Source organism: Streptomyces sp. NPDC043854 (genome assembly GCF_056436005.1).
Genome location: NZ_JBWKDK010000048.1, coordinates 1 through 45,405 on the forward strand (window position 1 = coordinate 1; position 45,405 = coordinate 45,405).

36 protein-coding genes and 1 pseudogene are annotated in these 45,405 nt (G+C 73.4%); 19 read left to right on the plus strand and 18 right to left on the minus strand.

The features are described 5' to 3' along the window. Positions 1–197: 197 nt before the first annotated feature. Positions 198–641, plus strand: coding sequence for a GNAT family N-acetyltransferase (locus AC068A_RS30235; RefSeq protein ID WP_478589443.1), 444 nt, complete (start codon positions 198–200; stop codon positions 639–641). A 324-nt stretch (positions 642–965) separates the two neighbouring features. Here the strand turns inward: AC068A_RS30235 and AC068A_RS30240 are convergent, their stop codons facing one another. The 3 genes from AC068A_RS30240 to AC068A_RS30250 all read right to left on the minus strand — a co-directional run bounded on the left by AC068A_RS30240 (position 966) and on the right by AC068A_RS30250 (position 3,835). After that, the gene (locus AC068A_RS30240; RefSeq protein ID WP_478589444.1) at positions 966–1,553 is read right to left on the minus strand and encodes a hypothetical protein; all 588 of its coding nucleotides are present in this window, start codon (positions 1,551–1,553) and stop codon (positions 966–968) included. Further along, complete coding sequence (locus AC068A_RS30245) at positions 1,550–3,145, minus strand: serine/threonine-protein kinase (protein WP_478589445.1); 1,596 nt, start codon at positions 3,143–3,145, stop codon at positions 1,550–1,552. Before AC068A_RS30245 ends, AC068A_RS30240 begins: the two co-directional genes overlap by 4 nt. A 237-nt stretch (positions 3,146–3,382) precedes the next feature. Continuing rightward, positions 3,383–3,835: an iron chaperone gene (locus tag AC068A_RS30250; protein WP_478589446.1), complete on the minus strand. Its 453-nt coding sequence runs from the start codon at positions 3,833–3,835 to the stop codon at positions 3,383–3,385. Positions 3,836–4,037: 202 nt separating this feature from the next. On the opposite strand from AC068A_RS30250, the gene AC068A_RS30255 reads away from it, so the two are divergent. Next, positions 4,038–5,222 carry a four-carbon acid sugar kinase family protein gene (locus AC068A_RS30255; RefSeq protein ID WP_478589447.1) on the plus strand — a complete coding sequence of 395 codons (1,185 nt, stop codon included), beginning with the start codon at positions 4,038–4,040 and terminating at the stop codon, positions 5,220–5,222. A gap of 333 nt (positions 5,223–5,555) precedes the next feature. Beyond that, positions 5,556–6,503, plus strand: a complete 948-nt coding sequence (locus tag AC068A_RS30260; RefSeq protein ID WP_478589448.1) for a Rieske (2Fe-2S) protein — start codon at positions 5,556–5,558, stop codon at positions 6,501–6,503. 280 nt (positions 6,504–6,783) lie between these two features. Here the strand turns inward: AC068A_RS30260 and AC068A_RS30265 are convergent, their stop codons facing one another. Further along, positions 6,784–7,005, minus strand: coding sequence for a hypothetical protein (locus AC068A_RS30265; protein ID WP_478589449.1), 222 nt, complete (start codon positions 7,003–7,005; stop codon positions 6,784–6,786). Positions 7,006–7,180: 175 nt separating this feature from the next. Here AC068A_RS30265 and AC068A_RS30270 point away from each other — a divergent pair, with 175 nt between their 5' ends. Continuing rightward, positions 7,181–9,328: a GAF domain-containing SpoIIE family protein phosphatase gene (locus AC068A_RS30270; protein ID WP_478589450.1), complete on the plus strand. Its 2,148-nt coding sequence runs from the start codon at positions 7,181–7,183 to the stop codon at positions 9,326–9,328. A 59-nt stretch (positions 9,329–9,387) separates the two neighbouring features. Here AC068A_RS30270 and AC068A_RS30275 read toward each other — a convergent pair whose 3' ends face one another. After that, on the minus strand, positions 9,388–9,657 hold the full coding sequence (locus tag AC068A_RS30275) for a hypothetical protein (RefSeq protein ID WP_478589451.1): 270 nt from the start codon (positions 9,655–9,657) through the stop codon (positions 9,388–9,390). Between the two features lie 361 nt (positions 9,658–10,018). On the opposite strand from AC068A_RS30275, the gene AC068A_RS30280 reads away from it, so the two are divergent. After that, positions 10,019–10,366 (plus strand): hypothetical protein, encoded by a 348-nt coding sequence (locus AC068A_RS30280; RefSeq protein ID WP_478589452.1) that lies wholly within the window; start codon positions 10,019–10,021, stop codon positions 10,364–10,366. Between the two features lie 128 nt (positions 10,367–10,494). On the opposite strand, the gene AC068A_RS30285 is transcribed toward AC068A_RS30280, so the two are convergent. Together AC068A_RS30285 and thpR are read right to left on the minus strand one after the other, a co-directional pair. After that, entirely contained in the window at positions 10,495–11,466 is a 972-nt protein-coding gene (locus tag AC068A_RS30285) for a CinY protein (protein WP_478589453.1), read from the minus strand. A gap of 86 nt (positions 11,467–11,552) precedes the next feature. Next, on the minus strand, positions 11,553–12,137 hold the full coding sequence (gene thpR, locus AC068A_RS30290) for an RNA 2',3'-cyclic phosphodiesterase (protein ID WP_478589454.1): 585 nt from the start codon (positions 12,135–12,137) through the stop codon (positions 11,553–11,555). A 155-nt stretch (positions 12,138–12,292) separates the two neighbouring features. On the opposite strand from thpR, the gene AC068A_RS30295 reads away from it, so the two are divergent. From AC068A_RS30295 to AC068A_RS30310, 4 genes are all read left to right on the plus strand, one after another. Next, on the plus strand, positions 12,293–12,787 hold the full coding sequence (locus AC068A_RS30295) for a nitroreductase/quinone reductase family protein (protein ID WP_478589455.1): 495 nt from the start codon (positions 12,293–12,295) through the stop codon (positions 12,785–12,787). A gap of 116 nt (positions 12,788–12,903) precedes the next feature. Further along, the gene (locus tag AC068A_RS30300; RefSeq protein WP_478589477.1) at positions 12,904–14,049 is read left to right on the plus strand and encodes a winged helix DNA-binding domain-containing protein; all 1,146 of its coding nucleotides are present in this window, start codon (positions 12,904–12,906) and stop codon (positions 14,047–14,049) included. 208 nt (positions 14,050–14,257) lie between these two features. Beyond that, positions 14,258–17,332: an NACHT domain-containing protein gene (locus AC068A_RS30305; protein ID WP_478589456.1), complete on the plus strand. Its 3,075-nt coding sequence runs from the start codon at positions 14,258–14,260 to the stop codon at positions 17,330–17,332. Between the two features lie 202 nt (positions 17,333–17,534). Beyond that, entirely contained in the window at positions 17,535–18,821 is a 1,287-nt protein-coding gene (locus AC068A_RS30310; RefSeq protein WP_478589457.1) for a phytase, read from the plus strand. A 115-nt stretch (positions 18,822–18,936) separates the two neighbouring features. Here AC068A_RS30310 and AC068A_RS30315 read toward each other — a convergent pair whose 3' ends face one another. Beyond that, positions 18,937–19,614, minus strand: a complete 678-nt coding sequence (locus AC068A_RS30315) for a macro domain-containing protein (RefSeq protein WP_478589458.1) — start codon at positions 19,612–19,614, stop codon at positions 18,937–18,939. Between the two features lie 309 nt (positions 19,615–19,923). Here AC068A_RS30315 and AC068A_RS30320 point away from each other — a divergent pair, with 309 nt between their 5' ends. Continuing rightward, positions 19,924–21,540, plus strand: coding sequence for an ADP-ribosyltransferase domain-containing protein (locus AC068A_RS30320; RefSeq protein ID WP_478589459.1), 1,617 nt, complete (start codon positions 19,924–19,926; stop codon positions 21,538–21,540). Positions 21,541–21,553: 13 nt separating this feature from the next. Here AC068A_RS30320 and AC068A_RS30325 read toward each other — a convergent pair whose 3' ends face one another. Genes AC068A_RS30325 through AC068A_RS30335 form a run of 3 tightly spaced genes read right to left on the minus strand, consistent with a single transcriptional unit; the run spans position 21,554 to position 25,160 of the window. Further along, entirely contained in the window at positions 21,554–23,881 is a 2,328-nt protein-coding gene (locus AC068A_RS30325; RefSeq protein WP_478589460.1) for an ABC transporter permease, read from the minus strand. A 2-nt stretch (positions 23,882–23,883) separates the two neighbouring features. Next, positions 23,884–24,657, minus strand: a complete 774-nt coding sequence (locus tag AC068A_RS30330; protein ID WP_478589461.1) for an ABC transporter ATP-binding protein — start codon at positions 24,655–24,657, stop codon at positions 23,884–23,886. Next, on the minus strand, positions 24,654–25,160 hold the full coding sequence (locus tag AC068A_RS30335; protein WP_478589462.1) for a PadR family transcriptional regulator: 507 nt from the start codon (positions 25,158–25,160) through the stop codon (positions 24,654–24,656). The genes AC068A_RS30330 and AC068A_RS30335 overlap by 4 nt, the downstream gene beginning before the upstream one ends. A 169-nt stretch (positions 25,161–25,329) precedes the next feature. On the opposite strand from AC068A_RS30335, the gene AC068A_RS30340 reads away from it, so the two are divergent. The 5 genes from AC068A_RS30340 (at position 25,330) to AC068A_RS30360 (ending at position 32,211) form a co-directional block, all read left to right on the plus strand. Next, the gene (locus AC068A_RS30340; RefSeq protein WP_478589463.1) at positions 25,330–26,601 is read left to right on the plus strand and encodes an ABC transporter substrate-binding protein; all 1,272 of its coding nucleotides are present in this window, start codon (positions 25,330–25,332) and stop codon (positions 26,599–26,601) included. 215 nt (positions 26,602–26,816) lie between these two features. After that, positions 26,817–28,499 (plus strand): glycoside hydrolase family 13 protein, encoded by a 1,683-nt coding sequence (locus AC068A_RS30345; RefSeq protein ID WP_478589464.1) that lies wholly within the window; start codon positions 26,817–26,819, stop codon positions 28,497–28,499. 100 nt (positions 28,500–28,599) lie between these two features. Beyond that, entirely contained in the window at positions 28,600–29,937 is a 1,338-nt protein-coding gene (locus AC068A_RS30350; protein ID WP_478589478.1) for an ABC transporter substrate-binding protein, read from the plus strand. A 10-nt stretch (positions 29,938–29,947) separates the two neighbouring features. Further along, positions 29,948–31,282 (plus strand): ABC transporter permease, encoded by a 1,335-nt coding sequence (locus AC068A_RS30355; RefSeq protein ID WP_478589465.1) that lies wholly within the window; start codon positions 29,948–29,950, stop codon positions 31,280–31,282. Next, a complete protein-coding gene (locus tag AC068A_RS30360) occupies positions 31,279–32,211 on the plus strand; it encodes a carbohydrate ABC transporter permease (protein ID WP_478589466.1) in 933 nt (310 codons plus the stop codon). Before AC068A_RS30355 ends, AC068A_RS30360 begins: the two co-directional genes overlap by 4 nt. An 80-nt stretch (positions 32,212–32,291) precedes the next feature. Here the strand turns inward: AC068A_RS30360 and AC068A_RS30365 are convergent, their stop codons facing one another. Then, entirely contained in the window at positions 32,292–32,699 is a 408-nt protein-coding gene (locus AC068A_RS30365) for a YciI family protein (RefSeq protein WP_478589467.1), read from the minus strand. Positions 32,700–32,930: 231 nt separating this feature from the next. Next, positions 32,931–33,203, minus strand: coding sequence for an SH3 domain-containing protein (locus AC068A_RS30370; protein ID WP_478589468.1), 273 nt, complete (start codon positions 33,201–33,203; stop codon positions 32,931–32,933). 195 nt (positions 33,204–33,398) lie between these two features. Between AC068A_RS30370 and AC068A_RS30375 the strand changes: the two genes are divergently transcribed. Beyond that, positions 33,399–33,602: a hypothetical protein gene (locus AC068A_RS30375; protein ID WP_478589469.1), complete on the plus strand. Its 204-nt coding sequence runs from the start codon at positions 33,399–33,401 to the stop codon at positions 33,600–33,602. 84 nt (positions 33,603–33,686) lie between these two features. Here the strand turns inward: AC068A_RS30375 and AC068A_RS30380 are convergent, their stop codons facing one another. From AC068A_RS30380 to AC068A_RS30400, 5 genes are all read right to left on the minus strand, one after another. Beyond that, on the minus strand, positions 33,687–34,049 hold the full coding sequence (locus tag AC068A_RS30380; protein ID WP_478589470.1) for a hypothetical protein: 363 nt from the start codon (positions 34,047–34,049) through the stop codon (positions 33,687–33,689). A gap of 38 nt (positions 34,050–34,087) precedes the next feature. Beyond that, entirely contained in the window at positions 34,088–34,348 is a 261-nt protein-coding gene (locus tag AC068A_RS30385; protein ID WP_478589471.1) for a hypothetical protein, read from the minus strand. 297 nt (positions 34,349–34,645) lie between these two features. Beyond that, the gene (locus tag AC068A_RS30390) at positions 34,646–35,470 is read right to left on the minus strand and encodes a hypothetical protein (protein WP_478589472.1); all 825 of its coding nucleotides are present in this window, start codon (positions 35,468–35,470) and stop codon (positions 34,646–34,648) included. Then, the gene (locus tag AC068A_RS30395) at positions 35,463–35,756 is read right to left on the minus strand and encodes a hypothetical protein (protein WP_478589473.1); all 294 of its coding nucleotides are present in this window, start codon (positions 35,754–35,756) and stop codon (positions 35,463–35,465) included. The genes AC068A_RS30390 and AC068A_RS30395 overlap by 8 nt, the downstream gene beginning before the upstream one ends. An 848-nt stretch (positions 35,757–36,604) precedes the next feature. Next, complete coding sequence (locus AC068A_RS30400; RefSeq protein ID WP_478589474.1) at positions 36,605–37,633, minus strand: alpha/beta hydrolase; 1,029 nt, start codon at positions 37,631–37,633, stop codon at positions 36,605–36,607. Positions 37,634–38,198: 565 nt separating this feature from the next. Here AC068A_RS30400 and AC068A_RS30405 point away from each other — a divergent pair. The 3 genes and pseudogenes from AC068A_RS30405 to AC068A_RS30415 all read left to right on the plus strand — a co-directional run. Further along, positions 38,199–38,996 carry a hypothetical protein gene (locus AC068A_RS30405; protein ID WP_478589475.1) on the plus strand — a complete coding sequence of 266 codons (798 nt, stop codon included), beginning with the start codon at positions 38,199–38,201 and terminating at the stop codon, positions 38,994–38,996. A gap of 150 nt (positions 38,997–39,146) precedes the next feature. Further along, the gene (locus AC068A_RS30410) at positions 39,147–44,327 is read left to right on the plus strand and encodes a DUF6603 domain-containing protein (protein WP_478589476.1); all 5,181 of its coding nucleotides are present in this window, start codon (positions 39,147–39,149) and stop codon (positions 44,325–44,327) included. Further along, positions 44,324–45,405 (plus strand): annotated as a pseudogene (locus tag AC068A_RS30415) (hypothetical protein); the annotation flags it as partial. The gene AC068A_RS30410 and the pseudogene AC068A_RS30415, both read left to right, overlap by 4 nt.

The window sequence follows — 45,405 nt, forward strand, 5'->3', positions numbered from 1 at the left end:
TTTTTTCTTTTTTTTTTTCTTCTTTTTTTTTTTTTGTTTTCCTTTCCGTCCTCCCCCCCCCCCCCTCCCCCCCCACCCCCCCCCCCACCCCCCCCCCCCCCCCCCCCCCCCTCCCCCCCCCCCCCCCCCCCCCCCCCGCGGCCGTGGCGGCCGCCACCCGGGCGGCCGCCTCCCGCTGCTGGGATATCGTCCCGGCCATGAAGATCATCGACCTGGGTGTCGGCGACCCGCGCCTGGACACCGACCTGCTCCCCGTCCTGCGCGAGCTGCGACCGCACCTCACCGAGGAGCTCTTCCGCCAGGTGTACGAGCGCGGCCATGCGCAGGGCCTCCGCTTCACCGCCGCCTACGCGGACGACGGCAGGTGCGTCGGTGCGGCCGGCTGGCGTGTCGTCGACACCACCAGTGCCGTGCGCAAGCTCTACGTCGACGATCTGGTGACCTCCGCGTCCGCCCGCTCGGCCGGCGTCGGCCACGCGATGCTCGCCCACCTGGAGGCCCACGCCCGCGCCGAGGGCTGCTACGAGTTCAGCCTGGACTCGGGCACCCACCGCACCGGCGCCCACCGGTTCTACCTTCGGGAGCGCTTCGACATCGTCGCCTTCCACTTCGCCAAGGAGCTGAAGTCCCTGGAGGGTTAGCGGCTCGCCAGCATGCGATGGGCCCCGCCCGGGGGTGCGTTCCGGACGGGGCCGGGGGCCTCTCCGCGGGGGAGGGGGAGGGCCGCCGTGGGCACAGCATTGCACTGTTTCCGGCCATACAACAGGGGGTTGGCTGGAAAGAGTCTCCCGGCCGGGTGCAAGGCACACAGCCGGCCCGCCGCTCGGCCCCTACCGTGGTGGCATGTGCGATCCGGAGAAGAACAAGGCCGCAGCCAAGGCCTTTTGGGATCGTCGAGCAGGGGGACGTCCTCCGGGTCGCCCCGGCCACGTCCGCGAACGACGACACCCTGTTCCGACCGCCCGCTACGGCGCGCAGCGGTAGGCGAACTCCACCGCCGCCGTCCGCCGGGTCGGCTCCAGCAGCTCCAGCTCCGCCCTGGCCGGATAGTTCCCCGTGCCCTGGAAGGTCCACAGCAGATGGAGCGCGGCCTGCTCCTGGCCCCGGGCCACCTGCTCCGTCAGCCGCTCGGAGCGGGTGCCGTCGCTGCGGATCCACCGGTAGGCCAAGGTCCCGGGGCGGCCGTCCGTCCGTACGACGGCCACCACGTCGGCGGTCGCCCCGCAGGCCGGTCCGGCCGGGTCGGTGGTCACGGCCACGTCCCGGACCGCGATGCCGGGGCCGTACTGCTGCCAGCACAGGTAGCCGAGGACGGCGGCCAGCACGGCCCCCGCGAGCGCGTACCGGCGCAGGCCGCCGCCCTCGCGCCGACGGGCGGGCGCGGGCTGCGGCACCACCGGGAACGGGGCCACGGCGGCCGCGGTCACCCCGGGCCCGAAGCGCAGCACGGAGCCGTCGACCCGGTCGGGGGCGACCTCCGGCTGCGCGGCGGGGGGCCCGCTGACCCAGTGGCTGCCGAGGACGGTGGCGCTGTACTTGTCGTTGTCGCTCATCGGATCTCACACCGCTTGATCAGGAGCTGCTGGACCGCTGCCCCGTTGCCCGCTGCGGGCGTCGTCGTGGCCCGTACGCCCCAGTAGCAGCCTGTGCCCCGGAAGGTGAGGGTCCTGGCGGTCGCCGCCGTGGAGGAGGGGAAGGTCATGGAGCCCTCGGACGCGCCGAGCGTGCCCCGGGAGTTGCTGCTGAACCACTCCAGCCGGACGGTCGCCGGGCCGGAGGCGTCCACGGACAGCGTCACCTGCGCCGCCGTGAAGTCGGTCTGCCGGAACGAGGTCACGTTCACCGCCCTCACCTTCACCGCCGGAGACGGGGTGGGGGACGCGGGCGGCGCGGTCGGAGGCGACGGCTGCGGGCCGGCCGGCGCAGGAGTGGCCGGGGAGCCGGGGCCGGGGGACGCGCCCGCGGAAGCGGACGCCGAGGCGGACGGGGACGCGGACGGCGAGGCCGACGCGCCGGGCGAGGCCGAAGCCGAGGCGGACGCCGAACCCGACGGTGATCCCGCGGGGACCGGGCCGCCCGTCGGCGGAGCCGCGCTGGTCGTCGCGAACGAGCTCAGCGCGGCCGCCCCGACCGGCTGGTCCGAGGCCGCCGCCTGGGTGACGACCACCAGCACGCCCAGCACCAGGGCCACGCCCGCGCCCAGCCAGCCGCGCCGCCCGGGCGCCCACAGCGAGGTCGTGGCGAACGCCGTGGTGGACGCCGTCGAGCCGCCCGCCGACGGGAACAGCAGCGGCAGCAGCGCCGCCAGCGCCGCCAGCTTGCGCTGGCCACGCTCCTCCCAGTCCGGGCCGTACGCGCCGCAGGCCACGGCCTCCAGCTCGGCCACGAACGCCTCGGCATCCTCCGGACGCTCCTCCGGACGCTTCGCCAGACCCCGCCGGATCAGCGGGCGCACCGGCTCCGGGGCCTCGGACTCGGGGACCGGGGATTCGACGTGCTGGAGCGCCAACTCGGCGAAGTTCTGGCCGGGGTACGGCTTGCGCCCGGTCAGGCACTCGAAGAACGTGGCCGTCGCCGCGTACACGTCGGCCGCCGGAGAGGCGGGCCGGCCCTGCCACTGCTCCGGGGCCATGTACGCGGGCGTACCGGCCACGCCCGGCGTGGCGCCGTGGTCCGTGGCGATGCCGAAGTCCACGAGCTTGGACGAGCCGTCGGCCGCGACCAGGACGTTCTCCGGCTTGTAGTCGCGGTGGACGACTCCGGCCCGGTGCGCGGCCGCCAGGCCCAGCAGGGAGCCCTTGAGCACGACCAGGGCGGCCTCGGGGCCGGTGCCGGTCTGCCCGGTCTGCTTGAGCAGCTCGCGCAGGGCCACGCCGTCGACGAGCTCCATCACGATGGCGGCGCCGTCGGGCGCCTCCACGTACTCGTACAGGCCCACGACGTACGGCGAGTGCAGCTCGCCGAGCAGCCGGGCCTCCGCCCGGAAGCCCTGGACGAACGCCGGATCGCTGCGCAGCCGGTCGCTGAGGTACTTCATCGCCACGGGAGTCCCGGTCCCGTCGTGCACCGCCAGCACCACCCGGCCGCTGGCGCCCGAGCCGAGTTCTCTGGTCTCCGTGTAACCGGGGACCACCCACGCCTTCATCTTCCTGCCCCCTTGCTGTGGGTCCCCACCCCCCTGGAACCCGGGCGAACGCACACGGGATCTTCGATGTGGGTGTTGTCGTCGTCATCGCCGTGCGGCGCTGCCGCGCATGGCGTCGCGCAGTGCCGGGAACGGTGCCCGGCCTGCAGCGGGGTCATGATAGGGGCAGCCGGTGACAGCCTCTGCGCAGGGTCTCCGGCGGCAGGCGGTCCCGCCCGGCCGCCCGGCGGGCGCGGGTCAGCTCACCGCCCGCTGCACGAGCGCCGCTATCCGGGCCTCCACCTCGGGCGTCACCTCGGTCAGCGCGAAGCCGGCCGCCCACATCGCGCCGTCGTCCAGCTTCGCCAGGTCGCTGAACCCGAGCGTCGCGTAGCGCGCCTTGAACTTCTCCGCGCTCTGGAAGAAGCAGACGACCTTGCCGTCCAGCGCGTAGGCGGGCATCCCGTACCAGAGCTTCGGTGCGAGGACCGGGGCGCCCGCCGTGATGACGGCATGGACGCGTTCGGCCATGATCCGGTCCGAGTCCTGCATCTCGGCGATCTTCGCGAGGACGTCGCGCTCCGCCTGCGCCGCCTTGTCCGCGCGCGAGCCGCGGCGTGCGGCCTTCTTCAGTTCCTGGGCGTGGTCCTTCATCGCGGCCCGCTCCTCGGCCGTGAATCCCTCGTACGCGCCGCTGTCGGTGCTGCTCATGTCGTGTCCCCCTGGTGGATCTCGATGTGCCGGATCGTGAGAAAAACGATATCCGGGCCCACTGACAGCGGCTCAGCTGCGCACGGGCACCGGCGTGCAGAAGGAATCGATTGTGCGGCACCGCCCCGCCGCGCAGTATGGATCTTGTCGCGGCATCACGGACGAACCCTGTCGCGACAGCGGACAGACGGAGGGGAACGGCATGACACTCCACGGCGGCCGAGCGCTGCGCATCGCCGTGCTGGCGGACGACCTCACCAGCGCCGGCGACGGCGCCGCACCCTTCCGCCGGACCGGCCACGACGCCCGGATCCTCTTCCGTCTCCCGGAGGCGGCAACCTCCGGCCTGCCCCGGGGCGTGACCGCGGTCGATCTCGGCACGCGCGTCGCCGACGGGGAGACCGCCGGCGCACGCATGCGGCAGGCGGCTCGCCGGTTCGCCGACGCCGATCTGCTGCTGAAGACGGTGGACTCCACCCTCCGGGGGCACGTTGCAGCGGAGATCCGGGCCGCCCGCTCCGGCTCCGGGCGCCGGGCCGTGATCGTCGCCCCTGCCTTCCCCGCCGAGGGCAGGGTGACGGTGGGCGGGGTCCAGTACGTACGGGGGATCCCGGTCCACGAGAGCGAGTTCGCCGGCGATCCCGCGCACCCCGTGCGGTGCTCGGATCTCGCGGAGCTGTTCCCGGACGCCGTCCTGACCGGCCCGGACCGGGTCGGCGACCTGCCCCGGCTGATCGGTGCGGGCGGGGTGGTGGCGTACTCGGCGCAGCAGGACGCCGATCTCGACCGGCTCGTCGAGGGCGTTCCCCGCCTCGGCGAGGTGCTGTGGGTCGGCTCGCCCGGGCTCGCGGCCGCTCTCGCACGGCACTGCGCACGGGCCGCGGCCGAACCCCCGTCCGTTCCCGGTCCGGCCCGGCGGCCCCTGGTCGTCGTCGGCAGCGCCAACCCCGCCACCCGCCGGCAGTTGGCCCTGCTCCGCGACCGGGCGGACGTACAGGCGGTCTACGCCTCCGACGACCCGGCGGCGACGGTCGCCGACCTCAGTGGCGCGTCGGCCCCCGTGCTCGTCCTGCACACGCCGGACGAGCGCCGGCCGCGGGACGCCGCGAGGGCCCTCGGCCGCTCCATGGCCGACGCCGTGCGCAAGCTCATCGAGGAGGACCGGGTCGACGCGCTCGTGCTCACCGGGGGCGAAACCGCCGCGGAGGTTCTCGACGCCCTCGGCGTCACCGGCATCAACCTGGCCGACGAGCCCGAACCCGGTGTGGCACGCGGAACCCTGCTCGGCCGGCCCGCCCTTCCCGTGCTGATCAAGGCCGGCGGCTTCGGCGACGACACCACCCTCGTCCGCCTGTGCCACCTCGTCCGGCGGCAGCACGGTGCCTGACGGCGCGACAGGTCCTTCGTACGGGTACCGGGCCGGGCCCGCTGCGGGACACCGATGCGCCGTCAGGTGTCGCGAGGCCGCCGTTCGGCCCCGTCGCGATTGCCGGGCTCCCACGGACCCTCTGTGATGAGTCGGGGCGGAAGCCGAGGCGCTGCTGCGTGACGGCGCGGGCATCCGGCGCCGCGCCCGCGAGCACCTCGCACGGGCCTCCACGCCGCCCGCCGCCCACCCCACGACGTCCACGGCGCAGGCGAAGCCGACCGGCTCCCGCCGGAACCCGGCGCGCGCGGCGATGGCGCACATGGGGGCGGCGACGCGGGGTAGGCGGGGGCCATGGACACAGACCGCACACACCACGCGGCGAAGGCCTCCGGCCCGGGACCGCTGCTCACGGCCGTGGAACACCTGGAACAGACACCGTACGCCGATCCCCTGATCCGCGGGCTCCGCGCGGCCGTACGGTCCGTGCCGCTCGGGCCGGTGCGCGACCTGCTCCACGGCCGCCCGCTGGGCCATCCGGCGCACCCCGCGCTCGTCCAGGTCCCGATCGGGACCTGGCTGTCGGCTGCCCTGCTGGACCTCCTTCCGGGTCGGCTCCCGGGCCGGCACGGCGCCGCACAGGTCCTCGTCGGCGCCGGCCTGGCCGCGGCGGCCCCCGCCGCGGTGTCCGGCTGGGTGGACTGGGCGGAGCTGCCGCCAGAGCAGGCCCGTACCGGCCTCGTCCACGCCCTCGGCAACACCGCCGGGGTCGTGCTCTACACGAGCTCCTTCGTGGCCCGTACGCGGGGCCGGGTCTGGCGGGGCAAGGCGCTCGGGATGGCCGGGCTCGCCGCGGTGGGCGCGGCGGGTGCGCTGGGCGGCCACCTGGCCTACCGGCAGGCCGCCGGCGCCAACCACGCCGAGCAGGTCGCCCACCTGGTACGGGACGGATGGCACCACCTCGGTGCGGTGGCCGCCTTCCCCGTGGGCCGGGCCGTGCGCGCCCGCGTCGACGGAGTGGACGTACTCGTCGTACGCGAGAGCGGCGGCGCCGTCCACGCGCTGGCCGACCGCTGCGCCCACATGGCGGGGCCGCTGGCGGAGGGGGAGATCGCGGACAGCTGCGTACGGTGCCCCTGGCACGGCAGCGTGTTCCGCCTGTCGGACGGGTGGAACGTCGAAGGGCCCGCCACCGCACCCCAGCCCGCCTTCGACACGCGCATCGTGGACGGGCACGTGGAAGCCCGGCTCCAGCACTTCCACCAGCCCCGTTGTCAGCCGGAGAGCAGCCCGGACGCCTGACGGCGCGCCTCCGCCGGCCAGGCGCGGCGCGCCGAGCGGTCGAGGAGGAGCGGGCGAGGAGTCGGGGACGGTCCCCGCCCGCCCTGGCATGTACACCACCTCGGGCACCGGCATCCGCCGGTCGCGCGGGCAGGGACGGTGAGGCCGCCGCCGCGCTCAGCCCGAGCCCGCGGGCGCAACGGGACCCCTCACGCGGAAGACAAGCCGGCCTGGCCGAAGGCGCCGGTACCCCCCCGACCCGCCCACCCGCCCGACCCGGCCGATCCGGCCGATCCGGCCGTCACGGCGGTGACTCCGCCCAGCTCTCGGGGCCGGCGCCGCGCCATTCGGCCACGTCCGGATCGCCGAAGTCGAGGGCCTCGGGAGCGGTGACGCCGGCCCGGCGGAGGAGCTCGACGACGTCGCTGGGCCTGGCCGCGGTGCCCAGGACGACGCCGCCGTAGCGCACCTGGCGCCGCCCGTGCTCGTCGGGCGGGTGGATGATCAGCCTCGCGGAGGTCATGGCCCCACCCTCGCCGCTCGGCGGCCGGCTCGCACTTCCTCGCCTCCGTAGGAGCGCGCCCGTGTCGAAGGTTTGCGCGCCCGGACAGCGGTGAGGCGCGTGGGCAAGGCCCCTCCCGCACCCCTCGTGCGGCAGACCCCCGGCATCGGCGTGCCGGGAGGAACGGAGGTGGGCCGTGACCGCCTGCGGCGAGAGCCCCTACCGCGCCCGCGCGGCCGGGGCCGGCCCCCCGGCGCTGGACGACGCGCTGACCGATGCGGTCCTGCGGACGGGTGCGTCCGCCGGCGGCCTGTTCCTCTGGGACGGGGAGGGGGCGCAGCGGAAGCTCGGGCTGGCCGTGGTGTACGGGCTGCCGGAGGAGGTGGCCCGGCCCTGGCACCGGATCTCCCCGACGGCTCCGACCCCCGTCGTCGACGCGCTGCGCGAAGACCGGCTGGTGTGGGTCGGCTCCCACGAGGACCTCGCCCGCGACTACCCCCGGGCCGCCGTCAGCCTCCCGTACCGGTCGGCCCTGGCCGCGGCGCCGCTGCCGGGCCGTACGGGCGCCATGGGCGCGCTGCTGCTGCTCTGGCCCGCGAGCCACCCCCGCCACGCCGGCCGCCGCGAACAGCACCACATCACCGCGGCCGCCCGCCGCATCGCCCGGATCCTGGAGGGCGCCGGGTCCCCGCCCCCGGTGCCCGAGCGGCCCCGCGTCATCCCGGCAGTGCCGCCCACCCCGCGGGGCGGGGGCCGGGCAGCGCAGGCCGCCGCCGATTGGATCGAACGCCTGCCCGAAGGTGCTCTGGCGCTGGACCTGGAGGGCCGGATCGCCTTCCTGGACGGCACTGCCGCCGCCCTGCTCGGCCGCAGCGCCGGGCAGCTGCTCGGAACCCGGCCCTGGCAGTCCCTGCCGTGGCTCGACACCCCCCTGGTCGAGGACCGCTACCGCACCGCCGTCATGAGCCGCGACCCGGTGGAGTTCACCGCCCTGCACCCGCCGGACCACTGGCTGTACTTCCAGCTCTATCCGGACGCCGGCGGCATCAGCGTCCGCATCACCCCCACCGGCAGCCCGACGGCGAGCCGGCAGCCCGGGCCGCGGGCCGGCCCGCCCCGCGCGGCCGCGGCCGGACCGCAGACGGGCCGGATCTACCAGCTCCTGCACCTGGCAGCGGCCCTGACGGAAACCGTCGCCGTCCGCGACGTCGTCGAACTGGTCGCCGACCAGGTGCTGCCCGCGTTCGGCGCCGACGCCCTGGTCCTGTCCGCCGCCGAAGCCGGCCGCCTGAAGATCACGGGGCATTACGGCTACGACGCGGCCACCATCGACCGCCTCGACGGGCTGCCCCTGGACACGGAGCTGACCCCGGCGGGACAGGTGATCGCCGGCGGCGTGCCCGCGTTCTACGACGACGCGGGGGAGATCGCCCGCGACTATCCCGGCGCGCCCCGCATCAGCGGCAAGCAGGCCTGGGCCTTCCTCCCGCTGAGGATCTCCGGGCGCCCGGTCGGCTGCTGCATCCTCTCCTACGACCAACCCCACACCTTCACCGCCGACGAACGCGCCGTGCTCACCTCCCTCGCCGGTCTGATCGCCCAAGCCCTGGACCGGGCACGCCTCCACGACGCCGCCCACGACCTCGCCCGCGGCCTCCAGCAGGCACTCCTCCCGCACTCCCTGCCCGTCGTGCCCGGACTCGAGATCGCCGCCCGCTACCTGCCCTCCGGCCACGGCATGCACATAGGCGGCGACTTCTACGACGTCATTCCCCTGGACGCCGCCAACGTCGCGGCCGTCATCGGCGACGTCCAGGGGCACAACGTCGCAGCCGCCGCCCTGATGGGCCAGGTCCGCACCGCCATCCGGGCCGCCGCCGGGGCCCCGCCCGGCGAGGTCCTCACCCGTACCGGCCGCCTCCTGGCAGACCTGGACACCGACCTGCTCGTCTCCTGCCTCTACGTCCACATCGACCTCGCCCACCGGCTGGCGATCCTGGCGGGCGCCGGCCACCCGCCGCCGCTCGTGCACCGCCCCGGCACCCGGCCCCACCCCGTGAACCTGGACCCCGCCCCGCTCCTGGGCATCGGCACGGAGACCCCGTGCCCCGTCACCCACCTGGACCTCACCCGGGGAACCCTGCTCGCGCTCTACACCGACGGCCTCGTCGAGAAACCCACCGCGGCCGGCATCGACCCGGACCGGGCCACCGCCGACCTCGCCTCCGTCCTCGCCACACGCGCGGGAGCCGGCCTCGACGACCTCATCGAAGCCCTCGTCGAGGCCACCGGCCCCGCCTCCCCCCAAACCGACGACATCGCACTGCTGCTCCTGCGCATCTGAAGACCAGCCCCCGACGGCGGCCGACCGCGCGCTGATCCTCCCGGCCGGCGGCCGTCGCGCTATGCGGGAGCCCCGGCAGAAGCGAAGGCGCGCGGGCGAAGCCGTATCCGCTCGCCGTCGAACACCACGGTTTCGCCCGGGAGGATGAGCAGACCCGCCTCGTCCTCCTGGCACGTGCTGTCGATGCGGCGGACCTGGACCGCCGGGCCCAGGACTCCGGCCATGAACACGGTCGGGTCGATCTCCCATCCGTGACCGGCCAGCCAGCGCTCCAGCGCGTCGCTGTCCGCCGTCTCCGCCCCGCGCGGCCACGTGTACGTGCTCGCCATGCCTACCCCCTGTAGCTGTCGGATCACCGCGGCAGATGGTGTCACCCGCCTCTGACAGCCGCCGTGCATTTCGGCGACCCGCACCCGCCGCGGCCGCACCAGCGGCTGCGCCTTGCCGGTGAAACAGGCCCAATGGCCTGGGGGTCGAAGATCAAATATCTTGCGCGGCTTCGATTCCTCACTTCTCGTGTGTGTGCGACACCACTCGGACACGGCGGCGCGCGTCCGTCGGTGCGGCCCGGGGTGGGCTTCTCCCCCCTTCGGCGGTCATCCCGCCGGGCGCGCACCGGATGCCTTCCGCCACGCGGCAGGCCACGCTGCGGTCAAGGGCAGCCACCACCGCACAGACGAGGACCGAGCCATGTCCCACCTCCGGCGTATCGGCGTCATCACCGGGGCGGCAGTTCTGCTGCTCACGGCAACGGCCTGCTCGGCCGGCAAGACCACCGTGGGCACGCTCACCTTTCGCGGCCACGACTCCCCGATCGAGCTCACGTACTCGAACACGCCCGTCGAGGGCTGCCACCGGATCCGCCTCCCGCACGGCGCCGCTCACGTGGAGAACAACACCCTGGTCGACGTCATCTTGTACCGGACACCGGAGTGCGAGAAGTCCGAGAAGGCACCCGGAATCTACGTCCCGATGTCCAGTGCGAACGGGACCGCTCCCGGCTCCCTGCCGTGGCGCAGCTTCTCCGTCGTCCACTGACGGCGAACCGACCGACCGACGGCTGACCGACCGGTTCCGGGCACGGCCCCGGAACCGGAACCGGAAGCGAGGGGCTGCTGCCGGCCGAGGCCACCGTCGTCGCCTACCCCGCGCAGGTACGCCCCCGCTCAGCGGCAGCCGGTGGTGGGCCGGTCGTGGACCAGGGCGCAGATCATCTGCTCGCCGCGGCGGCCCGGATAGGCGGCGCGCAGGGCGGCCCGGAAGTCGTCCCACTGGCGGGCGATGTCCTGGGCGGCCAGGTCGGTGGCGCGCTGGAAGTTGCCGTTGTCCGAGCGGGGGGCGGCCGGGGTGTCCTTGGCGAGGGTGCCGTTGTGCTGGACGCGTCCGTCGCAGCCGACCGGAAGGGCGCCCGTGGATTCGAAGTCGGGGTAGCAGCCGGTGCTGAGGTCCTCGGGTACGAGGGCTGCGGCTTCCGCGGTCCAGGCGGCGTCGTTCATGGTGCTGTAGCGGCCGACGGCGAGGAACGGGGCGATGGCGGTCTTGGCCAGGCCGGGTGGGTTGGTGAGGCCGATGGTGCCCGTGGTGCGGTCGGACCAGTTGCTGTGGGCGTAGAAGTCCTCGATCTGGTGCCAGCCGCGGCCGAGCTGCTCGAGTACGGTGCACTTGGCGCGATCCGGACTCTCGTCCCAGGTGCAGGGAGACCCGAGGTCGGTGTCGCGGGCGCTGACGCGGCCCTCGGCGTCGACGAGCCCGTCCGCGGCGCGCACGGCGGCCCGGAAGCGGGCCACGGAGCTGCGGATGCAGGCCAGGAGCTCGGTGGTCGCCTCGTCCCTGGTGCGCGGGTAGCCGGAGGCGTACCGCGGGGCCAGGTAGTCGGCGTTGTCGCAGTGCAGGATGCCCAGCTTGAAGTAGCCGCCGTGGTCGTTGGCGTTGACCGCCCCCGTGCGGGCGTCGGCCATCTCCGTCAGGGTCCGGGGCTCCCAGGTCAGTGCCTGCCGGGTGATCGTCTCGTGGTGGCCGCCGGTGAAGGCCTGCGCGGGAGCGGGTGCCGTCAGAACGGTCGTGGCGGCGACCGCACAGGCCAGCGCGACGAACGCCGTCAGCGGACGCCGCCGTGGAGGTTCGCGGGTGAGTGGCACAGGGGTCTCCTGGCGGGACACGGCGGGGCCGGCCCCTTGGCCCCAGCATCACCCGGCCCTGCGGGCACTGCATCCGCGGACGGCCCTCAGCCCGTGCCGCCGAAGCTCCAGGCCTCGATGTCGCGGTACTGGATCGGCCCGGGACCGCGGCCGAAGTTGCTGCCGACCAGGTGGAGGCGTTCGGTCCGCCAGCGGCTGCCGGTGAACCCGGCGAGCCGGGCGGCGGCCTCCACGGCGCTCGAGGAATCCGCCCGGCGGGACCGCGCCAGCGTGAGGTGCGGGTTCATCGGCCGACCCTGGAACGGCACACCGCTGTCCCTGACCAGGGCCCGTACCTCGGTGGCGAGCAGGTGCAGGCCTTCCAGGTCCCCGTCGATCCCGCTCCACAGCACCCGCTCGTCGAAGTGCCCGCCGCCGCGCAGGCCCAGCTGCAGGGGCCGGCGCGCCGCCGCGAACTCGGCCAGCGGCGGCCTCAGCAGCGGCACGGTGGCGGCCGGGACCTCGCCCAGGAACGCCAGGGTGATGTGCCAGTCCTCGATGCGGTTCCACCGCATGCGGGGGTACGCGTCGTAGGCGGGCCGCAGCTCCTGCTCCAGCTCCTCCTTCGCCTCGTCGGGCGGGGCCAGCGCTATGAAGACGCGGAGGGTCTCGGCCTGAATCTCTTCCTTCACGAAACACTTCGTACCGTGTCCGGGCGGGTCCCGTCACATCCTGCCCCGTACACCGGTCACAGCCGCCGCCTCCGGGACCCTGTCCGCCACCGGCGGGCGCGGCTATCGTCCTCTCCGAGGCGAGGCCGTAGCCGGCCGGAGAGCGGGAGGCCGCCGTGTCGCTCGGGCGCAGGACGAAGACACCGCGGGTTCCGCCGCGCTGGTTCATCCGTCTCGTCTGGTCCCTGCACCGGGGGGTGTACCGGGTCCTCGGCGGCCGGATCGGGCTGTGGCGGCCGCGGCCCCGCGGCTGGGGCGCGCTGCGGCTGACCACCACCGGGCGCCGCACCGGCCGCCGGCGGAGCGTGATCGTCGCATATCTCGAGGACGGCCCGAATCTCGTCGCGCTGGCGATGAACGGCTGGGGGGCGGGCGAGCCCGCCTGGTGGCTCAACCTCCGGACGCACCCCGAGGCGACCGTCGACCTGGTCGACGGGCCGCGGCCGGTACGGGGCCGCGCCGCGGCGGGCGAGGAGCGGGCACGGCTCTGGGCCCGCTGGCGCGAGATCGACACCAACCTGGACGCCTACGCGGCGCTGAGGCCGTCCGAGACGGCGGTGGTGGTCCTGGAACCCAGGCCCGGCGTACCGGACGTACCGCGGACCGCCTGACCGGCCCGGCCGGAACGAGCCGGCCAGTCGGCGTCTGCCGCTGCCGCCGGGCCGTCGCCCTCCGTATGGGCCGGTATCCGTCCCATACGGCCGCTAGGTTCGCCCGTATGACGCTGATGCCGGTCTCCTGGAACGCTGCTCTCGCCCGCCGCCTGGCCCGCCAGTTCCTCGACCGCCCGGCCCCCGCGTCCGGCTCCGCGGGCATCGCCGGCGTGGCCGGCGCGATGATGGGGGCACACGCACAGGTGCTCTCCGCCGCGGAGCTCTCGCTCGCACTGCGCCTGGACGGCGTGACCCGAAGCGACGTCCGTACCGCCCTGTGGACCGACCGTGCGCTGGTGAAGACCTTCGGCCCCCGCGGAACCGTGCACCTGCTCCCCGCTGCCGACCTGCCCTGGTGGACCGGCGCGCTGGCCGCCGTACCCGGCTCCACCGGCCTGCCCGAGCCGGCGCGGATGACGCCCGAGCAGACCGACGACGTGGTCGCCGCGATCGCCGACGCCCTCACCGGCGCCGAACTCACCGCGGACGAGCTGACCGAGGCGATCGTGGCCCGGACCGGGCCGTGGGCGGGCGATCCCGTGATGCCCGCCTTCCGGACCATGTGGCCCCGCTGGCGGCAGGTCCTGCACACCGCGGCACACCGGGGTGTGCTGGCCTTCGGCCCGGACCGGGGGCGCAAGGTGACCTACACCCGCCCGCGATGCACCCCGCAGCCGGCCGGGACGGCCCTGGACACCCTCGTGGACGGCTACCTGCGCGCGTACGGTCCCGCCACCTCACAGGACTTCGCCCGCTGGCTCGCCGCCCCGGAGCCGTGGGCCGCCCGGCTCTTCCGGCAGCTGGCCGACCGGCACCGGATCGAGGAGGTGTCCTTCGAGTCCGCGCCCGCCTGGGTGGCCGCCGGCGACACGGACTTCCCCGCCGAGCCGCCGCGCGGCCTGCGCCTGCTGCCGTACTTCGACGCCTACGTCGTGGCCGGCCGCCCGCGGGAGCGGCTCTTCCCGGGCGCCGCCCGCACCCGTGCCCTCGCCGGCGGCCAGGCCGGCAACCACCCCGTCCTGCTGGTGGACGGCGTCGCCGCCGGGGTCTGGCACCAGCGCCGCTCGGGCCGCCGCATCATCCTCACCGTCGAACCCCTGGCTCCGCTGGGCACCCGCGACCGGCGACTGCTGGAGACGGAGGCCGAACGCACGGCCGCCGTCCTCGAGGGCCGGGCGGAGCTCACCATCGGCACGGTGACCGTGGGACCCCACGCCTGAAACACCGCGGCGACGCCTGCCTGGCACCGACGGCCCGTGCCCGAGCGCGCCGGGGCCAGGACGTGCGGGTCCTCACCCCCTGCGCCCTCCCCGGAAGCCCTCGGTGCCACCCGGCAGGCCGGTTTGCCTGGAACCGCCGGCCACCCGGACGCCGCCGTGCGAGAGTGGGCCGTGAGGTGGGGCGGGCACATCAGGGGGCGGGGTGGGCGTGCGCAGGCTGCTGTCGCTATCGGACGCGTTGGTGCTGCTCGGGGGCGATCCGCCCGCCGTGGCCGCGCTGGACCGGGCCCTGGGCGGGGCGCTCAACGCGGCGACAGGGGGAATCGGGGACGGGCTGCTGCGCGTCGCCGACGCACGCGGACGCATCGTGGGCCTGGGCCGCGACGCCGTGCGCGGCCTGGGCCGGCGCCTCGGCCGTGCGGAGGGGCGGGCCGAGCGCACGGAACTCCTGCACGCCGCCCACACCGTGATCGTCGTCGTCGCGTGGTTCCAGGCACTGGGCGAGGCCGACCTCCCGTTCGGCATCGACGACCTCGAACTCACCCGCGGCGAACAACTCGCCCTCGCCGGCGCCCCGGAACCGGGCCCCCGCGGTACGGCGTTCGCCCACTCGCTCGCCACCGCCGACGCACCCCGGCCCGCACCCCACCGTCCCTTCGAGGACGTGACGGCGGAGCTGAGCCGGTGGTACGGACGGCTGTCGGAGCGGTTCCTCGGCTTCGTCGAAGGGCTTCGCGTCTGGACCGGCCTGACGGAGTCCGGCCGGAGCACGGCACGGCAGGTGCTGGCCACCGAACTGCCCCGCGCCGCCGTCCGGCACTACGAGGGCCTGTACGCACAACTCGCCCAACAGGCACCCGAGTTCGGGTTCTGGGTCGCGCAGGTCGAACACCAGGCCACCCGTGACCGGGTGCGGACCGCGCTGGCCGGAGTCGAGGAACTGCTGTCCGAGGTGGCACGTGCGATGCGCCCGCCGACCGACGTCGCCGCCGCCCTCGCCCGCTCCCACGAGGCCGCCCTCACCCGGCCCGTGCTCGACGCCTCCACCGCGCCCGACGGCATCAGCGTGCCAGCCCTCCAGGACATGTACCTCGATCCGGACTTCCGGGTGCGGGCCGTGGCCGGCACCGGCGGCCCGGCGAGCGAGTCCTGGTGGGAGGAGGCCCCCGTACGCCGCGACCTGACGGGCTACCTCGCGGGCGCCCTCACGTCCCCCGGAGGCAACGGCTCGCCGCTGCTGGTGCTGGGCCAGCCCGGCGCCGGCAAGTCCGTGCTGACCCGGATCCTCGCAGCCCGGCTGCCCTCCGCCGGCTACCTCCCCGTCCGCGTCCCGCTGCGCGACGTACGCGCGGAGGACGACCTACAGGAACAGCTCGAACAAGCGGTACGGGCGGCCACGGGGGAACGGGTGTCCTGGCCGGAGCTGGTCCGCTCGGCCGGCGGCGCGGTCCCGGTGCTGCTCCTCGACGGCTTCGACGAGCTCCTCCAGACCACCGGAGTCCACCACAGCGACTTCCTCGTCCGCGTTGCCCGGTTCCAGCAGCGCGAGGCCGAACAGGGCCGCCCCGTACGCGCGGTGGTCACCAGCCGCACCGCCGTCGCCGACCGCACCCGCCACCCGGAGGGACTCGTCGCCCTGCGCCTCGAGCCGTTCCGCCCCGCCCAGATCCGCCGCTGGCTGGAGCTGTGGAACGAGGCCAACGCGAGCAGCTTCGCAGCCCGAGGACTGCAACCCCTGCCGTGGGACGCCATCGCCCGGCACGAACCCCTCGCCGTGCAGCCGCTCCTGCTGACGATGATGGCCCTGTACGACGCCACCGACAACGGCCTGCGGCGCGACGGCGACGACCTGCTCGACGAGGCCGAGCTGTACGAGGAGCTGCTCACCTCGTTCGCCCACCGGGAGGTCGACAAGACCGCCCCCGGCGCCCTGCCGGAGAGCGGTCTGGCGGCGCGCGCAGAGCAGGAACTCCAGCGGCTGTCCCTGGTCGCGTTCGCACAGCTCAACCGGCGGCGGCAGTGGGTGTCGGCCGCAGAGCTCGACGAGGACCTCACGGCACTGCTGGGACGACGCTCCACGGCCGCGTCCTCGTCCGGGTTCCGGGCCCCGCTGGGCGCGGCCGAGGAGGCGCTGGGGCGCTTCTTCTTCGTGCAGCGCGCCCAGTCCGTCCGCGACGGCCGGAGGCTGTCCACGTACGAGTTCCTCCACGCCACGTTCGGCGAGTACCTCGTCGTACGGCTGGCGCTGCACGTGCTCACCAGCCTGCTCACGGACCGGCCCGCCCTGTCCCTCGGCACGAGCCGCGTCGACGACGACCTGGCGTACGCGCTGCTGTCGTACGCCCCGCTCTCCTCACGGCAGATCCTGCGGTTCGGGGAGTCGATGGTCCGGCGGATCCCGGACGACGAGCGCGAGCGGCTGGGACGCCTGCTGGTCCGCGTCTTCCACCAGCACACGACACGCACGGACGACCCCCATCCGGCCTACCGGCCCGCCGTCCTGCGCACCTCGTCACGGCACGGCATCTACGGAGCCAATCTCGTCCTGGTGGTGCTGCTGCTCGCCGAGGGCGTCACGGCGGAGGACCTCTTCCCCGGCTCCTCGGACCCGGTCTCCGCCTGGCACCGGCACGCCCTGCTGTGGCGGTCGTCGTTCGACGAGCAGCAGTGGACCGACTTCGCGCTGTCGCTCTCCGTCCACCGCAACCGGTCGGAGGAAGGCCGGAGCCTGGAGATCCGCCTCCGGTCGGGGGAACTGCGGCCGCCGGACCCGCTGGACATGTACTGGCTGTACCCCGTTCCCCGGCGCGACGTCGTCCACTGGTCCCGGGACTACTGGGACAGGCTGTGGCACAAGATGGACGTCGCCAGCAGCACGAACGACCTCTTGGTGCGGCACATGATGGACCCGGTCATGGAGTGGCTGGGGCCGGCGATGACCACCTTCACGTCGCCCGGAGAAGGGCGGCCGGCCACCTCGCTCGCCCACGACCTGCTGCGCCTGATGATCGGCGGCAGCATGGGGATCGCGCCCTGTGAGCTGGCAGAACTGTACCTCCGGGTGGGCCGCGCCCTGACCTTGCTGCCCTACGACTCCCCGATCCGGGAGCCCGCGGCCCGGCTGCTCGTCGACATGCTCGGCCGGGACGGCTCGGCCCTTCGCCAAGACACCATCGTCACCCTCATCCACCGCTCCCTGCACTTGCCACCTGGGCTTCGCGAGCGGCTCGGCCGGGCCGTTGCCATGCACCATCCGGACCTGACACTCTGGGAAGAGCTCTGATCCGTACCCCGCTGTAGGAATTCCAGCCGTGGTACCGGGCTTCGCGCCGGCGAGCAGATCCCGGATCAGCGGCTCCGCCGGGGTTGCCGCCGCCGCGCCCGTACCGGCGAATTCACCTACTGGTTGGTAGGCGGTTCTCGTGCGGCCGCCCGCCCGCGAGAGCGTGTCGCCGCCAATCCAACTCCGCTACGAGAGAAGGACCATGACGACACGTCCTGTGGGGCGCGCCATCGCGCTCGTCCTGGGCGGGGTGCTCGCCGCCTCGTTCGCACTGCCGGCCGAGGCCCACGGAATCAAGGCCGTCCACCCGAAGGCCGAGACCCGGGCCCTCTTCGACGACGAGGCCGGCGGCGACGCGAACGCGGACGACCCGGCGATCTGGCGCAACCCCGCCGACCCGGGCCGCAGCCTGGTGATCGCCACCGCCAAGCAGGGCGGCCTGCGCGTGTACGACCTGGACGCCAAGGAGGTCCAGTCGATTCCGGCACCGGCCGGCCCCGGTGCCGGCGATGCTCCCGGCCGGTTCAACAACGTCGACCTCGTGCACGGTCTGCGCGTCGGCGGGGCCCGCGCGGACGTCGCGGTGGTCAGCGACCGCGGGAACGACCGGCTGCGGATCTACCGGATCGACCGCGACCGGCCGGGCGGCCCGCTCACCGACATCACCGACCCCGGCGTGCGGCCCGTCTTCTCCACCGACCAGGGCGAGGTCAACGAGCAGGCCACCGCCTACGGCCTGGCCACCTGGACCGACCGGAGCACCGGGCGGTCCTACGCGCTGGCCAGCCAGCGCAGCCGCACCCGGATCGCGCTGCTGGAGCTGGTCACGACCCGTTCCGGCACGGTGGACTACCGCCGCGTGCGCACCCTGGACCTCCCGTCGTCCTTCCGGCTGCCGAACGGAACCACCTGGGCGCCCTGCGCCGAGCCCGGCGAGCTGCCGCAGGTCGAGGGCATGGTTGTCGACCCGGCGAACGGCACGCTCTACGCGGGCCAGGAGGACGTCGGCATCTGGCGGATCAGGGCGGACCTCACCGGAACCCCGCAGCTGATGGACGAGGTCCGCGAGTACGGCGTCCCCGGCACGTACGACGAGACCACCGAGGAATGCACGCCGGGTGCCGACCCCGGCTACGGCGGTACGCACCTCTCGGCCGACGTCGAGGGCCTGACCCTGGTCACGCAGCGCGGTGGAGACGGGTACCTGCTGGCCTCCAGCCAGGGCGACAACCGGTTCGTCGCCTACGACCGCGAGCGCGACGAGGACAACGAGTACGAGGGCGCCTTCCGGGTCACCGCGGCCTCGGCCGCCCTCGACGGTTCGGAGGTCTGTGACGGAGCCGCCGCGCTCAACGCGCCGCTCGGCGCCACGTACCCGAACGGCCTGCTCGTCGTCCAGGACGGTCAGGAGACCCCCGGCGACGGCGACCGCGAGGCCACCGGCTTCAAATTCGTCGACCTGGGCGACGTCCTCCACGCCCTCGACTGATCCCGGCCGGGTCCTACGCCCCGCCAATCCCGCAGGGAGGGCGGGGCGTTCGGCTCGCGTCCGGCGCCATGACGCCGCCGTCCGGCCCGCCCGCGCACCGGTAGCGGATCGCCGGTCAGCGACGGGAGGTGGCCCGCCGGGGCGGCGCGATGCGTATCCGCTTCTCCTCGGGTGCGTTCTCGATGTCGTCGAGCTGCGCGACGATCGTGCCGCGCAGATCGTCGTAGTCCTCGAAGCGGTGGTCGTTGAACAGCGTGTAGCCCGTCCACATCAGGTTGGCGCACACCCGGGCCGGCACCCTGCCGGTCTGCGCGCCCATGCCGACCAGCGCCACCGACCTGATGCTGCCCGGCTGCGCCAGGTTCTGCCGGTGGACCGCCTGGAAGGCGGCGGCACACGCCAGGGCCACGTTCAGCGTCTCGCTCACGTTCTGCGAGGACGTCTCCATCGTCGGCGTCGAGATCAGGAACCGCGGATTGACCGCCCCGGACGGAACGCACACCGCGCTACCGACCGGAAGGCTGCCCGCGAACCCGTCGCGGATCGCCCGCTGCACGCGGAGCTGGATGCCCGCTCCGAGGTGCCGCTTGATGACGGCGTCCACGCCGCCGTCCATCCGGCCCCGGGAATTGGTCGGACTGACCCAGGCGTCGACCTCCTCATCGAGGATCGACCCCTTGCGGATCTCGATCTGCGGGGTGTCGGCGAACGCCGCCCGCCACGACTCCACCACCTTCGTGTTGATGTCCGTCAGGACCACCCTGAGCTGCGGCTGCACATGGTTCACGGTCATGATTCGACTCCCGTCGACAAGAGGTCTGCCCACCGGTTACGACGCTATCGGGCCCCACTGACAACGCCCCTCCCTGCGCGTCCCGGTGACTGTCCGTCACGATTGCGGGGCCGGTCGAACCGGTGTTAGCCTGCCGCCGGATTCCGCTGATCGAGCAGCGGCGACGTGTGCCCACCCGCCCCGCCGCATGCTCCCGGATCCATTCCGCTTCGCCTGTCCGCCGCCTCCGCGCGGACGCCGACCACCTCGCCAACCGTGCCCGTGCCCTTGCCGTGCCGGCACGGTGTGATCCTTCGGAGTACCTCCACCATGAGCGATGCCAACACCCAGGCCCAGCCCGACCCCAACGACCCGCTGGCCCTCGCCGAGTTGTTCAAGGGCGGCGGCGAGCCGTGGCTCCCCCTGCTCAAGCCGGTCATCGAGGCCCAGCCGGGCGCGGCGACGTTCATCGGCCCGGGTCGCGGCCGGGATGTCGTTCCCGTCCGCGAACTGACCTTCCAGGCGCTCAAGCCGAACCCGCCGCACAAGTGGAAGGTCGTCGTCTTCGGCCAGAACCCGTACCCGCGGCCGGAGAGCGCCACCGGCATCGCCATGTTCGACAACACCTTCCACGACTGGAAGGACAGCCAGTTCGGCAGGGTCGTCAGCATCCGCTGCATCATCAAGGCGGCGGCGATGTGGAAGTACGGGATCCCCAAGAAGACCCCCATCGCCGACATCCGGAAGTTGCTGAAGGAGCACGACACCGTCCAGCCTCCGGAGTGGTTCCAGGCGATGCTCACGCAGGGCGTACTGCTGCTGAACGCGGCACTCACCGCCAGCGGTGACGGCGCGATGGGAGCCGACCGGCACACCGCGTTCTGGCGGCCGGTCGCCGAGCGGATCGTCGAGGAGATCCTCAAGGCCAAGCAGGACGCCGACGAGGAGGACCGCGGTGTCGTCTTCGCGTGGTGGGGGGCGCATGCGCGCAACCTGAAGAAGGTCGTCCTCCGGCTCCAGGAGAAGTACCCCGCGGTCGAGGTGCGGCACATCGACCACCCCAATCCCGCGGCGCAGGGGGACATCTTCTGCGACGGCGATCACTTCGCGATGGTGAATGACGCTCTGGCGTCCCTGGGGGCTGACGCCATCGACTGGCTGCCGAGCAAGGGGTGGAACACGGCGCCGGCAGAGACCGGAGGCGGGGACGGCGGTGTCGCCGAACGCATGGGCGCGTTCATCGCGTCCACGATGGAGTTGCACCAGCTGTATCTGGAGCGGCTCGCGAGCGTCAAGGACGAGGGGCTCGTCCTCCCGGAGATCACCGGCGTGTCCGAGACTCCGCTCATGGGCTTCCGCGATGCCGTCGCCCCGGTCGTCCGGCTGCTGTCCGGACTGGACGGACACGTCAGGCGGTCGCACGAGTTCGGAAAGAAGCGAGCGGACGAGACGGCCGGCGGCCTGTCCGCCGACGCGATCGCCGCGCTCCACCTCTACACCTGCGAGTCCGCGTTCTACCGGGAGATCAACGCCGTCCTGCGCTCCCCGGACCGGTCCCGGGTCGTGCCGTACCTCCCGTACCTCCGGCTGCTGTTCTCGGCGATGGCGGGCTTGCCCGCCCGTACGGAACCGCTGTGGCGCGGCGTGTCGCTGGACCTGCGGGCCCAGTACCCGATGGGCCGGACGGTGACCTGGTGGGGCGTGTCCTCGTGCACGCCCGAGCTCGGCGTGGCGCGGGCCTTCCTCGGCAGCCGCGGGAAGCGGACGCTGTTCGAGGTGGTCCCCGTCCGGGCGGTGGGCATCCGTGACTTCTCCGCGTTCACGCACGAGGAGGAGTTCATCCTCGCGCCCGGGACGCAGCTGAAGGTGACGGAGGTCAGGACCGAGCGCGGCGGCCTGTGCACCGTGAGGCTGACCGAACTGGAGGAGGGCCCCCTCGTGTCCTGAGCAGGGTCAGGGCTCAGAGGGTCTCGCTCAGCGAGTCCGCCAGGCGCCGCCGCGCCGCCCGTGCCGCCGGCAGCACCGCCGCCGCGACCGCACCGAGCACCGCCCCGGCGACCACGGTCAGCAGCACGGGCAGGGGCGGCAGCTGGGCGATCCCGGCGCCGATCCCGCTCGACGCCCCCTGGGCGTCCACCAGCCAACGGCCGGCCAGCGCACCCGCCGCCGTCCCCAGGACGGCGGACGCCAGCGCGGTCAGTCCGGCGGCCGTGACGATCATGGCCCCGATCTGCCGGGGAGTGAGGCCGATCGCCTTCAGCGCGAGCAGGTCCCGGCCCCGGTCGCGGACGCCCGTACTGATCAGCGTCAGCAGTTCGGTCAGCCCGATCAGTGCCAGTACCGCGACCAGGGCGGCGATCACCGCGCGGGCCGGCTCCAGCCGGTCGGCCGGATTGGCGGTCTCGCGGATCTCCAGCGTTCCGGCCGCCGCTCCGGCGAGCGTGCTGCTCACCGCCCGCGGGTCCGCGCCCTCGCGCAGGACCAGGGCGTGGTAGTCGGGCCGCAGCTGCGGATCGCGCTCCCGCAGGGCGTCGACGGTCGTGGTGATCACCCGGCCGCCGGACTCGGGCTCGATGGTGCGGCCGACGAGGTGCAGGATCTGCGGCCGTCCCGCGACGGTCATGCGCACCCAGTCGCCCACCCGGACCCCGAGGAGGTCGAGCAGCCCCTGCCCGGCCACCGCCTCGTCCGGCCCGCCGGCCGGGCGTCCCTCCACCACCGCCGAGGGGTACGGGTCCTTCGCCGTGCCCAGCCCGCGGAGCGTGATCGTGCCAGTCTGCCCCGGCACCAGCGCTGCCATCTCCGCGCCCGGATGGACCGCGGCGATGCCCGGGACCGCCGCGAGGGCCTTCTCCAGCTCCGGGTCCGACGGCCCTCCGGGCTGCTGGGCGCGTACGGTCAGCGCCGCGGGCAGGCCGACCACCGCGGGCCGGCTGCGGAACTGGTCCAGCGTCGACCAGGCGACGAGCGCGACCGTGATGAGGGCCAGCGGCAGCGCCGGCCGGAGCACCGCCACCAGCGTCCGCCGGCGTCGGGGGAACGCGGCCCGCCACCCCAGGACCAGGGCGGGGGGTACCCGTGTGCCGAGCGCCCGCCGGCCGAAGGCGGTCATCGGTGCGGCGGAGGGCAGCGCCGCCCGGGCCACCGGTACCGGCGGCACACGGCCGGCCCGCCAGGCCGAGAGCCCGGTGGCGGCCGCGATCAGCAGCACGGCGCCGCACGGGATGCCGATCATCAGGGAGGTGTGGCCGGGCAGGCCCTGCCACACCTCGGCCGCGTCCCCGATCCGCCCCGGTATCCGGGCGCCCAGCAGGGCGATCGCCGCCGTGCCGAGGGCCACGCCGAGCAGGGCGAAGGCCAGGTGCTGGACGAGGAAGCCCCGGGTCACCTGGCCGGGGGTGAAGCCGACGGCCTTGAGGACGGCGATGTCCCTGAGCTGCCCGCGGACCCGGGCGGCGATCGCCCCGGACGCGGCGAGCGCCGCCGCGAGCAGCGCACCGAGCCCGAAGACGGCGAAGACCTGCCCGAGGAGCCGGTCGTCGCCGCCCGCCTCGGCCCGCACCTGCTGCCACTTGGTGACCTGCGCCACACGGTCCGCCCCGAGGACGGTCACGGCGCGCTGGACGATGAAGTCGGTGTCGCCCGGATCCTCCAGGCGCAGCCCCACGCTCTGCCCGAAGGGCCCCTGGGCCATCGTGTCGAGGGTGGGGGAGAGGACCCAGCCGATGCCGGGTGCGCCGCCCGGCCGGTAGCGGGGCTCGGCCGCCTCGGCCACGCCGCTCACCCGCAGGGTGCGCGGGGTGCCGTCCGGACCGGTGACCCGTACGGTGTCGCCCGGCTCGGCCCACAGTGCGCGCGCGACCGAGGCCTCCAGCACGACCGCGCTGTCCCGGCCGGCGCCGCCGTCCGGCGGGGTCAGCCAGCTGCCCGCGGTGACGAGCGGCCGCCCCGTCTCCGGGGGCGCCACCTCGGCGGCGCGCAGCGTCACCGAGGCCCGGGCACCGCGTGACTCGACGGTCGTCGCGGCCGCGCGGAAGGGTCCCGAGACCGCGGCGACCCCGTCCAGGCCGGACAGGGCGTCCGCGTCCGCCCCGGCCCGGGTGTGCAGCCAGACGTGCGCGCCCTGGGATTGGTTGAAGCTCCGCTGCCAGGGGTTGGCGGCGTAGCTGAACAGTGCGCCGGCCAGCAGCAGCGACGCGATGATCCCGGCGCTGGCCAGGACGACGAAGAGGGCTTCGCCGCGGTGTGCGCGGAAGTCGGCGTGCGCCCAGCGCAGAGTGGCCCGCACGGTCAGTCCTTCAGGTCCAGGACGCGGGACACGCCGCCGGCCCGCCCGGGGCGGCCGTCCCCGGCCCCGAGCTGCGCGTCGTCGGCGATCCGCCCGTCGAAGAAGCTGATGACGCGGTCGGCGGCGCTGGCCATCCGCGCGTCGTGCGTGACCATCATGATCGTCTGGCCGCGCTGGTGGAACCGGGACAGCAGCCGCAGCACCTCGCGGGTGCCCTTGCTGTCGAGGCTCCCGGCCGGTTCGTCGGCGAGGAGCAGCGCGGGGTGGTTGACCAGTGCCCGGGCGAGGGCGACCCGCTGCTGTTCACCGCCCGACAGCTCGCCGGGCATCGCACGCTCGCGGCCCTCCAGGCCGAGTTCGGCGAGGAGCTCGGCGCGGGATGCGCGGGCGGCCTTGGGGGAGGTGCCGGCGAGCAGGGCGGGCAGTTCGACGTTGTCGGCGACGGTGAGGTTGGAGACCAGGTTGAAGAACTGGAAGACGATGCCGATGCTGCGGCGTCTGAGCACGGCCCAGCGGGCCTCGCGGTACTCGTCGACCCGCTCCCCGCCGATCCACAGCTTCCCGGCGTCCGGCCGCTGGAGGCCGCCGATCAGGTGCAGCAGCGTGGACTTCCCGGCTCCGGAAGGTCCGGTGACCGCGACGAACTCGCCCGGCCGGACGGTCAGGTCCACCCCGCGCACCGCGTGGACCGGCGCACCCTCGCCGTGGTGCGTCTTCGCCAGGCCCTCGGCGCGGACTATGGGCACGTCAGGAGCGGCGGTGGCGGCGGCGCTCATTCCAGCTCCTCCTGGCAGCGTTCCAGCCAGTCGAGGTCGGCCTGCAGGTGCAGCATGGCGCCCTCGATCAGCAGTTGGGAAATCTTGTTGTCGCGGTCCTCGGCTGCGGCCAGCTTCGACAGGTCCCGCATGGTGTTCAGGTACTGCCGCCGCTGCTTGTTGATCAGCGCGACCGGGTCGGCCATCCCCGACTGCGGTGCGAGAGCGAGCTTCATGAAGAACTCGTCCCGTACCCGGGGCTCCTCGGCGGTGTCCTCGAACCAGGCCTGCACGGCCTCGCGCCCGGCGTCGGTCAGCCGGTACGTACGCTTGTTGGGACGGCCCGCCTGCTCGACGTCCTCGCCTTCGATCAGACCGCTCTTCTCGAGGCGCCCGAGGGTGACGTAGACCTGGCCGACGTTCGGCTGAGGGTACGCGGCGCCCAGGAGCTTCTCAAGGTCCTGTTTCAGCTCGTAACCATGGGCAGGGCCACGCGTGAGGAGTGCCAGGAGCGGCAGACGCACTCGCTCCCCCCTCCTTCTCGCTCCGTAGTCAACCGTTCACCGGGCAACGGGCCGGTCGGCACCGCCGCCCACCCCGTCTGCCTGGGCATCTAGTATCGCGCATGCCTAACAGGTATATATAGGCCGCAATGTTCGGCAGCGCAGCCGGATCGTGCACCGGGAGGAACCTATGCGGTGGATGCGTGCCGCGGGTAGAGCTCTCCTGGTCGCGGCGGTGGTGGTCGCGGGGTACGCCGGCTTCGGCGTCCGCGCCGACGCGGGAGCGTCCGGGGCCCGCGGCCCCCTGACGCTCGCGACGGCGGGCGACCTGACCGACTACCTGTCGCCCCTGCTCGACGACTGGAACAAGGGCCATCCCGGCGAGCGCGTGACGCTCGTCGAACTGCCCGACTCGGCCGACGAGACCCGGGCCCAGATGATCAGCGAACTGCGCTCGGGCGGCAACCGCTTCGACGTGCTGAACATCGACGTGGCCTGGACCTCCGAGTTCGCCGCGGCCGGATGGATCTCCCCGCTGGAGCGCAGCCGCTTCCCGCTGGAGTCGTTCCTGCGGCCGGTGGTCGACACCGCGACCTTCGACGGCCGGCTGTATGCGGTCCCGTACGTCACGAACGCGGGACTGCTCTACTACCGCAAGGACATCCTGGACCGGGAAGGCGAGCAGCCGCCGCGGACCTGGGCCGAACTGGCCCGCCAGGCCCGCACGATCGCCCCGAGGCACGGCCTGGACGGCTACGCCGGCCAGTTCCTGCCCTACGAGGGGCTCACCGTCAACGTCGCCGAGGCCGTCCACTCGGCGGGCGGATCGATCCTGCGGGACGACGGCGCACGCGTGGCCGTGGACTCCGACGCGGCGCGCGCCGGACTGCGGTTCCTCGCGGACGGCGCGCGGGACGGCTGGATCCCCCGCGAGGCGCTCGGCTGGAAGGAAGAGGAGTCCCGGCAGGCGTTCCAGGACGGCCGGCTGCTGTTCCTGCGCAACTGGCCCTACGTGTACTCGAACGCGAGCGCCGAAGGCTCGAAGGTCGCGGGCAGGTTCGGGGCCGTGCCGCTGCCCGGACCCGACGGGCCCGGCAGCAGCGTGCTCGGCGGCTCCAACCTCGCCGTCAGCAGCCATGCCCGGCATCCGGCGACGGCAGCCGATCTGATCTCCTACCTCACCAGTGAACCGGTCCAGCGGAAGGTCCTCACCCGGGGTTCGCTGCCGCCAGTGCGTGCCGCACTCTACGAGGATCCCGAGCTGATCCGCGCCTACCCGTACCTCCCCACGCTCCGGCAGAGCGTGCTGTCGGCGGTGCCGCGGCCCAAGAGCCCGCGCTACGACCAGGTGAGCATCGCCGTGCAGGCGGTGGCGCAGGACCTGATGGCGCTGCGCCAGTCACCCGAGCAGGCCGTGGCGCGGCTCGCGCGCGAGCTCGAGGCCCTCTCCCGCAAGGGCTGATCGCACTCCTTCTTCACCTCCCCGAAGGGCATCTACTTACATGTTAAGTAGATGCCCTTCGTCGTGCTACGTGGATGCTTCGGTACAAACCACCCCAACTTCTGGCTACTTCTGGACACATCGTTGACACCTTTCGGTCGCCGCTACTTAACATGCATGCATAACAGCGCACCTGATCAGGGCGCTCTCGCATTCAGCAGACAGGTCGACGCGAGATGCTCCGCACCCTTCCGGCCGACACCGGCCTCCCCTCCCGCAGCGCAAAGGCGAGCGACGCCTGGTGGCGCGACGCGGTGATCTACCAGGTCTACGTCCGCAGCTTCCTCGACAGCACCGGGGACGGCATCGGCGACCTGGCCGGCGTACGGGCCGGGCTGCCCTACCTCCGCAAGCTCGGTGTCGACGGCATCTGGCTCAGCCCCTTCTACCCGTCGCCGCAGCACGACCACGGCTACGACGTCGCCGACTACTGCGGCGTCGACCCCGTCTACGGCGACCTCGCCGAGTTCGACCGGCTGGTCGCCGACGCCCGCCGGCTCGGCCTCAAGCTGCTGCTCGACATCGTCCCCAACCACTGCTCCAGCGAGCACCCGTGGTTCCGCGACGCCCTCGCCGCGGGGCCCGGCAGCGCCGCCCGCTCCCGCTTCCACTTCGCTCCCGGCCGCGGCCCGGACGGTGCGGAACCCCCCAACAACTGGCGGGCCATGTTCGGCGGCCCCGCCTGGAGCCGGGTCACCGAGCCCGACGGCACACCCGGGGAGTGGTACCTGCACCTGTTCACGCCCCAGCAGCCCGACCTGAACTGGCGCGACCCGGCCGTGGGCGACGCGTTCGAGCAGGTCCTGCGCTTCTGGCTGGACCGCGGTGTCGACGGCTTCCGCATCGATGTCGCCGCCGGCCTGTTCAAGCACCCCGAGCTGCCCGACTCGGACGACCCGGGAGCCGACGAGCGGGCCCGCGACGCCGTCAACCAGCTGGCCTGGAACCAGCCCGAGGTCCACGGCGTGTGGCGCCGCTGGCGCGCCGTGTGCGAGGAGTACACCGCCCGCGACGGACACGAGCGGCTGCTGGTCGGCGAGGTGTCCGTGCCGACCGCCCGCGAGCACGCCGAGTACGTCCGCCCCGACGAACTGCACCAGGCGTTCTTCTTCGACCTGCTCAGCGCACCCTGGGACGCCGACGCCTTCCGCCGGACGATCACCGAGGCGATACGCGACATCGCCGGCACCGGCTCCACCGTCACCTGGGTACTCAACAACCACGACCAGGTCCGCACCGTCACCCGCTACGCCGGCGAGCCCGGCGTGGAAGGCAGCGGACTGGGCGCGGCCCGCGCCCGGGCCGCCGCCCTGCTGATGCTCGCCCTCCCCGGCGCCGCCTACGTCTACCAGGGCGAGGAGCTCGGCCTCCCCGAGGTCCTCGACCTGCCCGACGAGGTCCTCACCGACCCGATCTTCCACCGCACCGGCAGCCGCAAGCACATCCGGGACGGCTGCCGCGTCCCCCTGCCCTGGTCCGGACACGCCTCCCCGTTCGGCTTCAGCCAGGCCGCGGCCGACATCAAGCCGTGGCTGCCGCAGCCCGCATGGTTCGCCGAGCACACCACCGACCGCGCCCTCGCCGACACCCGCTCCTTCTGGCACCTCTACCGCGACGGCCTCCAGCTGCGGCGCAGCCTCCCGCAGCTCGGCGACGGCACCCTGCGCTGGCTGGAGACGCCCCCGCAGGTGCTGGCGGTCGTCCGGGGAGACGGCCTGGTCTGCGCGGTCAACTTCGGCACGGAGCCGGTGCCCGCCCCGGTCGCAGGGACGCCGCTCCTCGCCAGCGGCCCGTGCCCCGACGGCGTGCTCCCCGCCGCCACCGCCGCCTGGTGGACGGGAGAGTTCCCGGCCCCGTAAGCCCCGCAACCACCACCCGCCCCCGCAGGGATCACCCGCCCCCGCAGGCATCACCCGCCCCCGCCCCCACGCCTCACCCGCCCCTTCGAAAAAGGAGCCCATCATGCGACGACCCAGCACGACGCCCCGACGCATCGCGGCCACCACCTCGGCGGCCCTCGCCCTCGCCCTCGGCGCCACCGCCTGCGGCGGCACCACCACCGGACCCGCCTCCGGCGGCGAGCTGAGCGGCCAGACCGTGACCGTGGCCGGCGTCTGGACCGGCAGCGAGCAGAAGAACTTCAAGAAGGTCCTGGACGCCTTCACCGCGAAGACCGGCGCCAAGACGGTCTTCGTCCCCTCCGGCGACAACGTCTCCACCTTCGTCGGCAGCAAGATCGAGGGCGGCAACGCCCCCGACGTGGTGATGGTCCCCCAGGTGGGCGTCCTGAAGCAGTTCGCGAAGGAGGGCTGGCTCCAGCCCCTGTCCGACGAGACCGTCAAGACCGCCGACTCCTCCCTCGCCCCCGTGTGGAAGAACTACGGCACCGTCGACGGCACGTACTACGGCCTCTACTTCAAGGCCGCCCACAAGTCCACCGTCTGGTACGCCCCCGACGCCTTCACCCAGGCCGGCGCCGGCGAGCCGAAGAGCTACGCCGACCTGCTGAAGACCGGCCGCTCGCTCGCCGACTCCGGCCGCCCGGCCTTCGCCATAGCCGGCGAGGACGGCTGGACCCTCACCGACTGGTTCGAGAACATCTACCTCTCCCAGGCCGGTCCGGAGAAGTACGACCAGCTCGCCCAGCACAAGATCAAGTGGACCGACGACAGCGTCGTCAAGGCCCTCACCACCCTCGGTGAACTGTTCAAGGACAAGCAGCTCGTCGCCGGCGGCGCCCAGACGGCCCTCCAGACCGACTTCCCCTCCTCCGTCGAGCAGGTCTTCGGCCCCGAACCCAAGGCGGGCATGGTCTACGAGGGCGACTTCGTCGGCGGTGTCGCCAAGGACCAGTTCGGCAAGAAGCTCGGCACGGACGCCAAGTTCTTCCCGTTCCCCGCCGTCGACGGCGGCAAGGCGCCGGTCGTCAGCGGCGGCGACGCCGCCGTCGTCCTCAAGCAGGGCAAGAACGGCAAGGCCGGCATGAAGCTGGTCGAGTTCCTCGCCTCCCCCGAGGCGGCCGAGGTCTGGGCCGGCGCCGGCGGCTTCCTGTCCCCGAACAACAAGGTCGCCCTCTCCGCGTACGGCGACGACACCACCCGCAGCACCGCCCAGTCCCTCGTCGCGGCCGGCGACTCCGTCCGCTTCGACATGTCGGACCAGGCCCCGGCAGCCTTCGGCGGCACCAAGGGCGCGGGCGAGTGGAAGCTCCTCCAGGACTTCCTGCGCGAACCCTCCGACCCGCAGGGCACCGCCGCGAAGCTCGAGGCCGAGGCCGCCAAGGCCTACGGGAACTGAGGCGGCCCCCATGCCTGACACCCTCACCGCCCGCGCCGCGGCCGACCCGCGGCGCCGGGCCCGGAGGAGGCAGCGCCGCCTCGCCGTCCTCTTCGTCCTGCCGGCCCTGCTGCTGCTCGGCGCACTGGTCGTCTACCCGGTGGTCTTCTCCTTCGTCCGCAGCCTCTTCGACGCCAGCGGCGACCGGTTCGTCGGAGCCGGGAACTACGCGGCGATCGTTCAGGACCCGGCCACCCTCAAGGCGATCCGCAACAGCACCATCTGGGTCGTCGTCGCCCCGACCCTGCTGACCGGACTCGGCCTGGTGCTCGCCGTGCTCACCGAGAAGGTGCGCTGGGCGACCGCCTTCAAGCTGGTGCTCTTCCTGCCGATGGCCGTGTCCTTCCTGGCCGCGGGCATCATCTTCCGCCTCGCCTACGAACAGGACCCCGACCGGGGCGTGCTCAACGCGGTCGCCGTCGGCATCCACGACACCTTCCAGGACGCCGCCGCCTACCCGACCGCCCGACCCCGCGAGGGCCACGGCCTGACGGGCGGCGCGGGCGGCCCGTACAGCACCGAGAAGGCCGTGCGCCCCGGCGACCCGGTCGGCCTCGGCTTCGTCGGAGTGGCACCCGACGCGGTACCGGCCGGGGCCAGGGCCGCGGCCGCGCCGCCGGCACCCGGCGCGGACACCATCGCGGGCGTCGTCTACCTGGACTTCGCCCCCGGCGGCGCCGGAACTCCCGGCAAGGTCGACCCGGGCGAGAAGGGCCTGCCCGGCATGACCGTCGAGGCCGTACGCGACGGCCGGGTGGCCGCGACCGCCACCGCCGGCGCGGACGGGTCGTTCCGCTTCACCGGACTGCCCGCCGGGGAGTACACCGTCCGGCTGCCCGCGGCCAACTTCGCCGCCCCCTACCAGGGCGTGAACTGGCTGGGCCCGGCCCTGGTGACGCCGGCCATCATCGGCGCCTACCTGTGGGTGTGGACCGGCTTCGCGATGGTGCTGATCGGCGCCGGGCTCGCGACCATCCCGCGCGACGCGCTGGAGGCCGCCCGGATGGACGGCGCCACCGAGGGCCAGATATTCCGCAAGATCACCGTGCCGCTCCTCGCACCGGTCCTCACCGTCGTCTTCGTCACCCTGGTGATCAACGTGATGAAGGTATTCGACCTCGTCTACATCATCGCGCCCGGACCGGTCCAGGAAGAGGCGAACGTACTGGCCACCCGCATGTGGCTGGTCTCCTTCGGCGGCGGCAACGACCAGGGCCTCGGCAGCGCGCTCAGCATCGTGCTCCTGCTGCTGGTCGTCCCCGCGATGGTCTTCAACATCCGGCGGTTCCGAAGGAGTGGAACATGAGCAGCCAGGGCACCATCGAACGCCGACCGCCCGGGCGGGCGACGGCGCTGCGGCCCGCCCCCGTCCCGTCCCCACCCGGGCCGCGCCGCGGGAACCGGCTGTCCCGCCTGCTGAGCAGCTCGGCCGTGCAGGCCCTGCTGATCCTGGTCGCCCTCGTGTGGATCACCCCGCTGGCCGGCCTGCTGCTGTCCTCGATGCGCTCCGAGCAGGACAACGCCTCCGGCGGCTGGTGGACCGCCCTCACCGATCCGTCCCAGCTGTCCCTGGACAACTACAGCGCGCTGCTGGAGGACTCCGGCATCGCGGCGGCCTTCGGCAACACCGTCCTGATCTCGGTGCCCACCACCGTCCTGGTGGTCGGCATCGCGGCCCTCGCCGGATACGCCTTCGCCTGGCTGGAGTTCCCCGGCCGGGACGGCATCTTCCTGGTGGTCGTCGGACTGCTGGTCGTCCCCGTGCAGATCGGCCTGCTGCCCGTGGCCAAACTCTTCGGCGCGGTCGGGCTGTTCGGCACGATCCCGGGCGTCGTCCTCTTCCACGTCGCCTACGGGCTGCCGTTCGCGGTCTTCCTGCTCCGCAACTACTTCGCCGAGATTCCGCGCGAGATGCTGGAAGCGGCCCGGATGGACGGCGGCACCGAGTGGCGGATCTTCTCCCGGCTCGTGCTGCCGCTCGGCCGGCCGGCCATCGCGAGCCTGGCCATCTTCCAGTTCCTCTGGGTCTGGAACGACATGCTCGTGGCGCTGCTCTTCGCGGACAGCGGGTCCCAGCCGCTCACGGTCGCGCTCCAGTCCCAGATCAGGCAGTTCGGCAGCAACATCGGCATCCTCGCGCCGGGCGCGTTCCTGTCCCTGGTGGTTCCGCTCGTCGTCTTCTTCGCCTTCCAGCGGCACTTCGTCCAGGGCGTGATGGCAGGATCGGTGAAATAGCGCCGCCCGTGAAACAGCGCCGCGCGTCCCGTGCCCCACGGCGGCCTCCTCCTCCCGCAGCCCGGAGGAGGAGGCCGCCTTCAGGCCGCGGGGGCCTCGCCGATCGGGCGGATCACCACCGGGTACTCGGGGGAGCCCGCCGGCACCGGGCACTGGGTGATCCGGGCCGCGATCTCGGTGACGCGGTCGAGGCCGGAGCACTCCAGCAGCCAGTAGCCGGCGGTGAGGACGTCGGAGTCGGCGTACGGGTGGTCGGTGACCACCGGCTCGCGGCCGGGGGAGCCGGTGACGAACCGGGCGTCGGCAGGTGCGGTGAACCCCTGCCCGTCCAGGAGTTCCCCGGAGGCGGTGAGTTCCGCGTTGAGCTCGTTCATGAAGGCGACCATGGCCGTGATCTCGTCACGGCTCCACGGGGGAGCGGGCGAGGCCTTCCCCTCCATCGCGTCGTAGTCCGCCTGGCTCGCCTGGACCGTCACGAAGTACTTCATCCCCCCAGCCAACCAGCACCCGGTCCGGCGGGCCGGCTCCCGGACGGGCCGGGTCCGCACATTCCCCCGGGTGGCCCTCGTCGGTGAGCGGGACCTCGACCGACCGTGCGTCGCGGGCCGACGCCGCCCCGGGTCGCGGGAGGCGAAGACACCGATGCGGTACCCCGGATCGGAGCCCGCATTGCCCCACAGGACCGGGCCGTCGGGCAGCGGCACCGACATGACTGTCCCTCAGCCCTCGGGATGCGGGGGCTCCACGTCCTTGGAGAGGGGGACCGGTCCGGTGTTGTCGACGTGCCGGGCCGAGACCCAGACGGGCCTGTCCCGCAGCAGGTACCAGATGCTGTTGCCGTCGATGTCCTGGGCGTGGACCTTGCTCATGAGGCCGATCTCCGTCCCGTGCACGAGGGTTCCGGTGATGGCGGAATCGGTGCTCGGGTACCTGCGCAGGTTGACGCCGTTGGGGCTGACGACCGTACCGAAGGGCGGCTGCGGGCTGGGCATCTCTTCCTCCAGGGCATGACTGATGGCTGTGATCGCTGCGTCCCGGCATCCGGGCGCGCTGACCGCAGACTAGGCCGTCGGACCGCGGAAGGGCCGGAACCGGGCGGGGTGCGCGTTCACGCTCGTGATGCGCGATGTCACGGTGCGTGTCACTGTGGGGGAGGGGGAATCCGCACGTCACGAGGAGTCGCCGTCATGGCCGGTATGCAGAACAAGCGCCAGAAGCCGGGCAAGGGCCGCGAGGAGCAGCAGCGCATGCACCGCAGCGGCCAGGATCCCACCCAGTCGGGCTCCGGCCAGGAAGGCGGCCGGGGCAAGAGCCCCGAGGAGCTCAGGCTCCGTCAGGACGAGGTGAGACGCCGGCGGGACGAGGACGAGATGCGCGACGACGAGAGCTGAGCGCGGCCGCGCCGTCACGCCCACGCACGCAGGACCCGGCCGGGGTACGCCGTCGCCCCACCTCGGCCGGGTCCTGTCATGTGCTCAGGCGAAGTGGGGCACGCTCACGGGCCAGCGGGCGCCGGCGATCCAGCGCTGGACGGCCGCGTTGGCCGTGTCGTCGAGTGCGGCCAGGGCTTCGATGGCGTGCAGGTCTCCGGCGAGCGGCGGGATGCCGGCCGCGGTCAGCGCCGCGTGCAGTTCGAGGCGCCGACGGTGGACCGCGTTGCCCCGGCCGACAGGCCGCTCCTGCCGGTCCGGGTCGCGGGCCGGGACCGGGACCGGGGGGAGCGTGGTTCGGGCGGCGGCGTTCTCGTGGTCCTCGAAGTCCCGTGCCCCGGGGAACCGGTAGGGATCGAGTGCGTCCTGCGGTGTCGGCGCAGGGGAAGAAGCGCGCCACGTGTTCATGCAAGAACCTCCTGAGTTTTTTCGCTGGGGGCGGTGGATCAATGCTGCTGGTCCTGAAGCGCACGGGCGCCGGCGGCGATCACCTCGGCGAGCTGGTTGGCGAGGGCCACACCGCACCCGCCGAGCCGGACGAATCCCCGGCAGCCCACGGGCCCGTCGTTGGCGAGAGAAGGAAGGACCAGACCGGCGAGCGCGAGAGCGGACTGAAGGTTGGCCACGGCGTCCTGGCCGGCCTGGTAGGCGGTGTCCTGGAGCTGCCTGTACCGGACCCGCTCGGCGTAGGAGGGCTCGTGCATCATTTCTGCTGTCCTCTCTTCAGGAAGCGCAGGGGGAGGGGAGGTAGGGGGAGCGCATCGCGCGTGCGTTCGGGCGCGGGGCAGCGCTGAAAGACCGCCGTGCCGAGATTGCGTACAGCCCGTGACCTGTTGGTTTCGACTGTCGTTCCTGAGGTGCAAACGATCATTCCGGTAGGGCTCTGGGAAGGACCGCGTTCTCCATGCAGTTAGCGGCTGTCGCCTCTTCGCCCGCGTCTTCGTCCCCGACGCCGTTCGCGGCAGCGCGGCGGACGCTGGGTGCGGCAGTCCGGGACGGGGCCGTCATGCCCCGTAGTGGAACGTGGGGCCGGAGGAGGACATCCGGTTCCGGTGGCGCGGCACGGGGTTGCGGGGCGGCCGCGTGAGCGTGATCTGGCGTACGAGTTGCTGGAAGCAGGCGAGCGCCGCGATGGCCGGAAGGGTGGCCGCGGCCTGGGCTGCCAGCGTCCTGGGTGCCTGGGCCACGCACAGGAACGTGGCAAGTGTGGAGAACAACAGGACGATGGACCATGAGTGGAGGGCGCGGCGCTGGTGCAGGGCGGCCCTCAGGATGGACAGGGAGGCGACCATCCAGGGTCCGTAGATCAGCAGCGGCCACCAGCTGACCACATCGTGACCGGTACTCGGCGTGGCGCTGTGCCGGAGGGCATCACAGATGGCGAGGCCGCTGAACACGCTCACCACGGCGGCGATGACGGCGACCAGCACGGCGGTGAAGAGGCTGCCCGTTCGCAGCAGGGCCCCGACCGGCGACTTCGATGCGGCATGGCGGTGCCCGCCGGAGGACTGCGCCTGCGGCAGCCCGACGACGCTCGGCGGCCCGGCGACCATGTTCGTCGATCCGACCATGTTCGTCGATCCGACCGTGTCGGTCGTTTCGTCGAAGCCGGCGTGGTCGAAGGGCTCCGCCTGCCTGGGGGCCATGGAGTCCTGCAGCAGGTAGGCGAGCTCCTCCGTCGGATCCCACGGGCTGTTCACGTGGCCGAGCACGAGGGGTGGCTGCCCTGTCACGGGGGGCTGCTCGACGTCCGGACCCGTCCAGAACACGCGGGCATCCGGCTGGGGGCGCGAGCCGCTCATGTCGTGGTGACCGTATGTCTCAAACACGGGAGACCATCCCTGCGTGTTCGCCGGCGCGCGTGCCGGATGCGGCGGCCAGTGGTGTCGAGCGCCGGTTGAACTCGCTGTGGATCGTGCTCATCTCGTGCAGGAAATCCTCGAAGATCGCGGACGTGTAATTCAGCTCGATCTTCCGCCCCTCGTGCTCCAGGGTCGCGTTCAGGACCGGTCCCAAGCCCGTCGACCCCGGTGTGAAGGTCCAACTCCCCATCCGGGTGGCCGCGTGAAGGGGCGGGCGGCCCTGGAAGCTTGCTGAGCGGTTCGCTGTCGTCATAGTCCAACCAACGCTCCCGGCACCGGACTGGGAATGCGCCAAGCAGGTGATGATGACGCGGTGACCGGGCGTTGACCCGTTCTCGAATGGCCGAACGGTCGCCCCGAACCGGTCCGCTCCGTGGCGGCCGCAGCCCGGACACGGTGCATCGCCGCAGCTCAACCACGGTTCGGCGGGCCCGCGGGGTTCACCGTGGTCCGGGTTTGCCGTGCACCGGGAGCGCGGCGGGCGGACGGCGCACGCGCGGCGGGAGTCCGGCCGAGTGCTCCAGGTGGCTGCAATGAGGTGACAAGGCGCAACCCCGCATATGCCCCTGCGTTATGTCGAGGTGTTGCCGAGGGCTCGGGCTGCGGGCCCCTGTTGATCGAATCACCGTCGGAAAGGACCGCCGTGCCAGACGTCTTCCTGAGGATCATGCTGATCTGTGCAGTGCTGGCTGTCTTCGGGGCCGCGTGGAGGTCATCCGGGGTGGGCGGGCTGTGCCACAGGGACGCCCTCGAACTCAGGCGCCAGCAACGTTTCCGGCACGTCCTGTCCCTGAACACGCATGCCGCCTGGTTCTCTCCCCAGGAAGCGGCAGCCACGGCGACGGTGGCGGCCGAGCCCGTGCCCGTGCCGGAACTCACCCGGCGTGCGCCGTGCGCGGCGTGCGGGGCCTCGTCCGGTGTCGTCGGGTGGGGCGAGCCGTAGCGGCGCGATGCCCACGGTCACGGGATCCGGCGGAACCGGCCCGTGACACGCGTCCGCCCCGGTGACACACCCAACGACCCGCCAGTGCCCGGGACACGGCCTTGCCGCGGCTGAACAGGTGATCGTATGAGCGATCGTCGTGGGCGCCGAGCCGTAGTTCAGCCGCCTGCTCGTTCGGCGTTGTCCGTGCCGGGATCCTGCGGCCGGTTGAGGATGCGGCGGAGCCAGCGGGTGCGGGCGTCGCGGGCGTCCCGGCTGAGGGCGGCCCGGGGGGCGAGCGTGTCGAAGCCGTGGAAGGCTCCGGGCCACACGTGGAGTTCGGCCTGGCCGCCGGCCTGCCAGAGCGCGTTGGCGTAGGCCACGTCCTCGTCCCTGAAGGTCTCGGCCGATCCGACCTCGATGTACGCGGGCGGCAGGCGGGACAGGTCCGTTGCCCGGGCGGGCGCCGCGTAGGGCGGCAGGTCCGCCGCGCCGTACCGGTCGCCCAGCAGCGCCTGCCACGCGGTTGCGTTGGAGGTCCGGTCCCAGGTGTCCGTGCCGGCCATCTGGCGGCTGGAGAAGGTGTCGTTGCGGTCGTCGAGCATCGGGCACAGCAGCAGCTGCCCGATCGGGGCCGGCCCGCCGCGGTCCCGGGTGAGCAGGGCCAGTGCCGCGGCGAGGCCGCCGCCGGCGCTCTTGCCCCCGATGACGATGCGGTCCGCGTCGATGCACAGGTCAGCCGCGTGCTCGGCCACCCAGGTGAGCCCGGCGTAGCAGTCCTCCAGCGGTTCGGGATACTGCGCCTGCGGTGCCAGCCGGTACTCGACGGAGATGACGGCCAACTCCAGCGTGAGCACCCATTCGCGGAGCAGCTGCCGGAGCACGGACCACGCATTGCCGGTGATCATGCCGCCGCCGTGCATGTAGTACAGCAGCGGCAGCGGCCGGGTGATCCCTGCCGGCCGTGCGCTCACGAGCGTGACGTCCGGCCCGCCCGGGGCTCCCGGTACGCGCAGCTCCTCCACCTCGAAGCGGCCGTCGGCCCGGAGGTCCCGGGCCGTCGGCCTGGGCCGGGCCGCGGCATCCCGCTCTTGCCGTGCCGCGAGGTTCTCCGGGGTGAAGGGCTCCCTCGTCCCGGCGCCCAAAGCCGCGAGTGCGGCGCCCAGTTCGGGGTCGAAGGGGGGTGTGCCCGGGGCAGTGGCGTCCATGGGCGGTAGTCAACCACCCGGCCCCGCAGTCCCGGGGCGGAGGGTGGATCAGGTGATTCGTCGATGAGGTTGCCGTTGATGATCAGTGGTGTGGGGACGGGGTCCAGGACGGCCCGGGGCCCCGGGCTGGGGAACAGGGTGGCGCGGCACGGTACGGGTCGCCTGCCACCGGGGGCGGGACCGCCCGAGCTGTGCGCCCGGCGGAACCGAGCCATCATGGCGGAGAGGAGGACCCGGCGGGCCCGCTCGCGGGCGCCCCGCACGGAAGCGAAGGCACATGCCGGTCGGGAGGCGACGCGTGCACCTGGACGAGTCCCAGCGGGCCTGGGCCGTGATCATCGCCGTTGTCACCGTCATCCTTGCGGATCTCACGGCGATCATCCTGATGAACACCGTCGGCCACTGAGCCGGCGCGCGCCCCGCCGGGCGAGATGCCCCGAATCGGTGTTCGGATTCACCTGTGTCCGGAAGACGCCCCTCACCCGAAACGCATACTTGTGGGGCATACCCCGGCTGTGACTACATGGGCGCTCTGCGTATCGGCCGTAGGCGGATCGGGAGGGGTTTGCGCATGGCGCTTGAGCGTGAGGACATTCTCGAACGGGCCCTGGATTTCAGCGAGGAAAGCGCATCAGGGCCAGGCCGGTTCAAGGACACGATCGAGTTCCTCCGCCGCCGCTATGCGACCTACACCCCGCAACAGGCCGGCGACCGACGCTTCTTCATGATCGATGTGGTGCTTTCCAGTGGCCGGTCGGTCCAGTTCTACTTCCTGAAGAGGAATCTCTACGGGCGGGGCTACACCATCGACCGCGGCACGAACTACATGGCGGCCTGGGACAAGGACGAAGCCAAGAAGAACGACCGGGACAAGAACGCGCTCATCCCCACCGGCCTGACCCACATGGGAAAGCACTTCATACCGGCCGAGTACGATTCCACGGCGGACCAGGACTGGCTTTGCGGCGACACGCTGGACTCCAAGCTCGGCCAATTGCACAGCCACCTCACCGCGGTATCCGCGGGAAAGCCCGCCGACCTGAAGAAGGCCAGGAACGCGCTGTACGTGGTCGCCAGGATGACGGCGGAAATGGCCCGGTTCGGGCTGTTCGCCGCCGAACTATTCGGCAATTGGGAGGCGGGGATCGGCCAGGACCACACGGTCACCGCCAAACTCGACTACGGGTCCGGGCAGAAGAAGGACTACACGACCCCGGAATTCAAGGCCGTCGTCCTCGAGTGGAAGGCCGTGACCCAGACGGCGACGGGCACGGGCACCCCCCTCCGGCTCGGCGGCACGGCCATGGCGAAGGTGGAGGCCGAGGCGATCCTCGCCGACGGCGCCCGCTGGCGGGCGGGCTGACCCCGACCCGCACCCCGCCCCCCCACCCGCACCCCGCCCCCACCCGGACCCTGGCCGCCGGCCCCGGTTCCTGAGCGGACCCTTCGCCCGGCGCGTGATCCTTCCCGGCCCCGTCGGCCGGAACATCCTGGTGACAGAGCGGAGACCGGTATGACCACGTCCCGTCCCGACGAACTGGCCGCGGTGGACCTGGAGGCACTGCGGAACCACCTCCTGAGCCTGGGGTCCCCTCCGACCCTCACCACCGGCGACGCACAACTCCCCGATTCCTTACGGGACATGCTGGCAGCCTTTCCCGACGGCCGGATCCAGGGCACGGCCGGATCCGGAACCCCCGAGGTGGACCCCGGCGGCACCCGGCTCACCCTCCCCCTCACCTGCGCGGCCCAGCAGTGGCCGGCGAACACCGCCATGACCGTCGAGGTGACCGAGGTGACGGTCGCCGTGACCGCCGACGGCGACACCACCCTCCTGCTCGGCGCGGCCTTCGCCAAGAACAACGTGTCGGCCGCGCTGACCGCCGACGGTCCCGGCCGGATCACCGCGGCCGTACGACCCGAGCAGCCCGGCGCCTTCGCCGGCGCGCTGGAGGAGCTCGCCCGCGCCTTCGCCGGCGACACCGTGTGGGAGAGCGCGGCGCAGGGCCTGGCGGACTTCGGCTTCGCCCCCGAGAACGTCGCCGGGTTCGACTACCGCCTCACCGCGCAGGCTGCCGGGGCAGCCTACGAAGCCACCTCGATGGCGGTCGTCGCGGGCCTGACGCTCCCCGCCCCCAGCGGCCCCGGCCCGGTACTCGACGTCGCCCTGTGGTTCCCCGAGCTCCGGATCACCGGCGGGCTTCGGGACGGCGCATCCGTCGACGCCCGCGCCCTGCTGACGTCCTTCGGCCTGCCGGTGGACGACGTCCCCGGCGGGCTCGGGACCGCCGCCCTCGGCTTCGCCGCCGACCTCGGCGACGCCTACGCCGTCCGGCTGGGCCTCACCGGCGACTGGCAGCTCGGCCCCGTCACCCTGACCGGCCTGTCCCTGAAGCTCTCGTACAGCAGCGCCGAGAAGGTCGTCGCCCGGTTCGGCGGCACGGCCGAGATCGGCGAGGGCATCACCGTCGACCTGACTGCCGCGCAGCGGGCCGGCGGCCGGGGCTGGACCTTCCACGGCGGCGTCACGTCCGGCGACGCGTTCGGCATGCCGCAGGTCATCTCGGCGCTCGGCCTCACCGACGTCCCCGGGGTCGTCGCGAGCCTCGGCCTCACCGGGATCTGGCTCTCCCACACCACCGGCAGCCCGAGGACCGAGTTCCGCTGCACCGGAGAGTTCACGATCACCGAGGACGTCACCGCGGGCCTGGCCGTGGCGATCACCCGGGACTCCACCGGAGTGCAGTACGGAGGGACCCTCGCCATCGGGGGCCTCGCCTTCGACGTCCTCCTGGACACCGCGGGCGCCGGCACCGACGTGATCGTCGCCACCTTCCGGGACACCGGCGGCGAGGCCCTGCGGATCTCGCTGCACGAGTGGATCGGCACGCTCTTCCCGGACGCCGCGCCCGCCGTCCCCGCCGATCTCACCCTCGCGCTGTCCGAGGCCAAGTTCGTCCGGGTCAAACCCCCGGGCGCCCCCGCCCGCTTCTGCCTCGGGGTGGGCCTCGCCGCCCGGCTCGACCTGTCCACCCTGCCGCTGGTCGGCGAGTTCCTGCCCGCGGCAGGCGAGCTGGGCATCGAGAACCTGCACGTCCTCTACAGCTCCGGCGACTTCGACGCGAAGACGACAGCCGCGGTCAACGCCCTCCTCGCCACCGCCGGGGCCGACCCGCTGCCCGCCGCCGGCCTCCGGCCGGGGCCCGCCGCCCGCGCCGACCTGCGCCTGGGCCCGGCCACCCTGGAGCTGTCCGCCGGCCTGGCCGCCCCGACGCCACCGCCCGGCCGCGCGCTCACCGCCACAGGCGGCACCGGCAGCACGCCCGGCACGGGCAGCGCCGCGCTCCCCGCGGTCTCCACCGCCCCGCCCGCCGACCGGGGCGGCCTCTGGGTGGACGTCGGCCGCGCCTTCGGGCCCGTACAGATCCAGCGCATCGGGCTCGGCTACGACCAGGGCATGCTGTGGTTCATGTTCGACGGCTCCCTCGGCGCCGCCGGACTGGACATCGCCGTACAGGGCCTGGGGCTCGGCTTCGACCTCGACGCCGACTCCCTGCTGCCGGCACCCCGCCTCGACGGACTGCTCGTGTCCTTCGAGCGGCCCCCGCTGCGGCTCGGCGGCGGACTGATCACCCGCCGGCAGCCCGGCTACGACCTGATGGTGCAGGGGCAGCTCGCGATCGAGATGCCGACGTTCGGCGTCACCGCGGTCGGCGCCTACCAGCGGCGGACCGGCGGCGAGCCGTCGATGTTCGTCTTCGGCCGGGCCACCGCCGCGTTCGGCGGCCCGCCCCCGTTCCGGGTGACGGGCGTGGCGCTGGGCTTCGGCTACAACAGCTCCGTACGCGTGCCCCGCCAGGAGGAGGTCAGCGCCTTCCCCTTCGTCGCCGGACTCGACGGCGGCCTGCCCGACGACCCCATGCAGGCCCTCGCCCGGCTCACCGACGGACCCCGGCCCTGGGTGACGGACCGCGAGGGGCAGGTATGGCTGGCCGGCGGACTGGACTTCACCTCGTTCGAGTTCCTGCGCGCCCGTGTGCTGCTCCTCCTGGAAGCCGGCCACGACTTGACCGTCGCCCTCCTCGGCCACGCCGTCGCCGACTTCCCCAAGAACGGCAAGGCGTACGCCCGCATCGGCGTCGACCTGCGCGTGGTCTTCCAGTCGGCGCGCGGCGAACTCGCCGCCTCCGCCCAGCTCGTGGACTCGTACGTCATCGACCCGGCCTGCGTCCTCACCGGCGGCTTCGCCTTCTCCTCCTGGTTCGGACCCAGCCCCCACGCCGGTGACTTCGTCCTCACCGTCGGCGGCTACCACCCCGACTACCAGGTCCCGACCCACTTCCCGGCCGTCCCGCGCCTCGGCTTCACCTGGTCGGTCGGCTCGGCGGTGTCCATCACCGGCGGCGCCTACTTCGCGCTGACCCCCAACGCCGTCATGGCCGGCGGCATGCTCGACGTCCGCTACAGCGCGGGCATCGTCGAGGCGTGGCTGACGGCCCGGGCCGACATCCTCGTCCAGTGGGCTCCGCTGCACTTCCGGGCCGGGATCTCGGTCCGCGTCGGCGCCCGGGTGAAACTGCTGTTCACGGTGAGCGGCGAACTGGGCGCCTCGCTCGACCTGTGGGGCCCGCCCACCGGCGGCACCGTCACCGCGAAGTTCGCCTTCATCACCGTGACCGTCCGGTTCGGCGCTTCCCTGACGGGACCGGCCACCATGGACTGGACCGAGTTCCGCACCCAGCTCCTGCCGCCCGCGAACCCCCTCACCGCCCAGCCCCTCACCGGCCTGCTCACCGACGCCGACGCCGACCCCGAACTGCGGGCCGCACGCGTCGAAGCCGGCACCGAACCCTGGCTCGCGGACCCCTCCGGCTTCTCCTTCGCCGTCTCCACCGCGGTGCCCACCGCGCGGGCGCAGTTCAACGAACGCGCGGAGACCGGGGACGGGACCGTCGACATCCGGCCCATGGGCAAGAAGGACATCGACGGCCTGCTGCACGTCACCGTCGAATTCAGCGACACCCGGCGAGGCCGGGCCGCGGCCTGGCGCGCCGTACCCCGCGAGGAGCTCTGGCAGGCCGACGCCCAGTACGGGAACGTGCCGTTCGCCCTCTGGGGCGACCCGGACGTCGCCCAGGACAAGACCCTCGGCCAGGACCCCCTGCTCCGCCACATCACCGGGCTGCGCATTACCGTGCCCGGCCCGAAGACCGTCGGCCAGGACCTCGGGCCCATCGCCGAACGCGACATCGCCGAGGAGAAGCTCCGCCCCGACGCCTGGCTTCCCCTCGACCCCCGCGCCGTGCCCGGCGGCTCCCCGGTCCACACGGCCGAACCGGCCGGCGCGGGGGTCGGCCTCCTCGCCGGCGAACTCGCCACGCTCTGCGCCGGCACCGCCCGCACCCGCATGCACGCCGCCCTCGCCGACCTGCTCCCCGGCAGCCCGCTCCCCAACGACACCGTGAGCGTCCTCGCGGAGCAGGCCCGCACCCTCGGCCTCGACGCCGACCCGCTGCTGCTCACCGAGGACCCCGCGCCGCCGCACCCCGACCCCGTCCTCCTCGTCCTCGACGACACCACCGGGCAAATCCTCACCGTCGACCCGGTCACCACCGCCGTCATCGGCCGCGTCCCGGCCGGCGGGCCCGGCCCGTACCTGGCCACCACCTCCGCGGACGGCGCCGTCCTGTACGCCATCGGGCCCGACGGCGGCCGGATCGACGTCATCGACACCGTCGCCCAGCAGGCGGGTCCGCCGCGCACCGGCATCACCCTCGGCGGCCGGCCCACCGTCCTCGCCGTCCGGCGCGACGGCGACCGCGCGGTGGTCGCCTGCCCGGCGCCCCGGGCGGCCGCGTCCGTCGACCTCACCGGAGACACGCCGCCGGTGCACACGGTCGTCGGCCACGAGGTCGTACGGAACTTCGGCGGTATCGCCGTCGACGTCGAGGCGGGCCGCCTGTACGCCAACGCCAACGACGCCAGCAAGACCGCCACCTTCGACACCTCGACGGGCACCCTCCTGGGCCAGGTCTGGGGGCCCGCCACACCCGCCTTCGTCACCCCGGGAGAGCCGGGCCGGGTCTACGTCCACGGCGCCGCCGCGGGCAGCAACGGCCAGGTGCGGGTGATGCCGGTGCCGACCCCCGGAGCCTCGTACACGCCGTACGAGTTCACCGCCCCCGGCACCGCCCTGGCCATGCTGACCACCTCGGCCCGGCGGGCCGTCGTCCTGCGGAGCAGGACCGGCGGCACAGGCCACGTCGTCACTCTGTACGAGCAGCCGCACTCCGCCCCGCCCGCCACCACCCTGGAGTCGGACGTCCCCGTCGGCGCCGACCCGCTCGCCCTCGCCCTGGACCCCCGGGACCGGGCCTGGGTACGGCACGCGGCCGCCGTGTCCGTCGTGGCCGGCGGGCGGCTGCTCGGCGAGATCCCGCTCGGCGCCGCCCCGCTGTCCCTCACCTTCACCCCCGACGCCGGCCGGGCGTTCGTCGCCTGCGACGACGCGACCGTCGCCGTCGTCGACATCGGCGCCGACGGGCGCCCCGCCCTGGCCGAACGCTGGCAGCTGCCGCCCGGCACGCGCGCCTCCGCAGCCCTGTTCACCACGTTCTCCGCCGCCGCGTCCCACGCGACCACGCCCCGCGCCACACCGTCCCACGCCGCCGCCTCGGAAGGGCCCGTACGATGACGGACCAGCTCGACACCCCCGTGCCGCTCACCGACCCGGGCTTCGTCCTGCACTTCCGGGACAACCGCGAACCCGCCATCGACGCCGGGCTGTACCGCGTCCGCGCCACCCAGACCCTGCCGGACACGGACACCGGCACCGACACCGACACCGACGGCTACCTCGCGCCCGTCGAGGAGACCTTCGAGGTCCGCGCCCCGCAGTTCGCGCTCGCCGCCGACCAGGTGCACGCCGTCAACCCGGCCCCCGGCGGCCACTCCGACTACTCCACCACCCTCGCGCACATCACCCTGGCCAACCCGCTGCTGCCGTGGATGCGGCGCCCGGACGAACCCGGCCGCGCCGGTGCCGCCCCGGCCGAACCCTGGCTCGCCCTGCTGGTCTTCGCCGAGGGCGAGCTCCCCGGCGACCCGCGGTCCGACGGCCTGACCGTCCCCATGACCGCCGAGGAGCTGCTCACCGACGCCGACGGCGTACGCCACCCCCGGATCGCCCCCGCGCAGATCGAGGGCGACCCCACCGCCGTGTGCCGGACCGTCGACATCCCCGGCGACATCTTCGCCGCGGTCGCGCCCCGCACCGACGAACTCCGGCACCTCATGCACGTCCGCGACGTCACCACCGACACCGGCCTGCGCGGCGAACAGCTCACCGCGGGCGCGTACGCCGTCGTCGTCTCCTCCCGGCTGCCGGACCGGGCCGCCGCGCGGCGGTACGCCGCCCACCTCGTCGCCCTCGAGGGCTGCCGGTCGATCCTCGCCGACGCCGACGCGGGCAGGCTCACCCACGAGGTCACCGTCCGGCTGGCCGCACTGCACAGCTGGTCCTTCACCAGCGACCCGGCCCCCGGAGGCGGATTCGCCGGCCGGGTGCGCCACTTCCTCTTCGACGGCACCGGCGAACGACGCGACCTGCTGCTGCACGTACCCCCACCTCCGGAACCGGCCCCGGAACCGGGGGGGGGGGGGGGGGGGGGGGGGGGGGGGGGGGGGGGGGGGGGGGGGGGGGGGGGGGGGGGGGGGGGGGGGGGGGGGGTCGCGGGGCGGCTCCTTGGACGGGGTGCCGTGTTAGCCGCATC

Excerpts from the sequence above, each read along its gene's own strand:
- AC068A_RS30410 (WP_478589476.1), top strand. The coding sequence starts at position 39,147 with ATGACCACGTCCCGTCCCGACGAACTGGCCGCGGTGGACCTGGAGGCA.
- AC068A_RS30260 (WP_478589448.1), top strand. The coding sequence starts at position 5,556 with ATGGACACAGACCGCACACACCACGCGGCGAAGGCCTCCGGCCCGGGA.
- AC068A_RS30310 (WP_478589457.1), top strand. The coding sequence starts at position 17,535 with ATGACGACACGTCCTGTGGGGCGCGCCATCGCGCTCGTCCTGGGCGGG.
- AC068A_RS30280 (WP_478589452.1), top strand. The coding sequence starts at position 10,019 with ATGTCCCACCTCCGGCGTATCGGCGTCATCACCGGGGCGGCAGTTCTG.
- AC068A_RS30315 (WP_478589458.1), bottom strand. The coding sequence starts at position 19,614 with ATGACCGTGAACCATGTGCAGCCGCAGCTCAGGGTGGTCCTGACGGAC.
- AC068A_RS30395 (WP_478589473.1), bottom strand. The coding sequence starts at position 35,756 with ATGACGACAGCGAACCGCTCAGCAAGCTTCCAGGGCCGCCCGCCCCTT.
- AC068A_RS30345 (WP_478589464.1), top strand. The coding sequence starts at position 26,817 with ATGCTCCGCACCCTTCCGGCCGACACCGGCCTCCCCTCCCGCAGCGCA.
- AC068A_RS30235 (WP_478589443.1), top strand. The coding sequence starts at position 198 with ATGAAGATCATCGACCTGGGTGTCGGCGACCCGCGCCTGGACACCGAC.
- AC068A_RS30330 (WP_478589461.1), bottom strand. The coding sequence starts at position 24,657 with ATGAGCGCCGCCGCCACCGCCGCTCCTGACGTGCCCATAGTCCGCGCC.
- AC068A_RS30340 (WP_478589463.1), top strand. The coding sequence starts at position 25,330 with ATGCGGTGGATGCGTGCCGCGGGTAGAGCTCTCCTGGTCGCGGCGGTG.
- AC068A_RS30400 (WP_478589474.1), bottom strand. The coding sequence starts at position 37,633 with ATGGACGCCACTGCCCCGGGCACACCCCCCTTCGACCCCGAACTGGGC.
- AC068A_RS30380 (WP_478589470.1), bottom strand. The coding sequence starts at position 34,049 with ATGAACACGTGGCGCGCTTCTTCCCCTGCGCCGACACCGCAGGACGCA.
- AC068A_RS30245 (WP_478589445.1), bottom strand. The coding sequence starts at position 3,145 with ATGAAGGCGTGGGTGGTCCCCGGTTACACGGAGACCAGAGAACTCGGC.
- AC068A_RS30370 (WP_478589468.1), bottom strand. The coding sequence starts at position 33,203 with ATGCCCAGCCCGCAGCCGCCCTTCGGTACGGTCGTCAGCCCCAACGGC.
- AC068A_RS30300 (WP_478589477.1), top strand. The coding sequence starts at position 12,904 with ATGCCGGTCTCCTGGAACGCTGCTCTCGCCCGCCGCCTGGCCCGCCAG.
- AC068A_RS30250 (WP_478589446.1), bottom strand. The coding sequence starts at position 3,835 with ATGAGCAGCACCGACAGCGGCGCGTACGAGGGATTCACGGCCGAGGAG.
- AC068A_RS30320 (WP_478589459.1), top strand. The coding sequence starts at position 19,924 with ATGAGCGATGCCAACACCCAGGCCCAGCCCGACCCCAACGACCCGCTG.
- AC068A_RS30265 (WP_478589449.1), bottom strand. The coding sequence starts at position 7,005 with ATGACCTCCGCGAGGCTGATCATCCACCCGCCCGACGAGCACGGGCGG.
- AC068A_RS30275 (WP_478589451.1), bottom strand. The coding sequence starts at position 9,657 with ATGGCGAGCACGTACACGTGGCCGCGCGGGGCGGAGACGGCGGACAGC.
- AC068A_RS30375 (WP_478589469.1), top strand. The coding sequence starts at position 33,399 with ATGGCCGGTATGCAGAACAAGCGCCAGAAGCCGGGCAAGGGCCGCGAG.
- AC068A_RS30355 (WP_478589465.1), top strand. The coding sequence starts at position 29,948 with ATGCCTGACACCCTCACCGCCCGCGCCGCGGCCGACCCGCGGCGCCGG.
- AC068A_RS30385 (WP_478589471.1), bottom strand. The coding sequence starts at position 34,348 with ATGATGCACGAGCCCTCCTACGCCGAGCGGGTCCGGTACAGGCAGCTC.
- AC068A_RS30240 (WP_478589444.1), bottom strand. The coding sequence starts at position 1,553 with ATGAGCGACAACGACAAGTACAGCGCCACCGTCCTCGGCAGCCACTGG.
- AC068A_RS30255 (WP_478589447.1), top strand. The coding sequence starts at position 4,038 with ATGACACTCCACGGCGGCCGAGCGCTGCGCATCGCCGTGCTGGCGGAC.
- AC068A_RS30365 (WP_478589467.1), bottom strand. The coding sequence starts at position 32,699 with ATGAAGTACTTCGTGACGGTCCAGGCGAGCCAGGCGGACTACGACGCG.
- AC068A_RS30360 (WP_478589466.1), top strand. The coding sequence starts at position 31,279 with ATGAGCAGCCAGGGCACCATCGAACGCCGACCGCCCGGGCGGGCGACG.